Annotated in this window: 51 protein-coding genes, 1 tRNA gene, 2 rRNA genes and 1 pseudogene (2 of these 55 cut by a window edge); 41 read left to right on the top strand and 14 right to left on the bottom strand. The window is 44.1% G+C overall.

Translation table 11 applies throughout. From position 1 onward, the window contains the following. Positions 1–467, bottom strand: the 5' end (the start) of a protein-coding gene (locus IGK14_RS15530; RefSeq protein ID WP_010748963.1) for an AraC family transcriptional regulator. The gene continues 532 nt to the left of window position 1, outside the view; only the first 467 of its 999 coding nucleotides appear in the window; its start codon is at positions 465–467; the stop codon falls past the left edge of the window. Positions 468–536: 69 nt separating this feature from the next. On the opposite strand from IGK14_RS15530, the gene IGK14_RS15525 reads away from it, so the two are divergent. The 6 genes from IGK14_RS15525 (at position 537) to IGK14_RS15500 (ending at position 7,774) form a co-directional block, all read left to right on the top strand. Further along, positions 537–1,463, top strand: a complete 927-nt coding sequence (locus IGK14_RS15525) for an ROK family protein (protein WP_010748964.1) — start codon at positions 537–539, stop codon at positions 1,461–1,463. Between the two features lie 245 nt (positions 1,464–1,708). Further along, complete coding sequence (locus IGK14_RS15520) at positions 1,709–2,149, top strand: MarR family winged helix-turn-helix transcriptional regulator (protein WP_005230651.1); 441 nt, start codon at positions 1,709–1,711, stop codon at positions 2,147–2,149. Then, entirely contained in the window at positions 2,146–3,582 is a 1,437-nt protein-coding gene (locus IGK14_RS15515) for an MDR family MFS transporter (protein WP_438712582.1), read from the top strand. The genes IGK14_RS15520 and IGK14_RS15515 overlap by 4 nt, the downstream gene beginning before the upstream one ends. Before the next feature lie 156 nt (positions 3,583–3,738). Next, entirely contained in the window at positions 3,739–4,644 is a 906-nt protein-coding gene (rarD, locus tag IGK14_RS15510; protein WP_010748966.1) for an EamA family transporter RarD, read from the top strand. 278 nt (positions 4,645–4,922) lie between these two features. Beyond that, positions 4,923–5,765 carry a BglG family transcription antiterminator LicT gene (gene licT, locus IGK14_RS15505; protein WP_010748967.1) on the top strand — a complete coding sequence of 281 codons (843 nt, stop codon included), beginning with the start codon at positions 4,923–4,925 and terminating at the stop codon, positions 5,763–5,765. A gap of 137 nt (positions 5,766–5,902) precedes the next feature. Then, positions 5,903–7,774 carry a beta-glucoside-specific PTS transporter subunit IIABC gene (locus IGK14_RS15500; protein ID WP_010748968.1) on the top strand — a complete coding sequence of 624 codons (1,872 nt, stop codon included), beginning with the start codon at positions 5,903–5,905 and terminating at the stop codon, positions 7,772–7,774. A 187-nt stretch (positions 7,775–7,961) separates the two neighbouring features. Here IGK14_RS15500 and IGK14_RS15495 read toward each other — a convergent pair whose 3' ends face one another. Then, on the bottom strand, positions 7,962–8,633 hold the full coding sequence (locus IGK14_RS15495) for a cyclic nucleotide-binding domain-containing protein (protein WP_005230657.1): 672 nt from the start codon (positions 8,631–8,633) through the stop codon (positions 7,962–7,964). Positions 8,634–8,829: 196 nt separating this feature from the next. On the opposite strand from IGK14_RS15495, the gene IGK14_RS15490 reads away from it, so the two are divergent. From IGK14_RS15490 to IGK14_RS15470, 5 genes are all read left to right on the top strand, one after another. Next, the gene (locus tag IGK14_RS15490; protein WP_010748969.1) at positions 8,830–9,762 is read left to right on the top strand and encodes a phosphate/phosphite/phosphonate ABC transporter substrate-binding protein; all 933 of its coding nucleotides are present in this window, start codon (positions 8,830–8,832) and stop codon (positions 9,760–9,762) included. A 160-nt stretch (positions 9,763–9,922) separates the two neighbouring features. Beyond that, positions 9,923–10,714 carry a phosphonate ABC transporter ATP-binding protein gene (phnC, locus tag IGK14_RS15485; RefSeq protein WP_010748970.1) on the top strand — a complete coding sequence of 264 codons (792 nt, stop codon included), beginning with the start codon at positions 9,923–9,925 and terminating at the stop codon, positions 10,712–10,714. Continuing rightward, positions 10,686–11,465 carry a phosphonate ABC transporter, permease protein PhnE gene (phnE, locus tag IGK14_RS15480; protein WP_010748971.1) on the top strand — a complete coding sequence of 260 codons (780 nt, stop codon included), beginning with the start codon at positions 10,686–10,688 and terminating at the stop codon, positions 11,463–11,465. Before phnC ends, phnE (IGK14_RS15480) begins: the two co-directional genes overlap by 29 nt. After that, on the top strand, positions 11,462–12,244 hold the full coding sequence (phnE, locus tag IGK14_RS15475; RefSeq protein WP_010748972.1) for a phosphonate ABC transporter, permease protein PhnE: 783 nt from the start codon (positions 11,462–11,464) through the stop codon (positions 12,242–12,244). Before phnE (IGK14_RS15480) ends, phnE (IGK14_RS15475) begins: the two co-directional genes overlap by 4 nt. 4 nt (positions 12,245–12,248) lie before the next feature. After that, positions 12,249–13,061 (top strand): metallophosphoesterase family protein, encoded by an 813-nt coding sequence (locus IGK14_RS15470; RefSeq protein ID WP_010748973.1) that lies wholly within the window; start codon positions 12,249–12,251, stop codon positions 13,059–13,061. Between the two features lie 69 nt (positions 13,062–13,130). On the opposite strand, the gene IGK14_RS15465 is transcribed toward IGK14_RS15470, so the two are convergent. Both IGK14_RS15465 and IGK14_RS15460 read right to left on the bottom strand, forming a co-directional pair. After that, positions 13,131–13,607: an ImmA/IrrE family metallo-endopeptidase gene (locus IGK14_RS15465; RefSeq protein WP_010748974.1), complete on the bottom strand. Its 477-nt coding sequence runs from the start codon at positions 13,605–13,607 to the stop codon at positions 13,131–13,133. A gap of 5 nt (positions 13,608–13,612) precedes the next feature. After that, on the bottom strand, positions 13,613–13,945 hold the full coding sequence (locus IGK14_RS15460; RefSeq protein ID WP_010748975.1) for a helix-turn-helix domain-containing protein: 333 nt from the start codon (positions 13,943–13,945) through the stop codon (positions 13,613–13,615). A 162-nt stretch (positions 13,946–14,107) separates the two neighbouring features. Here IGK14_RS15460 and IGK14_RS15455 point away from each other — a divergent pair, with 162 nt between their 5' ends. After that, entirely contained in the window at positions 14,108–14,473 is a 366-nt protein-coding gene (locus tag IGK14_RS15455) for a hypothetical protein (protein WP_008380201.1), read from the top strand. A 117-nt stretch (positions 14,474–14,590) separates the two neighbouring features. After that, complete coding sequence (locus IGK14_RS15450; protein WP_010748976.1) at positions 14,591–16,027, top strand: IS1182 family transposase; 1,437 nt, start codon at positions 14,591–14,593, stop codon at positions 16,025–16,027. Positions 16,028–16,077: 50 nt separating this feature from the next. Here IGK14_RS15450 and IGK14_RS15445 read toward each other — a convergent pair whose 3' ends face one another. Together IGK14_RS15445 and IGK14_RS15440 are read right to left on the bottom strand one after the other, a co-directional pair. Beyond that, positions 16,078–17,829 carry an ABC transporter ATP-binding protein gene (locus IGK14_RS15445; protein ID WP_010748990.1) on the bottom strand — a complete coding sequence of 584 codons (1,752 nt, stop codon included), beginning with the start codon at positions 17,827–17,829 and terminating at the stop codon, positions 16,078–16,080. 59 nt (positions 17,830–17,888) lie between these two features. Beyond that, positions 17,889–18,743, bottom strand: a complete 855-nt coding sequence (locus tag IGK14_RS15440) for a MarR family transcriptional regulator (protein WP_010748989.1) — start codon at positions 18,741–18,743, stop codon at positions 17,889–17,891. A gap of 201 nt (positions 18,744–18,944) precedes the next feature. On the opposite strand from IGK14_RS15440, the gene IGK14_RS15435 reads away from it, so the two are divergent. From IGK14_RS15435 to IGK14_RS15420, 4 genes are all read left to right on the top strand, one after another. After that, positions 18,945–19,550, top strand: a complete 606-nt coding sequence (locus tag IGK14_RS15435; RefSeq protein ID WP_010748988.1) for an NADPH-dependent FMN reductase — start codon at positions 18,945–18,947, stop codon at positions 19,548–19,550. Between the two features lie 36 nt (positions 19,551–19,586). After that, positions 19,587–20,108: an NADPH-dependent FMN reductase gene (locus IGK14_RS15430; protein ID WP_010748987.1), complete on the top strand. Its 522-nt coding sequence runs from the start codon at positions 19,587–19,589 to the stop codon at positions 20,106–20,108. Between the two features lie 226 nt (positions 20,109–20,334). Next, a complete protein-coding gene (locus tag IGK14_RS15425; protein WP_010748986.1) occupies positions 20,335–21,168 on the top strand; it encodes a glycosyltransferase family 8 protein in 834 nt (277 codons plus the stop codon). A 134-nt stretch (positions 21,169–21,302) separates the two neighbouring features. Next, positions 21,303–21,770, top strand: a complete 468-nt coding sequence (locus IGK14_RS15420) for a TspO/MBR family protein (RefSeq protein ID WP_010748985.1) — start codon at positions 21,303–21,305, stop codon at positions 21,768–21,770. Positions 21,771–21,817: 47 nt separating this feature from the next. On the opposite strand, the gene IGK14_RS15415 is transcribed toward IGK14_RS15420, so the two are convergent. Continuing rightward, positions 21,818–23,623 carry a M3 family oligoendopeptidase gene (locus tag IGK14_RS15415; protein ID WP_010748984.1) on the bottom strand — a complete coding sequence of 602 codons (1,806 nt, stop codon included), beginning with the start codon at positions 23,621–23,623 and terminating at the stop codon, positions 21,818–21,820. Positions 23,624–24,023: 400 nt separating this feature from the next. On the opposite strand from IGK14_RS15415, the gene arcA reads away from it, so the two are divergent. The 8 genes from arcA to IGK14_RS15375 all read left to right on the top strand — a co-directional run bounded on the left by arcA (position 24,024) and on the right by IGK14_RS15375 (position 31,558). Then, positions 24,024–25,247 (top strand): arginine deiminase, encoded by a 1,224-nt coding sequence (gene arcA / locus IGK14_RS15410; RefSeq protein ID WP_010748983.1) that lies wholly within the window; start codon positions 24,024–24,026, stop codon positions 25,245–25,247. A 19-nt stretch (positions 25,248–25,266) separates the two neighbouring features. Continuing rightward, complete coding sequence (gene argF, locus IGK14_RS15405; RefSeq protein WP_010748982.1) at positions 25,267–26,286, top strand: ornithine carbamoyltransferase; 1,020 nt, start codon at positions 25,267–25,269, stop codon at positions 26,284–26,286. A gap of 17 nt (positions 26,287–26,303) precedes the next feature. After that, entirely contained in the window at positions 26,304–27,239 is a 936-nt protein-coding gene (gene arcC / locus IGK14_RS15400; protein ID WP_010748981.1) for a carbamate kinase, read from the top strand. 41 nt (positions 27,240–27,280) lie between these two features. Further along, entirely contained in the window at positions 27,281–27,970 is a 690-nt protein-coding gene (locus IGK14_RS15395; protein ID WP_010748980.1) for a Crp/Fnr family transcriptional regulator, read from the top strand. 63 nt (positions 27,971–28,033) lie between these two features. Beyond that, complete coding sequence (locus IGK14_RS15390; protein ID WP_010748979.1) at positions 28,034–29,485, top strand: YfcC family protein; 1,452 nt, start codon at positions 28,034–28,036, stop codon at positions 29,483–29,485. A 77-nt stretch (positions 29,486–29,562) separates the two neighbouring features. Then, positions 29,563–30,069: an arginine repressor gene (locus tag IGK14_RS15385; RefSeq protein ID WP_005230706.1), complete on the top strand. Its 507-nt coding sequence runs from the start codon at positions 29,563–29,565 to the stop codon at positions 30,067–30,069. Positions 30,070–30,283: 214 nt separating this feature from the next. Then, complete coding sequence (locus IGK14_RS15380; RefSeq protein ID WP_438712572.1) at positions 30,284–30,799, top strand: VanZ family protein; 516 nt, start codon at positions 30,284–30,286, stop codon at positions 30,797–30,799. 63 nt (positions 30,800–30,862) lie between these two features. Then, positions 30,863–31,558, top strand: a complete 696-nt coding sequence (locus IGK14_RS15375; RefSeq protein WP_010748977.1) for a YoaK family protein — start codon at positions 30,863–30,865, stop codon at positions 31,556–31,558. 42 nt (positions 31,559–31,600) lie between these two features. On the opposite strand, the pseudogene IGK14_RS15370 reads toward IGK14_RS15375, so the two are convergent. The 4 genes and pseudogenes from IGK14_RS15370 to IGK14_RS15355 form a co-directional block, all read right to left on the bottom strand. Beyond that, positions 31,601–33,037 (bottom strand): annotated as a pseudogene (locus IGK14_RS15370) (IS1182 family transposase). Positions 33,038–33,149: 112 nt separating this feature from the next. Further along, complete coding sequence (locus IGK14_RS15365) at positions 33,150–33,479, bottom strand: SdpI family protein (RefSeq protein WP_034696220.1); 330 nt, start codon at positions 33,477–33,479, stop codon at positions 33,150–33,152. Positions 33,480–33,638: 159 nt separating this feature from the next. Continuing rightward, entirely contained in the window at positions 33,639–34,121 is a 483-nt protein-coding gene (locus IGK14_RS15360; protein ID WP_010748992.1) for a VOC family protein, read from the bottom strand. Positions 34,122–34,160: 39 nt separating this feature from the next. Beyond that, on the bottom strand, positions 34,161–35,039 hold the full coding sequence (locus tag IGK14_RS15355) for an aldo/keto reductase (protein ID WP_371179787.1): 879 nt from the start codon (positions 35,037–35,039) through the stop codon (positions 34,161–34,163). A 97-nt stretch (positions 35,040–35,136) separates the two neighbouring features. Between IGK14_RS15355 and IGK14_RS15350 the strand changes: the two genes are divergently transcribed. After that, positions 35,137–35,505 carry a winged helix-turn-helix transcriptional regulator gene (locus IGK14_RS15350; RefSeq protein WP_005233339.1) on the top strand — a complete coding sequence of 123 codons (369 nt, stop codon included), beginning with the start codon at positions 35,137–35,139 and terminating at the stop codon, positions 35,503–35,505. Between the two features lie 62 nt (positions 35,506–35,567). On the opposite strand, the gene IGK14_RS15345 is transcribed toward IGK14_RS15350, so the two are convergent. The 3 genes from IGK14_RS15345 to IGK14_RS15335 form a co-directional block, all read right to left on the bottom strand. Beyond that, entirely contained in the window at positions 35,568–35,867 is a 300-nt protein-coding gene (locus IGK14_RS15345; RefSeq protein ID WP_010748994.1) for a hypothetical protein, read from the bottom strand. 153 nt (positions 35,868–36,020) lie between these two features. Beyond that, positions 36,021–37,418 (bottom strand): L,D-transpeptidase family protein, encoded by a 1,398-nt coding sequence (locus tag IGK14_RS15340; RefSeq protein WP_010748995.1) that lies wholly within the window; start codon positions 37,416–37,418, stop codon positions 36,021–36,023. Between the two features lie 285 nt (positions 37,419–37,703). Further along, positions 37,704–38,687, bottom strand: coding sequence for an L-lactate dehydrogenase (locus IGK14_RS15335; protein ID WP_005230720.1), 984 nt, complete (start codon positions 38,685–38,687; stop codon positions 37,704–37,706). A 355-nt stretch (positions 38,688–39,042) separates the two neighbouring features. Between IGK14_RS15335 and pth the strand changes: the two genes are divergently transcribed. From pth to IGK14_RS15260, 15 genes are all read left to right on the top strand, one after another. Further along, positions 39,043–39,603, top strand: a complete 561-nt coding sequence (pth, locus tag IGK14_RS15330) for an aminoacyl-tRNA hydrolase (RefSeq protein ID WP_005230721.1) — start codon at positions 39,043–39,045, stop codon at positions 39,601–39,603. A gap of 11 nt (positions 39,604–39,614) precedes the next feature. After that, a complete protein-coding gene (gene mfd / locus IGK14_RS15325) occupies positions 39,615–43,133 on the top strand; it encodes a transcription-repair coupling factor (protein WP_010748996.1) in 3,519 nt (1,172 codons plus the stop codon). 15 nt (positions 43,134–43,148) lie between these two features. Continuing rightward, a complete protein-coding gene (locus tag IGK14_RS15320) occupies positions 43,149–44,780 on the top strand; it encodes a polysaccharide biosynthesis protein (RefSeq protein ID WP_010748997.1) in 1,632 nt (543 codons plus the stop codon). Beyond that, the gene (locus tag IGK14_RS15315) at positions 44,767–45,033 is read left to right on the top strand and encodes an RNA-binding S4 domain-containing protein (protein WP_005230745.1); all 267 of its coding nucleotides are present in this window, start codon (positions 44,767–44,769) and stop codon (positions 45,031–45,033) included. Before IGK14_RS15320 ends, IGK14_RS15315 begins: the two co-directional genes overlap by 14 nt. An 83-nt stretch (positions 45,034–45,116) precedes the next feature. Beyond that, positions 45,117–45,563: an FtsB family cell division protein gene (locus IGK14_RS15310; protein ID WP_005230746.1), complete on the top strand. Its 447-nt coding sequence runs from the start codon at positions 45,117–45,119 to the stop codon at positions 45,561–45,563. A 74-nt stretch (positions 45,564–45,637) separates the two neighbouring features. Further along, complete coding sequence (locus tag IGK14_RS15305; protein ID WP_010748998.1) at positions 45,638–46,081, top strand: S1 domain-containing RNA-binding protein; 444 nt, start codon at positions 45,638–45,640, stop codon at positions 46,079–46,081. Positions 46,082–46,181: 100 nt separating this feature from the next. Then, positions 46,182–47,582: a tRNA lysidine(34) synthetase TilS gene (tilS, locus tag IGK14_RS15300; protein WP_010748999.1), complete on the top strand. Its 1,401-nt coding sequence runs from the start codon at positions 46,182–46,184 to the stop codon at positions 47,580–47,582. 19 nt (positions 47,583–47,601) lie between these two features. Continuing rightward, on the top strand, positions 47,602–48,147 hold the full coding sequence (gene hpt / locus IGK14_RS15295) for a hypoxanthine phosphoribosyltransferase (RefSeq protein ID WP_005230750.1): 546 nt from the start codon (positions 47,602–47,604) through the stop codon (positions 48,145–48,147). A 73-nt stretch (positions 48,148–48,220) separates the two neighbouring features. Continuing rightward, the gene (gene ftsH / locus IGK14_RS15290) at positions 48,221–50,329 is read left to right on the top strand and encodes an ATP-dependent zinc metalloprotease FtsH (protein WP_010749000.1); all 2,109 of its coding nucleotides are present in this window, start codon (positions 48,221–48,223) and stop codon (positions 50,327–50,329) included. A 142-nt stretch (positions 50,330–50,471) separates the two neighbouring features. Beyond that, the gene (gene hslO, locus IGK14_RS15285) at positions 50,472–51,353 is read left to right on the top strand and encodes an Hsp33 family molecular chaperone HslO (protein WP_010749001.1); all 882 of its coding nucleotides are present in this window, start codon (positions 50,472–50,474) and stop codon (positions 51,351–51,353) included. Further along, positions 51,354–52,367, top strand: a complete 1,014-nt coding sequence (gene dusB, locus IGK14_RS15280) for a tRNA dihydrouridine synthase DusB (RefSeq protein WP_005230757.1) — start codon at positions 51,354–51,356, stop codon at positions 52,365–52,367. Between the two features lie 96 nt (positions 52,368–52,463). Further along, positions 52,464–53,957, top strand: a complete 1,494-nt coding sequence (gene lysS / locus IGK14_RS15275; protein WP_005230758.1) for a lysine--tRNA ligase — start codon at positions 52,464–52,466, stop codon at positions 53,955–53,957. A 660-nt stretch (positions 53,958–54,617) separates the two neighbouring features. Beyond that, a 16S ribosomal RNA gene (locus IGK14_RS15270) occupies positions 54,618–56,177 on the top strand. Between the two features lie 76 nt (positions 56,178–56,253). Further along, positions 56,254–56,326: transfer RNA gene (locus tag IGK14_RS15265), tRNA-Ala, on the top strand. 179 nt (positions 56,327–56,505) lie between these two features. Continuing rightward, positions 56,506–57,671: ribosomal RNA gene (locus tag IGK14_RS15260) — 23S ribosomal RNA — on the top strand (it continues 1,749 nt past the right edge of the window). Together the 16S and 23S rRNA genes with 1 tRNA gene alongside form the textbook arrangement of a ribosomal RNA operon.

Below are 57,671 nucleotides of genomic sequence, written 5' to 3'. Positions count from 1 at the left end.
GCCAAAAAATTCCCGATCAAGCTATTATTACGTTCTAACTGTAGGCAAAATAATGAAGTAAAGGTTTGATCATTAATTAATATATTGATGAGTAAGTCGTCTTCTTTTAATGGATCGATAGAGTGGGGAACATCGCGATCTAACACACAAAAATCGCCTTCAGTTAGGAGTATTTTTTGACCTTTGATGTATTGGGTACATTCGCCACTATAAACATAATTTATTTCAATAAAGTCATGAATGTGTTCGATCATCGGACCAAAACGATTGTGCTTTGCAATATATACCTGATTTCCTTGGAAAAACGGGGCTTTGGGCAGTCGGAAATGACCTGTTGCAGAATCAAATAAATCGTTACCATTATCTGAAAGGTTCGGAATATTATTGATGCTCGTCCCTGTTTTTCGTTGTTCTTTTTCGTAGTCATTGATCTCTCTAAGGTAGGTTTCTAATTCTTGTTGATTCAAGAGCGATATCCTCCTATTAATTTAAAACATGGTATGTAATAAAAGTAGCAAGAGAAAGGAAAGATAGCAATGAAAACTTATTTGGCAATTGATATTGGCGGAACATATTTGAAATTCGCGCTAATCGATGCGTTTGGAAAAATGCAAGACGTCCAAAGAGAGAAAACGCCGCAAACCTTGTTCGGGTTAAAGCGATTGTTAGTATCGATCATAGCTGCACAAGGAGGAGATATTGCTGGTGTAGGAATTTGTTGCCCTGGTAAAATCGATCATACTCAAGGGATAATATTTAATGGAGGGGCATTACCGTTTCTACATGAATTTGCTATCTGTGATTTTATTGAAACAACATTTAATCTCCCTTGCTCAGTCTGCAATGATGGAAAGGCAGCAGCATTAGCTGAATTATGGTTGGGTAATCTAAAAGGAAAGAAGAATGCTGCAGCGATCGTTTTAGGAACAGGCGTTGGAGGTGGAATCATTTTAGATGGAGCGATTCTTCAGGGAGAGCATTTTCAGGCAGGGGAATTGAGTTTTTTGCCACGAACACCAGAATCTGGCGAAACAAAGAACCTCATGGGAGTTACGACTTCAGCTGTTCAATTTATTCAGCGTGCCGCAAAAGAATTAGGGTTACTAGATTTAGATGATGGAAAAGCTGTTTTTGAGGCATTAGAAATGGGGGATCCACGAATAAAAGAGCTCTTTAAAAATTATTGTCGAGAAGTTGTTCATATTATTTTGACGTTGCAAGCTGTGCTAGATATTGAAAAAGTAGTGATTGGTGGAGGTATTAGTCAGCAACCGCAATTGATCAGGGAAATTAAAGTTCTTTACCAGAATGTCAAGAAGCAGTCTTCTTTGGTTGAGGAAACCATCACTTCTGTTGTTATCGAAAAATGTAAATTTGGTAATGAAGCCAATCTTCTAGGGGCGCTTTATTTGCTGCAATTAAAAATAAACGAGAAACAAAAAGATGTGTTTAACAATGACTAACGAGTGGAACCAAAGGCCTACAGGAGGAAATGTTCTTTCCTGTAGGTGTTTTTCTATGGGCAATTGGTTGTGAAGGATGAATGAAACGTGGTCTGTCGCTTGTTCTTTTTTTGTTTTTGGTTGCTGTACCCGCTCTCATTGTCAATCCTTTCTTGACAATAGATAGGTACCTATGTAAAATGGAGAACGGACTTTTAACTAGGTACCTATCTAAATAGTGAAGAGGCGAAAGGAGCTGAAGGTCGATGGTTTCCGAACAAGAAATCGTGGAACGATTGTTTGAAGTGTATAAATTAAATCGGCGGTATGCGGAACAAAAATATGGGCGTTTTATGCCAGGTCGGGGACAGTTCAATTGCCTACTGGTATTGGACGAAAAAGGGACGTTGACCCAAAAAGATCTCGCCGCGTATTTAGCGATCCGTTCGACATCCACTGGCGAACTACTAAAGAAACTGGCTGAAAAAGGGCTGATCCAAAAAGAAGTCGATCCGAAAGATAAACGCAGCCATCTGATTTCGCTGACGGAAGCAGGCAAAGAAGAGGCACAGCGAATGAAAGAAAAACGCAGCAAGGCGCACCAAGAAATGCTGACCTATTTGACGGCAGAAGAAAAACAAGCCTTTGGTCAAGCCTTAGCAAAAATCGAACAGTTTTATCTTGAGAAGGAGGCGGACGTTGATTGAGTGAAACAGTCCAACGAACGGAACGTCAGCGGACGCTGATTTTTATTAATTTAATGATTACATGTATTGCCGTATCCATGTTGGCGACCGCCTTGACGACGGCTTTACCCGCCATCGTCATTGACCTGCAGATTTCCGTCACTACGGGCCAATGGCTGACAAGCGGTTATTCCTTGGCGATGGCGATCGTTATGCCCTTGACGGCATATCTTATGAATCGTGTGCCAACCAAAAAGCTGTATCTCGCTGCCTTAGGAATTGCGTTGGTGGGCTTGCTGCTCTGTGCTGCAGCGCCCAATTTTCTAGTCATGATGCTTGCTCGTATTTTGCAGGCCGTAGGCAATGGAATCTTGACCGCAATGGCGCAAGTGATCCTTTTATCGATCTATCCGATCAATCGTATCGGTGTCGTGATGGGCTGGTATGGACTCTCAATCACCGCGGCACCCGTGATTGCACCGACTCTTGCTGGGTTGATCGTAGACCGCTTGAACTGGCATGCGATTTTTTATATCGTTGCCGTGATTGTTTTGATTTCACTGATTTGGGCCATAAAGGTTTTTGATGATGTGTTGCCAGTAAGCAACAGCAAATTTGATCAGACCTCTTTTGTTTTGAGTGCCTTCGCTTTTGGTGGGATTACTTTAGGCTTTAGCAATATCGGCAGCTATGGCTTTTTCAGCTTACCCGTTTTAGGAACCTTAGGGCTCGGTTTGGTAGCAGGGATCTTCTTTGTCTTCCGTCAGTTAAGAGCGGAAACTCCATTTTTGGATCTGCGGGTCTTAAAAACAAAAGAGTATGCCATCAGTGTCTTTGGCAGTATCATGCTTTACTTGGTCTTGATGGGTTCGGCGATGCTGATGCCGCTATACGTGCAGTCGATTTTAGGCAAATCAGCGACGATCTCGGGATTAGTCGTTTTGCCAGGCTCTCTGGTCTCGGCTTTCTTAAGTCCCGTGGCTGGGCGAATCTATGACAAAGTCGGCATCCGTCTGTTGACGCTTTTTGGCGGCGGCTCACTGGTCTTGAGCAACATCGGCATGTATTTTATCCATATGCACACGGGTATTTGGGTAGCAGTGGTTTTGAACATGCTGCGCTGTGCCGCCACAGGCTGTTTGTTGATGCCCTTCGTGACGTGGGGAAATAAAAATATTCCGCCGCAGTTGACGGCGCATGGAACAGCATTATTGACTTCTTTGCGAACGGTGGCAGGCGCCATCGGGACAGCATTATTTGTCGGGATCATGAATAGTGTGGCGCAAAACAGCACGACCTTAACGGGGACGAGTGCACTGCTTCATGGGATGAATGTTTCTTTCTTATTGATGACGATCGCTTCTGGTCTGCTGTTTGCAACGGGGCTATTTTTGATTCGTGATCAGAAACCAGAAGCCGTGTGGCTGGAAGGTGCGGAAGAACCGCTGGAATAAAGAGGGGCACCTTTCTTTGAATGGTGCTTTTCTTGATTTATTTCATGAAACTCTATGAAAAACCAAAAAATTCGATATAATAAGATAACTTATGGTTTAGGAGGAGTATTTTTTTTCAGGAAAGACTTGCTTTAATGGAAAAAAATCAGGGAGAAAATGAAGAATAAAGGCGTTTATTTTGGGTTGTCTGCCTATGTCTTGTGGGGCTTGGTCACACTATATTGGAAAATAATCGTTGGGGTTTCCCCGTTAGCAACGATGTGCTACCGAATCGTGTGGTCCTTTGTTTTTATGGTGCTGTTTATTTTGCTTTCCGGGAAGAAAACGCAATTTTTACAAGAAGCGCGTCTGCTGTGGAAGAACAAAGCATTTGCTGGACTGATCGTTTTAGCGTCTGTGCTGATTTCCATCAACTGGTTCACCTTTATCTTCGCGGTGAGTGCGGGCCACGTGATGCAAGCCAGCTTAGGCTATTATATCAATCCGCTTGTCAATGTCTTGTTAGCGACCGTTTTTTTGAAGGAACGTCTTAGTCGTACTGGCATGCTGGCGTGTCTGCTGGCAAGTATCGGGGTGATCTTATTATCGATCCAAACAGGAACGATTCCTTATGCCTCACTGATCATGGCCTTTTCCTTTAGTACGTATGGCTTGATCAAAAAAAGAATCCCCATTAGTTCGGTTACTGGGTTAACGATCGAAACGATGGTGATTTTCCCCTTTGCCCTCGTGTATATTTTAGGATTTTCAACCGTCGGCTTTATGAACTATCCCTTGCAAACCAATCTCTTATTGATGGGTGCTGGGATCGTGACGGCTATTCCGCTGTTACTGTTTGCGGAAGCGGCGAAAAATGTTTCTTACATTACGCTTGGGTTTATTCAATACGTCAACCCGACGATCATGCTTTTGTTGGCCATCTTTTTGTTTCACGAAACCTATTCACTGGCCCAATTTTCCGCCTTTGCGTTTATTTGGCTGGGGATCGCGGTCTTCACCTATGGTACGTTAGGCACGGCGATGAAAGAGCGGCGCATGGGACAGCAAAGAAAGCAACTCTGATAGATCAGGAATGGCTGCAACTGGGCCGTTCCTTTTTTGATTAAAAAACAACTCAATTTAGATAGTGAAGGATGTTGCAAGGAGAATTGTTCAATGGTATAACAAAGGAAAAGCACGTTGCAGAAATTCTGATTGAAAAGGGTTGCATCTGCCACAGGGGTGTGTTATTATTCTTTCAGTTACAAGGATTGTTACTGTTCGGCAGGCAAAACCAGAATTGACCGTAGCGCGCTAATGGGGAGATTCTAGGTTTTTTTATTTTGGAGTGAGGGAAAACGATGGTTATTGGGAAAATATTAAATAATAATGTCGTCATCTCGACCAATGATGCCGGTCAGGAAGTGATCTATATGGGCCGCGGCATTGCGTTTAAGAAAAAAGTCGGCGATCCAGTGGATGAAGCCTTTGTCGAAAAAGAATTTGTGTTAAAGGATACCTTTACTGCAAATCAGTTTCAGCAATTGTTTTCAGACATTCCTGTGGAAGAAGTCGAAGCCGTCAAGCAAGTGGTGGATGATGCAGAAGCATCCTTGGGGATCGAGCTGTCGCCAAATATTTATTTGACACTGACCGACCATATCCATTATGCGCTGGTTCGGGCACGTGAAGGCATTGAGCTGCCGAATCCATTGTTGTTTGAGACCCGCAAATTTTATCCGAAAGAGTATGCGGTTGCAGCAGATGCCGTTGCTTATTTTGAAAAAGTCTTCGGGATTACATTGCCAGAATCGGAAATTGGCTTTATCGCCTTTCATATCGTCAATAGCGAACAAGCCAATGGCACGATGGAAACCACGATGCAAGCGGTAGAAATCGTACGTGATGTACTGGCGATCATCAGTCGTTTTTATGGACGGGTCTTTAACCCAGATTCCTTGAATTATCAACGGATCACCACGCATTTGCAGTATTTTGCGCAGCGTTATTTAAGCGATGAACTTTCAGGGGGAAAAGATGAGTTTTTATTTGCCCTTGTGCAATCGAAGTACCCTAAAGCGTTTCAAACGGTCCAACGGATCAACGAGTACTTGATCAAAACCTACGACAAATCGATCGGTGAATCAGAAATGATCTACTTAACGATCCACATCGAACGTGTCGTCAATGATCAAACCAATTAACATTCAATCATTAACGGATTGTTACTGTCAGGCAGGCAATACCCAGATTGAAAAGACAACAGTCAGCGAGGAAAAGACTCGTTGGACGGTCGTTTTTTCAATCTGGGTTTTTTTATTAAAAAAGGAGTGTTGAAAAAATGAGTTCAAATAAAGAAATTGCAGTTCGCGTCCTCGATGCGGTGGGCGGCAAAGAAAATGTCAACAGCGTGGTGCATTGTGCGACCCGCTTGCGTTTCAAATTAAAAGATGAGAACAAAGCGGATACGGCACGCTTGAATCAAGACGACGATGTGATCCAAGTCGTTCAAAGCGGCGGACAATACCAAGTGGTGATCGGCAGTCATGTCAGCGACGTTTACCGTGAATTGAATGGAGTAGCGAACTTCGATGGCGAAGCAGACAGCAAAGGCGACAAAGGCAATTTGTTGAATCAACTGGTGGATATTATTTCGTCGATCTTTACGCCGTTTTTAGGCGCAATGGCAGGTGCCGGGGTCTTAAAAGGATTCTTGACGCTGGCAGTAACCTTGAATTGGTTAGCAGCTGATTCTGGGGTCCACACCGTATTGTATGCGATTGCTGATGGGTTATTTACCTATTTACCAGTGATGTTGGCTTTTACTGCAGCGAAGAAATTTCGTACCAATGAATTTCTAGCGGTTTCCTTAGCGATGGCGTTGGTTCATCCAGACATTACCGCTTTGGCTGGGCAAACGTTGAGTTTCTTAGGCCTTCCGGTCATTATTGGTGCGAGTGCTTATACGTCTTCCGTCATTCCGATTATTTTAGCGGTCTTTTTACAAAGCTATGTGGAGCGTTTCTTTAAAAAAGTCATTCCTAGCTTCTTACAGATCATCTGTGTGCCTTTAGCGGTCTTCTTGATCATGGCGCCATTGACCTTTATTGTCGTCGGTCCACTAGGAACGATTTTAGGAAACTTGTTAGGTAGTGCTTATGACAGCATTTACCACTTTAGCCCACTGATCGCTGGCGCTGTCATGGGTGGTTTATGGCAAGTCTTTGTGATGTTTGGCATGCACTGGGGCTTCGTACCGATCATCATGTTGAATCTCAGTCAAACCGGTGTCGATACGATGGTGCCGATGCTGTTGCCAGCTGTCCTTTCTCAAGGGGGTGCAGCGCTAGCAGTGTTCTTTATGACAAAAAATGTGAAATTGAAAGGGTTGGCCCTTTCTTCAACGATCACCTCAATTTTTGGGATCACAGAACCGACGGTGTACGGGGTGACCTTACCTCTGAAAAAACCATTTATCGCCGCGTGTATCAGTGGTGCCATCGGGGGAGCCTTCATCGGCTTCAGCCAAGTCGAAAACTATACCTTTGGGTTAGTCAGCTTACTAAGCCTGCCTTCTTTTATCCCACAAGATACGAAAGATCTAAGTGGTCTGATCGCAGCTTCGATCGGAACGGCTATCGCTTTTGGCGCCGCGTTTGTCTTGACCTTCTTCTTACGTTTTGAAGATCAGCCAGCAACCGATGCCAGTGTAACACCAGCGAAAGAGCCAGCAGCACCCACAGAGAGTTCGTCTAAAGAACGAGTGATCCTCAGCAGTCCGTTAGAAGGCAAAGTGGTTCCCTTAGCAGAAGTCAAAGACCAAGTCTTTTCTTCGGGTGCATTAGGAAAAGGCATCGCCATCGAACCGACCGTCGGGGCTTTATATGCGCCAGCAGATGGCACCATCACGACGCTCTTTCCTACTGGCCATGCCGTTGGTTTGACCACCACGGATGGAGCAGAAGTCTTGATGCATATTGGTATGGATACTGTGGAACTAGACGGCAAAGGCTTTGAGGTCTTTGTTAAACAAGACGATCAAGTCAAACGCGGCGATTTGTTAGTGAAGTTTGATCTAGATACGATCAAAGCAGCTGGCTTATCCACGATCACACCGATCGTTGTGACGAACACCCCGCAATATTTAGATGTGATGGATATGAACCAAACCGATGTCTTGCAAGGAGAAGACTTCTTAGCCATCGTAAAATAAGCAAAAGAAACCCGATCCTCGACTGAATATCAGCAAGGATCGGGTTTTTTGTAAGAAAATAAGGCGCAGTTGCCCTTCTCGCTTGCCTTATTTGGTGGCAAACGCTTGTCACAGCGCGAGTTAAGGGCAAGACCAACATCAGGAACGCCTACTCAGGGAAAACCCGAACATTCTTGGAAACTGCTCCTTACACATGGCTTAAATTTTCGGCAAGCGACTCTAAAGCGGGGAAATCGAGAATCGCATAGCCCTGTTTTTGTTTTTCGATCAGCTTGTCTTCTCGAAAGCTGGTAAAGGTTCGCAGCAGGTGGCGATAGCTGACATTCAAGATCGCCGCACAGGTGGTCAACTGAAAGGAAAAGTGTTGATTTTCTTGATGCGCAAGAATAAATTTGGCCAACCGTGTCTCTACAGGTTCCGTCAATGAATTCGCTAAGTTGATCCCCGAATTCAAGCGGGAACTGAGCAACTGACAGATGGTTTGCAAAAAGCGGACGTCTTGTTGCAAGGTGTTGCGGTAGCGATTCAAAGGGATGCAGACACAGACGCAAGCAGAAGCGGCTTTGACACTGCTTTTCGGCAAGAGTTCCCATAAAGAGGAAGCTTCTCCTAATGGTGCAGCTGGCTTGGCGTAATCAATACAAATCGTTTGGGTATCCGAAGAGAAGGAATAGACCATCACGGTTCCTTCTACGAGAAAATACAAGTATTCAGAAGGCGTACCCGTTCGAATCAAGTGCTCTTCTTTTTCAAAGGAATGCAAAGTGGCCATCGCTAACAAATCATTGTCCATATAAGATTGCAGATCGTATGTGTCAATGTAATTACTGAGGCGTGCGGTATCATCGATTTTTTTCATGGAAATCAGCCACTCCTGAATGGTTTTCTTTAAGTATAGCTTAGTTCCCCTTTTGACTCAACACGAACGATAAATAAAATCTAATGTAAATTGTATGTAAAAATAAGGTAAAATAGGACATATGTCACTTCATTTTGACGGGATACTTGGTATGATTTGAATGTAAGAAAGCTTCAAACCATTAGGAGGAGAAAAAATGCCATTGAAACGAATTGTTAAAGGAATGTTAGGAATTGCGTTAGTTGCCGCATTGACCGGCTGTGGGAATGGGAGCAGCAGCAGCGACAGCAGTGCCGCAGCCGAAAAAGAAAAGCTGGTGGTACAATTCGTACCGACCAATAATGACGGCTCGATGCAAGCCAAAGCAAAACCGTTTGCTGAGTATTTATCAAAAAAATTAGACCGTGAAGTAGAAGTAACGTTAGCAACGGATTATTCGACGATCGTAGAAGCGATGGCTTCTGGACAAGTTGATTTAGGGATCATGCCGCCAGCCGCTTATGTTCAAGCCAAAGACATGGATGCAGCTGAAGCGATTTTGACTTCTCAATTAGGTGCTTATGATCCAGAGACGGGCTTGCCATTAGAAGGGGAAAAAACCAATACCTTCAAAGGGGAAATCTTGGTCCGTGCGGATAGCGATATGACAGAATTAACGGACTTAAAAGGGAAAAAAATCGCCACATTGAGTCCAAACTCTGCCAGCGGCTATATTTACCCAGTTGCCGAGTTGAAAGATGCAGGAGTTGATCCAACGACGGATGCTACATTAACGACGGTGAATGATATTCCAAGTGAGATCACTGCAGTCTTGAATGGTCAGATGGACGCCGCCTTTGTGTTCCAAGGGGCACGAAATGTCTTTGCGTCAAGCTTCCCAGACAACGACTTATTCAAAGACCTAAAAGTCCTTTACTTAACCGAAGGGGACATCCCGAATGACGCCATTGCCGTTCAACCGACGATGGATGCTGAACTAAAAGAGCAGATCAAAGAAGTGTTCTTGAATATGGCAGACGATGAAGAAGGCGCCGAAGCAATGAGCTTGTGGGGACACCAAGGGTATGAAGAAGCAGCTGATTCTGCTTACGATACCATTCGCGACTATACTAAACGAGCAGCAGAGTAAAAAATCAGGGATTGCGGTAGAAGGATAACGGGACACGGAGATGTGCAGCGATTTACTAGGGGAATAGGTGGAATACGCAGTACCAGTGCATTTTTTAGTGAAATAGACCGTGACCGATTGGGGAAACTTTGCCGCGGTCCCTACATAATGGAGAAAACAGATGATAACTTTTGAGAATGTATCCAAAGTCTACCCAAATGGGGTCAAAGGATTACAGAACATAGATGTAACGATTGAGCAAGGTGAATTTGTGGCCATCATTGGCTTGAGCGGTGCTGGTAAGAGTACCTTTTTGCGCTCGATAAATCGCTTAGTGCCAATCACTGAAGGAGATATCCGGATAGACGGCAAATCAGTCACGAAAGCCAATAAAAAAGAATTGCGCTTGATTCGTCGACAAATCGGATTGATCTCGCAAAGCTTCAATTTGGTCAAACGCAGTACCGTTCAAAAAAATGTTTTGTCTGGGCGCTTGGGGTATTACGGGACCTGGAAAAGTATTTTAGGGTTGTTTACGAAAGAAGACTACGAAAGAACGAAAGAAGCGCTAGCGACTGTCGGCTTGTCAGACAAACTGCAAACGAGAAGCGACCAGTTGAGTGGGGGGCAACAGCAGCGGGTATCCATCGCCCGTGCCTTGGTCCAACAAGCGCCGGTGATTTTAGCAGATGAACCTGTGGCATCACTAGATCCCATCACGACAGAGAAAGTGATGGAGGATCTGAAGAAGATCAATCAAGAAATGGGCAAAACGATTGTCATCAATCTGCATTCGATTCCCTTGGCTCGTCAGTATGCGACAAGGATCATTGCCTTAAAAGCAGGTGCGATCGTTTTTGACGGCAACGCAGCCGCTTTGACAGATCAGCGTTTAGAACAAATCTATGGCAAAGCAATTTTTGAAGAAAAGGCAGGAGAAATCGATGAAACTGAAAGAAACAGTTCATTTTAATTGGTACAAACACCTGCTGCTGGTTCTTTTATTGCTGCTCTTTTTTCAAAGTAGTGCCTGGATCACAGGGGCTGATTTTGCACAAGTGTGGTCGAATCGCAGCCAGATGACGGCTTTCATGGCTCGCTTTTTGCACCCAGACTTTAGTTATCTACCGCAACTGATGATGCCCTTGATCAAGACATTGCAGATGTCCTTTTTAGGCACCGTTTTAGGAGTAGTCGCAGCGATACCGGTGAGTCTGTTGGCGACAACAGTCGTGACAGAAAGCCGTTGGGTCTCGGTGCCGATGCGTTTTCTCTTAGGTCTGGTGCGGACGATCCCCAATCTATTGTTGGCGGCATTGTTCGTAGCTATTTTTGGAATCGGTGAAGCCACTGGTGTTTTGACCATCGCGGTCTTTACCTTTGGTATGGTTTCACAGTTGATGTTCCAAGCGATCGAAACCATTGATTTTGCGCCGATCGAAGCAGCAGCGGCGGTAGGAGCGAATAAATTTCAAGTGACCGTTTGGGCGATCATTCCCCAAGTCATCAGCCAGTTTGCCAGCTATACTTTTTATGCCTTTGAAGTCAATGTTCGAGCTTCGACGGTGTTAGGGTATGTGGGTGCTGGCGGGATTGGGGTCATCTTGAACGCCTCATTGGCATTGTTGAATTATGAGCGGGTCTCGATCATTATCTTGACGATTTTGCTGACGGTAGCGATCGTTGATTTTCTCAGTGAGCGGGTAAGGAGGTCTTTCCTATGATGATCAGAGAAGTGAAGAAAACGACTTGGCTGTTATGGGGGCTCTTTGCTGTCTTACTAGTTTTATCCGCTGCGACGCTGGATTATTCTGGATTAAGCACCTTTTCCTTAGCGATGGGAAGAGATGTCTTGCAAGGGCTGAGTCAGCCAGACTGGTCCTTCTTTTATGACGGCAGTGGGGAAGATCTGTGGAGCTTGTTGTTACTGACGATCGGGATCGCTTGTCTAGGAACGATGATTGCAACAGTCTGCGCGATTCCAGTGACCTTGCTGAGTGCCGCCAACCTATGGACCTCGACACCCTGGGTCGCAAAAATCGGCAAAATGATCTGCAATATCTTGCGGGCATTTCCCGAGCTGGTTTATGCGATTATTTTTGTCCGTGTGGTAGGTCCAGGACCTTTTGCTGGAGTTATGGCGATCGGTGTCCACCAGATCGGTATGCTGGGCAAGTTGTTTACCGAAGAAATGGAAGCCATGGATGAGCGCTTGACGGAAGAGATGCAAGCAGTCGGTGCCAATTTTTGGCAGACGATGTTTTTCGTGCGGGTCCCTTACTTAGCACCCATCTATAGTTCCTTTGCATTGAATCATTTTGAAATTGCGGTCCGCAGTGCGGCAACATTAGGGTTAGTCGGTGCTGGCGGGATCGGTGCACCATTGATTTTTGCTATTCAAACCAGAACCTGGAGCAAGGTAAGTATTATTTTGTTGGGCGTCGTTGTGACCGTCTTCTTATTAGACCAGTTGACTGGAATCATCAGAAAGAAATTGAGATAAACCTATGAATGTATTGCATATATCAGATATCCATTTTCGAGAAAGTTACCTGCCTTGTGAAGAAGGGTATCAAGGAATGCTGGCAGCCATGCAAAATCCTTTGATTCCTCTTGAAGAGTGTATCCAAGATGCCAAGGCGCGAGCAGCGATCGATTTGGTGGTGATCAGCGGCGATTTGACCGAAGATGGCGCGCCTGCCGATTATGCCTCTTTGAAGCAATATTTAGAAAAAGCCTTTGGCTCAGTGCCCATCGTAGTAACGCTAGGCAATCATGATATCAAACGGCATTTTCGCCAAGGCTGGCAAGGCAAGTCAGTAGAAACCGCCAGTGATACACCTTTTAATCAAGTCTATGAAACGGAGACATTGGCGATCGTGACTTTCGATAATTCCTGCTATGGCTATGCCGACGGTATCGTAGATGAGCGACAGTTTGAATGGCTGCAAGCCACGCTGGCACAGCTCAAAGAGAAAAAGATCGTTTTTGTGACACACCATCATTTGTTGCCCGACCAAGCAAGCACGCCGGCATGGGCCGGTGCCAATCGTTTGGTGGCATTATTGCAGCAGTATCAAATCTCTTGTATTCTCAGTGGACATACCCATCATGCGTTTACGGGAACGATCGCAGGGATTCCTTACTATACTGTGGCAAGTATGTCGTTTGTCGGGGAAGATGAAGGCGATGGGATGGTCCGTTTTGAAGAACGCTATGGATACAATTTGTATCGTTTCGAGGAAGGTGCATTGGTTCATCAATCCTCAGAAAACTATCGACCGAACCGTGTATTGATGCGGGTCAACATGCAAGGATAAAAAACAGACGTTCCGTCAACGCTGCCTTTAGCAGCAGGAAAGGAACGTCTGTTTTTGTGTGAAAAAGGCTTAACTTTGATTGCCAAAGGTTTTGACAACTTCAATCGTGCCGTCGATATGAAAAAACAAGGTATAATTTTCTTCGGTTTTGATGCCATCAAAACGGCGGGCATAATACGTGACCGCGTCTTTGAAGGTTTGTGGGGGAACCCCTAAAAAATCAGCGCATGCCGCCAATGTTTTGCAGCCTTCTTCAAAACAAGCGATGATATCATAGGGCGTGACCACGATCGCAGAACCAATGTCGCGGGCTTTGCGTTCTTGTTTGCGTTTTTCGTTGGTGTCTTGGGCGGTAATGTCGCCAGCACTGGTCAGATAATGACCGATTTCTTCACCGATGGTGCTCAAGAGGTCTTCTTGTGATTGGTCAGGGTTCAAGTAAATATGGTGATCGATGTACAATCCTTGCTGACCATCAGGCATATTTTTATCGAAAATAAAGTGCAAGTCTGGGTAGGCGGCCATCAGTTCTTCTACTTTATCCATTTCCATCATTCCTTTTGGGCGTGCCGCTGTTTTATAAATTCAATATAGCTGAGGATATCTTCCATCTGCTCATCGGTGACGTCATCATCAATATGGGCCGCAACGGTTTGAACTTTTGCAGAGGGCTGCGTAAAGCCTGACGGGACTTGTCTGCCTAATAAAAAATCGGTGGATACTTGAAAAATCTCCGCAAGTTTGACGATGGTCTCGCCATCGGGTTCGTTACGATCATTTTCGAAATGCGAATACGCTGCGCGGGTGATTCCCAGCTGATCTGCGATCTGCTGTTGGGTTTGATTGGTTCGTAGTCTGAGTGTTCTTAGCCGTTCGCCAAGCATGAGTGATCGCCTCCTTTTTTGTAGTATAGCACGTTAGATATAATTTGTATCTATTTTTGTATTATTTGATATAAAAAATATCACATCAGTTGACGATACGAATCGTATCTTTTATACTGGAAACAGATGATATGAATCGTATCAAAAGAAGGGGGGAGGATCATGGATACATCGATCGTAACAGTTGTCTTGCCGTCACTCATTACTGGTGTACTTACCTATTTGGCTACCCGAGTATCCAGCAAAGCGAATTTGGAACAAACGAATATCGAAAATGCCCAGAAGCTTTACCTAAAATATGAACAGATCAATCAAGAATTGACCCATAAAATCGATCAGTTGGAAGAAGAAGTCCAAAAGACCGCCAAAACCTACCAAGAAGAAGTCTTAGTTTATCAAGGAAAGCTTGCTACTGCCCAAAGCGAAAGGGATTTTTTGCGGGCAGAAAACCAGGTGCTGAAAGAATTACAGCGAGGGAATCAAGTGCCTGTGGCGCGTGAAGAGAAGCAACATTCAGCCGTTGGCTAATAAAAAAAACTGCTTATCCGTCAATAAGCAGTTCAGACTGTAGACAAAGTACTAGTTTTTAGTGCTTTGTCTTTTTTTATCCGTTAAAATAAGAGTATCAATTGGAGGTGTATCCAGATGCTCTCAAAACAAGATATGAGTAAACGCGCACAAATCGGTTTCTTTTCTCTTGAAGACTTGGTCCCACAGGACCATTTATTGCGGCAAATAGATCAATGTATTGATTTCTCCTTTATTTATGAATTGGTTAAAGAGAAATACGATGAAATCCAAGGACGTCCTAGCTTGGATCCTATTCTTCTAATTAAATTACCAATGATTCAATATCTATTTGGTATTAAAAGTATGAGACAAACAATAAAAGAAATAGAAGTGAATATCGCTTATCGCTGGTTTTTAGGTTTGAGTTTAGAAGATCCCGTTCCTCATTTTTCAACATTTGGTAAAAACTATACGCGACGGTTCAAAGGAACAGATCTCTTTGAAAAAATTTTTTATGAAATTCTAGAACAATGTATCGCTGAAGGTATCGTAGATACTTCCGAAGTATTTATTGATAGTACGCATATTAAAGCACATGCGAATCGTAACAAAAAAGAATCTGTCGAAGTAATGGAACAAGCTGTTTTTTATACAGATAAGCTGACAAAAGAAATCACCAAGAATCGAGAAAAACATTTAAAAAAGCCCTTAAAAGAAACAAACGCAGAAAGTAAAACTTCCTTGAAAAAAAGAAGTACGACTGATCCTGAAAGTGGTTGGTTTCATAAAGGTGAACACAAAGAAGTTTTTGCCTATAGCTCACAAGTGGCGTGTGATAAACATGGATGGATATTAGGTTATACTACACACCCAGGGAACTTTCATGACAGTCGTACGTTTGTTTCTTTATTTAACAAGCTCAAAGGAGCTTTTCCCCTAGAAAAATTAATTATGGATGCTGGGTATAAGACACCAGCAATTGCACATTTACTACTCGAACATAAATTGACCCCAATTTTCCCATACAAACGTCCTATGACTAAAAAAGGCTATTTCAAGAAACATGAATATGTTTATGACGATTACTATAATTGTTATATCTGTCCCAATAATAAAATACTCTCTTATGCCACTACCAATCGCAAAGGATATATCGAATACAAAAGCAATCCAAAGGATTGTAAAAATTGTCCTTTCTTGTCTAAGTGTACCAACTCAAAAAATCATATCAAAGTAATCACTAGACACATTTGGGCTGAAGCTATAGAGACCTGTGAAGAGATACGCCATCAAAGTTGGTTCAAAGAACTTTATAAAAAGAGAAAAGAAACCATTGAACGAATTTTTGGGACAGCAAAAGAATTTCATGGGTTACGTTATACCAATCAAATAGGAATTGAAAAAATGCACATGAAAATTGGGCTTACTTTTGCGTGTCTTAATATGAAAAAGCTAGCAAAAATAAAAAGGATCAGAGCGCAAAAGAGACGTTTTCCTAAAGGAAAACTGCCTAATCTATCGATTATCCATAGAATATTACATAGAAAAAAGACAAACCTCATGTTTGTATAAGGTTTGTCTACAGTCTGAACTGCTTATCCGTCAATAAGCAGTTTTTTCGATTAGTTGATCATTTGTTCATTGACATAGGCAGCATAAAGCGGGTGGTTGTTGATTAATTGTGCATGGGTACCTTGACCGGTAATGGTGCCTTTTTCTATAAAGTAGATTTGGTCGGCATCCACGATGGTCGATAAGCGATGAGCGATCACTAATGTCGTACGTCCTTCCATCAGATGATCCAACGCCCGCTGGACTTTTTCTTCTGACTGAGAATCTAGGCTGGCAGTCGCTTCATCCAGCATCAGCAGCTTGGGATCCCGCAAGAATGCTCGAGCGATGGCGATCCGTTGTTTTTGACCACCAGATAGTTTGACGCCGCGTTCACCGATTTGTGTTTCTAGTTTTTCGGGGAACTCTTGGACGAACTGATCGGCATAAGCCAATGCCAGTCCTTGCCACAATTCCTCCTCTGACAGTGTTCGGTCCAATCCGTATTGCAAGTTTTCCCGAATCGTACCAGCAAAGACCGCACTGTCTTGGGAAACATAGCCGATCTGTGCCCGCCAGTTTTGCAGATCAATATCAGCTATCGGCTGATCTCCAATCAGCAAGCGCCCTCTGGTGGGCTCATAAAAGCGTTCCAGTAAAGCAAAAATCGTGGATTTTCCGCCGCCGCTTGGTCCTGCAAAAGCAATCACGGTGTTGGGTTTGGCTTCAAAAGAAATGTTTTGCAAAATCGGCCGTTTGGGAACGTAACTGAAATCGATTTGTTCTGCTCGTAAGACTGCTCCATCGATGGCGGCTTTGGGTGCTGCTTGAATTGGTTCTAGCGGCGTATCCAAAATTTCTTGGATCCGTTCCGTAGCACCCATCGCTTTTTGGACTTGTGAAAAGAACATTGCAAACGTCGTTACAGGCGCAATAATATTAAAGAGATACAGTAGAAAAGCGATCAATGCGCCGCTCGTCAAGGTGCCGGCTTGCACACGGATCGCGCCATAACCGAGAATTCCTACGAGTAAGCCCAGCATGGCCGTCGTCATGATTGGCTGCAAAATCGCACTGACTTTCGCATCCTTGACCCCGAGGGTAAAAATTGCCCCAATGTTGCGCCGACCGTTTTCTTGTTCACTGGCTTCTCCGTTGCTGGCTTTGATCAAACGGATCTCTGAGAGTTTTTCGCTGGCATCCGCATTGAAATCGGCGGTCGCTGCTTGCAACTGGCGTCCTAGTTTTGACATGATCTTGCCGATTGGCCACATGATCAAGGTGATCAAAGGCACCGCACTGAACATGATCGCAGCCATCTTCCAGTCCATCAAAAACAAGATGATCATCGAACCGACCAATTGGATCAAGCCAGTGACAAAGCTGGGAAATTGCGAGGTGACTAGCTCTTTGATCACGGAAGTATCATTGACGAGTCGCGAACTGCTTTCCCCCGACTTGTGGTCATCAAAATAGCTGACTGGCAAATGCAGCAGATGTTTCCAAAGACGTTCCCGCAACGTTTTCACAGCACTTTCTCCCACATAGCGCAAGAGAAAGCCGCCTAAAGTCCCTACGCCTAATTGCAGCACAAAGGCTAGGATCAAAACGACCAGCATGGAGGTGCTGAACGTGGGGGTGCCGCTGGCATCGACTAGCGTTTTCGTCAGCTGCGGCACGACCAAACTGGCGGCACTTGTGATCAGGCTAAAGAGCATCCCTAAAAGAAACAAGCCTTTCTTAGGATTGACACTGACGATCAGGTGGATAAAGTCTTTCATTTTAAATTTGTTTTTGTTCACTGTTGGTGTCGTTGTTTCCATTCGTTTTCCTCCGCAGCAAGCAAGATGGCTCACTGCTTTTTCTTTTTAATTAGGTGTTATTAGAAATCCTGCCAATCCTCCTCGGCTGCTTCGTCTTTAGAAGCGGAAGTCGGTCTTGCTTTGCGGTCTTGTCCAAACCCGTAGGCATCAAAAAAGTTGCCTTTTACCCATGTGTACCGTGGATCATTCGCCTCGCTATTATCAAACGGCCCAAACGGCCCAAACGGCTCAAATGGTCGATTGCCAACCATGCCGCGATGTCCAGGAAACGGCATTTGCCGCATGGCTTCCTCGATCTGTTTTTTCATTTTGCGTCGCTCATCAACGCCCATTTCTTGCCAAGTATCTTTCATTTGTTGCCTCATTTTTCGGCGCTCGTCATTCGACATTTCCTGCCAATTTCCGCCCCATTGCTTCACCATTTCTTCCCGAATCTCTTGCATGGCTTGCAAACGATCCATTGGGTCAATAAAGCGTTGTGCCTGCTGTTGGAAGTCCGTCTCCCACCCAGCGGCAATGTTTTCAAGCAGACGAGCAAATTCGGTTTGTTCCTCCTCTGAGAGCCCTGCAAAAAACGACTGACTGCTGGTGGCTTCTTTTTGTGCCAGTAATTTTTCTGCTTTTTTTCGGCCAGTTTCTGTCAGGTAGATTCGTTTGATCCGTTTGTCAGCAGCATCTTCTTTGCGCTGAATATCGCCACTATTTTCCATTTTCTTCAATAGTTCCGCTAGAGAGCTTGGCCGTAGGTCTAAGACTTCTGCAAGATAACTTTGCACCAAGCCGTCTTCTAAATTTAAAACGGCCAGGACACGTTGCTGTCCCGAAAGGCGCTGGTTGTTTTGACTCATAAAGGCATTGCTGGCTTCGCTGATAAAACGAAGCTGTTTCATTAAGTGGTCGGTCATTGTACTCATGGTGTACACTCCTTTTGGTTTATCGTTCGGTACCTAACGATATCGATGAGTTGATTATAGTTCGGTACCGAACGAATGTCAATAAGAAGCAGCTGAGAGTTTTTTCTAACAAAAAGTAAGCAGAATGATTGACTTACTAAAAGTAAGTTTGGTATGCTGAGTCCATCGTTAAAGAAACCACAACAAAAGGAGTACAAAAGAATGGTCTTTGGATTTGGGAAAAAAGAACAAATAATTGAAAAAGAAGTAATTAAAGAGGTGTATCGCACCCCTGAAAAGAAAAAAGCGCAAAAAATCGGGATCATCGTTGGCAGTACGAGAGAAGGCCGCGTGAGTCCGCAAGTAGCCAATTATGTTTTACAAACAGCACGCGCGCATAGCGACCGCTCGTTTGAAATCATTGATATCAAAGACTATGACTTGCCATTTATGGGTACAGGTGAAGTGAACCAAGCGTGGAACGAAAAAATCGCTGAGTTAGACGGCTACCTCTTCATCGTACAAGAATACAATCATGGCATATCAGCTTCCTTGAAAAATGCGTTGGACAGCGCTCGAGAGGAATGGTTCAACAAAGCAGCAGCGATCGTCAGCTATGGTTCGGCAGGAGGGATTCGTGCCGCTGAGCAAGTTCGCTTGATTTTGGCGGAACAAAAAGTAGCCACGGTGCGCACCAATCCTGCCTTCAACTTATTTACTGATTTTGAAAACTTTGCCACCTTTACCCCTGGCGAGCATATGACTGCAGGAATGAACGACATGTTGACGGAATTATTGGACTGGGCAGACACATTTGCCAATCGTTAAAAAAACAAACGAAAACAATCTTAGGAGGAACCTATCATGAAATTTGGTATTATTTTAGGCAGTACAAGAGAAGGACGCGTAAGTCCGCAAGTCGGAGCATATATTCAAGAAATTGCTAATCAACGGTCAGAGCATCAGTTTGAGATCGTTGATGTAAAGGCATTTGATCTACCGTTTATGGGAACAGCTGAGCCAAACCTGGCATGGAACAAAAAAATTTCTGAATTAGATGGCTATATCTTCATCGTGCAAGAATACAACCACGGTTTTGCAGCTTCCTTGAAAAATGCCGTAGATTCTGCTCGGGAAGAATGGTTTGATAAAGCTGCTGGGATCGTCAGCTACGGTTCTGGCGGTGGGATTCGGGCCGCTGAACAATTGCGCAACGTATTAGCTGAACAAAAAGTTGCCACCGTGCGGACCAACCCAGCCTTCAACTTATTTACTGATTTTGAAAGTTTCAGTACCTTCAAACCCGGTGCGCACATGGCGGCGGGTGTCAATGATATGCTAGATGAATTGTTGTTGTGGTCAAAAGCTTTTGCAACGATCCGCTGATCTGTTTTTAAGACACAATCATTTATAAGCGATCCTTTGCTGTTTCATCCCATGGATGGAACAGCTTTTTTGGCGTCTGCCAAGCAAGGGTTCGATTGGCAAGGGTGTTTCACTGAAAGAAAGACCAAAAATCGGGTATACTAGAAGAACAGAAGCTGCGTGCAACAGCAATCGATTTTTTTCCAAAAACCTGCACGCTGCCAGTAACAGAGGAGTGAACAAGAGCATGAATCTACTTTTTGCGATTGATGATCGATTCAGTGAACAATTAAAAACAACGTTATATTCAATCAAACGTCATACGACAGCAGCATCCTTTGATGTCTATGTCTTACAAGAAAAAGAATTGAGCCATGCTGCAGAGCTGGAGGCTTTTTGTCAAAAGCTGGCGATGACCTATCATCCCATCATCATCGGTTCTGGCTCGATTTTTAAAACCGCGCCAGTCAGTGATCGCTACCCTGAGTCGATCTACTATCGATTATTGGCACAAAATTACTTGCCGCAGCAAGTGGAAAAAATCCTGTATCTGGATGCGGATATTTTGTGCATCAATGATTTGCGCCCCTTGTATGAGCTGACGTTAGGGGATTTTCTGTATGCCGCCGCCAGCCATTCTAAGCTGACAGAAGTAACAACAGTCATCAATAAAGTCCGTTTGCGCAATTATGAGTCGGAAGGCTACTATAATTCAGGCGTTTTGCTGATGAATGTGCACCAGCTGCGGCAAGAGGTCAAAGAAGCAGAGATCGCAGCGTTCATTGAGAAAAATCATTTGAACCTCTTTTTGCCAGATCAAGACATTTTGAATGGGTTGTACGGCGATCGGGTGCTGGCGATCCCTGATCAGCTCTACAACTATGACGTACGAAAAAACCGTACCTATGAAACGATCAGTTTAGGGGAATGGAGTTTGGATTGGGTCATCGAGCATACCGTTTTGTTACATTTTTGCGGCAAAGAGAAGCCATGGAAAAAAGGCTACCGCAGCCGCTACGGGGCGCTATACAAGTATGTGGAAAATGAACGACGGAAGTTTGAAGAAAAACAATCAAAGTAGCTGTCATTGAATATAATTATCTTGAAAGAAACGTCCACACGGGCGTTTCTTTTTTAAGCGTTCTATTCTGCTTTTTTTCGATTCGATGGTACGATGAAATGAGAGAGTCATGAAAAAAAGAAGGAGTGGAGAACATGAAATTTTTGATTTGGCTGGTCTGTGTGATCGGCATCGAAGCAACAGGAATCATCTCGAGTTTGTTTGCAGGAGACATCGCTGGAACGTATGCGCAAATGGAAAAACCCTTTTTAGCCCCTCCTGGTGGGATCATTGGGATCGTTTGGACGATTTTGTATGCCTTTATGGGAACAGCATTGTATCTGTTGATCGTAGCCAAAGTCAATCCAGCACTTAAAAAGAATGCCTATATCTTCTTTGCGATCCAGCAAGTACTAAACTTCTTGTGGAGTATCGTTTTCTTTGGCTGGAATGCTTACTGGGCAGGAACGGTCATTATTGTCTTGTTAGTCCTATCAGTGATTATTTGTATGATCCTCTTTGCTCGCATCGACAAAAAAGCAATGTACTTGTTTATTCCTTATTTGATTTGGTGTCTGTACGCAGGCTACTTAACGATTGGCTTAACTTTATTGAATGCCTGATAGAAAAACCCTCTTCCAAGCGTCGTGTTGGAAGAGGGTTTTTTCTTTTAGATATAGTCTTCAGTCAATTCCATAAAGCTGGCAACATCTTTTAGGACCATGTCGATCCCTGCTTGCCAGAAGTCTGGTTTTGTTAAATCAACACCAAGGTGTTTTTGCGCCAGTTCTTCCGTCGTCATTGAAGCAGTATCTTGCAATAAAGCAATGTACTCTTCTTCAAAGCTAGACCCTTTTTCATTGGCATACGCATAGATCCCCATGCTAAAGAGGTAACCAAAGGTGTAAGGGAAGTTGTAAAACGGCACATCATCAATAAAGAAGTGCAATTTGGCTGCCCAGAAATGTGGATGATAAGTTGCTAACCCATCCGCATAGCTTTCTTTTTGCGCCGCTGTCATCATTTCCGTGATTTGCTCCGCTGAAACTAAGCCGTTTTGACGGGCTTGGTAGAAGCTGTTTTCAAAAATAAAGCGTGCATGGATGTTCATGAACATCGCGATCGCATTTTGCATTTTGGCATCCAATAGATTGATTTTTTCTTCCTTCGTTGTCGCTTCTTTGAGGGTTGCATCAGCAACGATCAATTCAGCAAAGGTACTTGCTGTTTCGGCGACGTTCATGGCATAGTTGCGGTTTAATTCTGGTAGCTCCCAAAGAACGCTGCTGTGAAACGCGTGACCTAACTCATGGGCAAGCGTCGCTACTTCGTTGACTGAATTGCTGTAGGTCATGAATATACGTGACTCTTTGGTTTCTGGCAAGCTGGTGCAATAGCCGCCAGGACGTTTGCCAGGACGATCTTCTGCTTCGATCCAGCTTTTTTCAAAAGCAACTTGGGCAAAGTCAGCCATTTTCGGACTGAACTTACGGAAGTTTGTCAAAATAAAGTCAGCTGCTTCATCAAAGGTGTAGGTTCTTTCTTCCATGTCCCCAAGGATGATCGGCGCATCTTGATCTTGCCATTCCATTTTTTCTTTGCCGAAAAGCTGGGCTTTGCGGGTCAAGAAATCAACGATCGGCTGTTTGTTCTTTTGGATCGTGCCCCACATAGCATCCAATGTCGCTTTTTGCAGACGATTGTATTCTAATGGTTCTTTCAAGTAATCAGTGACACCGTGAAGCTTGAAGGTAGAAAGGCGGAAGCCGTCTAAATGGTTCAAGGTATCTGCAAAGAGGTCTTCTTTTTCTGCCCAAGTCTTTTCCCAAGTGTCAAATAAACGTGCACGAACTTCTGGATCTGGATCACCCATCATTTTATTGAAGGCTTGACCAGCGGACAAGTTGATCGTCGTGCCGTCTTCTTGAAGGAAAGGAATTTCGATCGAGGCAACGATCGTATCGTAATGTTGGCTCCAAGCATTTAAGCCATCTAAATTTAACGTGTTGATGATGGTTTCTTCTGCTTCAGATAACAATTCTTTGCCGTCGCGACGAATCTCGCTTAGACGAAAAGCGATTGGTGCTAAGTTTTCCGCGGTAAGTAAAGCGGTCCAATCATCCTCAGAAATTTCTGTCAATTTTTTCGAGAAAACGGTTTGTGCTGCTTGCAATGCTGGCAGTTTTGCGTAGAGGTCGCCTGTCAGGATTTTGGCTTTGCTGTCGTTGACATTCGCTGAAAGCAAGGCATTGATAAAGCTGCCACATTGTGAAAATCCCTGATTGATTGTGCCAGAAAGTTCGATTAATTCCTCTAATTTTGTCGCATTGTCTGTAGCGTTTGGTGCCCAAGCGTCAACTTTTTCACGGTAAGTTTTGATTTCTTCTTCCAGCTGGCTCATGCGTTCTTTTAATTGAACAGAATCACTGCCTCCTGGAAAAATTGTTTCTAGATCCCAATTGATTGAATAGGTCATTCCTATCAAACCCCTTTCTTTTCCTACGATCTTATTAAGTATAGCATAGCCACATTTAGTCGCAACCATCGGATTTTTTTAATCGAAAAAGGAAAGCTGTTGGTTGAAAAAGTTCTTTTCTTTCGCAAGCTTTGCCTGCATTGGTCGGGGACGTCAAAATCAAAGAAAAGAACAAAATCGATCATTTTTTCATTCTCATCAAATTCTTATTTAAAAATTGCTGAATAAATATTACATAAAAAAAAATAACAACGAGTAAAAAAACGCTCGCAAGAAGATATTCACTCTTTATTGCATAATGACAAATGCTTTGCATAATGAAGGCGAAATACGTCGCTTGGTAAGCGCATACATTCTTGTACTATGTAGGCGTAATCAAAACAAAGGAGGATGTAAAGAAATGTCAAATGCTATTCATGTTTTTTCAGAAATCGGCCGCTTGAAGCAAGTCATGCTCCATCGCCCTGGTCGAGAATTAGAAAACCTCGTGCCCGATCATTTAAATCGCTTGTTATTTGATGATATTCCCTTTTTGGAACAAGCAAGGGCTGAACATGATCAATTTGCCGATGTATTGCGTAATAATAATGTGGAGGTGTTATATTTAGAAGATTTAGCAGCAGAAGCGTTAACTAGTCAAGAAATCAAAGAGCAGTTTATCAAGGAATATTTAGAAGAAACAACGTTACAAAGCCCAGAAATCATTGCTGAAATTACCGATTATTTCTTATCTTTTGAAGATAACCGTCAATTCATCGATAAAACGATGGCAGGTCTAGCGAAAAATGAATTGAAATTGCCCCATAGTCAAAGCTTAGCTGGTGCTGTGGATGACCAGTATCCGTTTTTGATCGATCCAATGCCGAATTTGTATTTCACTCGCGATCCGTTTGCGACGATCGGTAACGGGGTTTCCTTGAATCGTATGTATTCAGAAACAAGACGTCGTGAAACATTGTATGGCAAATACATTTTTGCTCATCATCCAATGTTCCAACAACAGCCACCGCACTTGCTTTATGACCGTGATCAGCCAACACGAATTGAAGGTGGCGATGAATTGGTTCTGTCAAAACGAGTGTTAGCGATCGGGATCTCCCAACGAACAGATGCCACTTCCATTGAACAGTTGGCTCGTAATGTGTTCCAACATGAACCAAGTTTTGAGTACGTCTTAGCTTTTGATATTGGTCAAGAACGCAAATTCATGCATTTAGATACGGTATTTACAATGGTTGATTATGACAAATTTACGATCCATCCAGAAATTGAAGGCGAACTGACCGTTTATTCAATCTCACGTGACGGGGATGGCGTAACCATCAAAGAAGAAAAAGATACGTTAGAAAACATTTTGTGCCGCTACTTAGAATTAGATGCAGTGGAATTGATTCGCTGTGGGGGGAACGATTTGGTCGCTGCAGCTCGGGAACAATGGAATGACGGTTCCAATACCTTGACGATCGCACCTGGTGAAGTCGTGGTCTATGACCGTAACACGATCACCAATCAAAAATTAACTGAAGCCGGCATCAAATTGCATAAAATCTCCGGCAGTGAATTGGTTCGCGGCCGTGGGGGCCCTCGCTGCATGAGCATGCCATTTATCAGAGAAGATATTTAATCTAGAGGAGGAATTACTAATGAAACAAGTATTTAAAGGAAGAAGCTTCTTAGCAGAAAAAGATTTTACGAAAGCCGAGTTAGAATACCTTATTGATTTTTCCATCTATTTGAAACAGTTGAAAAAGCAAAATATTTCTCATCGCTATTTGGAAGGCAAGAACATCGCCCTCTTATTTGAAAAAACGTCGACTCGGACACGGGCGGCATTTACGACGGCTGCCATCGATCTTGGTGCCCATCCAGAATTTTTAGGTGCGAATGATATCCAGCTAGGCAAAAAAGAATCCGTTGAAGATACCGCCAGAGTTTTAGGCAGTATGTTTGATGGCATTGAGTTCCGCGGGTTCAGCCAACAAGTCGTTGAAGATTTAGCCAAATTCTCTGGCGTTCCTGTTTGGAATGGCTTAACCGATGAATGGCATCCAACCCAAATGATCGCTGACTTCATGACGATCAAAGAAAACTTCGGTACATTAGAAAACATTACGTTAGTCTATGTGGGCGATGGCCGAAACAATATGGCGAATAGTTTGTTAGTGACGGGGGCGATTTTAGGTGTCAATGTTCGCATCTGTGCACCAAAAGAACTTTTCCCAGCTGAAGAAGTGACAGACTATGCCAACAAATTTGCCAAAGAATCTGGCAGTCAGCTGATGGTAACAGACGATATTCAAAAAGGCGTCAAAGATGCCGATGTTCTGTATACCGATGTTTGGGTTTCAATGGGGGAAGAAGACCAGTTTGAAGAACGGGTGAAGCTGTTGAAAGCTTACCAAATCAACCGCGAAATGGTAATGGCTACTGGAAAACAAGACGATGGCTTGATCGTGCTTCACTGCTTGCCAGCGTTCCATGATACGAATACGACGTATGGAAAAATGATTGAAGAAAAATTCGGCATTTCTGAAATGGAGATCACAGACGACATTTTCCGCAGTCAATGGGGCCGTCAATTTGAAGAGGCGGAAAACCGAATGCACTCGATCAAAGCAATCATGGCAGTAACCTTAGGCGATCTCTTTATTCCTAGAGTGTAAGAAGGAGCAGTGAGCAGATGAGTGAAAAGAAACCAACGATCGTTGTCGCCCTTGGCGGCAACGCTATCCTAGCAGATGATGCCAGTGCCAAAGGGCAAAAAGAACGGCTTAAACAGACCGTCGAGTATTTAATTCCCCTGATCCAAAAAGATGTTCATTTGATCATTACCCATGGGAATGGGCCTCAAGTGGGAAATTTGGTTTTGCAGCAACAAGCCAGTGATTCTAGCAAAAACCCAGCGATGCCTTTAGATACCTGTGTGGCAATGACGCAAGGCAGTATTGGCTATTGGTTACAAAATGAGCTGAGAATCCAGTTGAAAGAAGCCCAAATGGCTAAGCCGGTGGTGACAGTGGTGACGGAAATTACAGTCGATGCCCAAGATTCAGCATTTGCCCATCCGACCAAACCGATCGGTCCTTTCTTAACGGAAACAGCTGCCAAAGAAGCCATGGCGGCAACAGATGCCATCTATCGTGAAGATGCTGGTCGTGGTTGGCGGAAAGTCGTTGCCAGTCCAGCACCACAAGCGATTCAAGAAGTTGCCAGCATCAAGGCGCTGATTGAACAAAACACGATCGTTATTTGCGCAGGCGGCGGGGGCATTCCCGTGTTAGATAATGGGCTGGGGGTTGAAGCCGTGATCGATAAAGATTTTGCTTCTGAAAAATTGGCTCGTTTAGTCGATGCGGATCAGCTGATCATTTTGACGGGCGTGGAAAAAATCGCTTTGAACTTTGGCAAGGAAAATGAGCAGTGGTTGGATCATGTGACCGCCGCTGAATTGGAAACCTATGTCGATGAAGGGCATTTTTCACCGGGAAGCATGTTACCGAAAGTACAAGCAGCTTTGAATTTTGTCAAAATGGGCACGGAAAAACGGGCAGTGATTACTTCCTTAGATAAGCTGGCAGAAATTGAAGACGCTGGTACACAGATCACCTGGAAATAAGCGAAGTAGCAAAGCAAGTCCAAAACATTGGAGTGAGAGAAATGATCGACTACCAAATAAAAGATCCATCAACAAGAGCGAATAGCTTTCAATGGCTGGAAGAAGAAAATCAACAGCGGTTGAAGGAGCATATTTACTGCCGTACGTACAAAAAAGGCCAAGTGCTTTTTTATGAAGGCGACGTAAGAGATCGGATATTCCATGTGATCGAAGGTCTCGTACGGATCGAAAAAACCGACGGAACTGATTCCTATTGTTATGTAGATTTTGTTGGGCCTGATCAGTTATTTCCTTTGATTGGCTTGTTTGAAAGAGACAACTATGATGTATCGGCATTCGCTGCAACAGACATTGTCGTGCAGTTTGCAGCGATGTCGCTGTTTGAACCGCTGGTTGTTTCATCTACAAGTCAGTTGCTGTGGCTGAATAAGCAAATGAGCCAGCAGTTGGAGAAGCAAAGACGCCGAGTGGAGTACTGTGTCACCTCTAGCGCGCAGACAAGAGTCGTCAATACGATCGGTCTCTTGATGATCGAGCACGGACAGTCACAAGGAGAGCAGATTCGCATTCCTTTTCCAGTTTTTATCAATGATATCGCTAAATACAGTGGAACGACGCGAGAGACGGTCAGTCAAACCATCAAGGCGCTCGTGCACAAAAGAAAGATTTATTATCGTTACAAAGAACTCATTATTTATGACAAAGATTATTTTTCCCATGTTGCGAATTGACCACAGACAGACTAGCTGTTGGCAATTTGCACCTAAGATTGATTCAATAGAGGAGGAACGAAGATGAAAAAAAAGCAAAAAGAAAAAAAGTCGCTGACATCGTTCAGTATCTTATTTCTGATCATTATTGCGTTGACGGTCGCTTCTTGGCTACTAGCTGGTCAGCCCTTTGCACCTTCATTACCAGCAGGCCAAGAAGAGATGGTCAGCCAAGTCGTCGGTGCCAAGTTTTCTGATTTCTTTATGGCGCCTTTTAACGGATTTCGTGATGCGATCGAGATCTGTGTGTTTATTCTTTGTTTGGGTGGCTTTTTGAATATTGTCACACGAACAGGCGCTTTAGAAGCTGGTATTCAGCATTTAGTCAAAAAACTCAAAGGCAACGAGTTGATTTTGATCCCGATTTTGATGGTGTTGTTTTCAATTGGTGGCTCAACTTATGGAATGGCGGAAGAAACGATTCCGTTCTATTCCTTATTAGCAATCACAATGGTGGCATCGGGCTTTGATACGATCGTCGCAGCAGGAACCGTCATGTTGGGGGCGGGTGCCGGTGTGATCGGCTCCACCGTTAACCCTTTCGCTACTGGGGTGGCAATGGATGCCTTACGAAGCATTGATATTGCTCCGAATAATGGCACGATCCTAGTAGTTGGCGCATTGCTTTGGTTAGTCACGACCGCGTATTGTATCTTTGTGGTGATGTCTTATGCAAAAAAAGTCAAAGCCGACAAAGGCTCCACGATCTTATCGCTGCAAGAGCAAAAAGAAATGGAAGAGCATTTTGTCAAAGACACGAACGAAGCCTTGGCGTTTACGCAAAAGCATCGCTTGATTTTGACGATTTTTGGCTTATCCTTTGTGATCATGGTGGTTTCCTTGATTCCTTGGGGCGACTTTGATATCCATGTGTTTGACGGTTGGACCGCCTTTTTGACCGGGAATAGCTTCGGTGAATGGTATTTTGGTGATTTGGCTATGTGGTTCTTCTACGTCAGTATCATCATTGCATTGATTCAAGGATTCTCAGAAAAAGAAATCGTGACCAACTTTATCGATGGGGTCAAAGACATTTTATCCGTTGTCTTGATCATCGTTGTGGCACGGGGGGCTTCCTACATTATGCAAACGACGTACTTGGATCTGTTTATTTTGGATCGGGCTTCCCATCTTTTAGAAGGGTTATCACCTGTCCTGTTCGTAATTGGCGCCTATATTTTGTATCTGCTCTTATCGTTCTTGATTCCATCGACTTCAGGACTGGCATATGTATCGATCCCTATCATGGGTGCCTTGGCGCAAAGCATCGGACTCAATCCGAACGTCATGGTCATGATCTTTACTGCTGGTTGCGGATTAGTGAATTTGATCACACCAACTTCTGGCGTCGTGATGGGCGGATTGGAGCTGGCGCGGGTCAACTATTCTACTTGGACTCGCTTTATGCGCAAACCGTTACTGGTTATCGGAATTTCCAATCTTGCCATTTTAATCTTCTCGATGTTGTTCTTGTAAGCTGCGTTTCAAGAAGTGAACGAGACGGATCAACTATTTCAGTAAGCGAGGCGACTTGAGAGGAGCGGATCAAGTAAATGAAAAAAAAAGAGCGACAAGCAATTATCAAAAAACTCTTTGTCCTACATCGGATTGAGTCTCAAGAAGAATTGATGAATTTATTAAAAAAAGAAAATGTTTCAGCTACCCAAGCCACGATTTCTAGAGACATGCGGGAAATGAACATCGCTAAAACGTATGCCAAAAATGGCCGACCGTATTATTCGATCTTTGAATCCAAAGAGCAGGATCTAGAAGACAGAATTGCGTTTTCGATGTATGAGTATCTAAAAAAGATTACGCAGATTGACTTTTTAGTTGTCGTTCATACGGCTGAAAACGGCGCCGATGTGATCGCCAATTATCTTGATGAAATGGAGCTGCCAGAAATTGTCGGCACGATTGCAGGGTTTGATATTTTATTGATCATCACGCCGTCACAAGAAGCGGCAGCAGAGGTCGTCGAGCGGTTGAATCATTATGTAGAAGGCTACGAGATGGGTTCGTCATTGTTTACTGGAGAAAAAAACGCAAAACAGCCCTGAGAATCGTTGAAGGAGCTGAACGTCACAAGCCCCAAGATCTCACAACCAAACGGGTGACGGCTTTTCATACCGATGGCTATTTTTAAAAAGAAAGAGTGCTTCTAATCTTGACGGAAGCACTCTTTTTTTGTGTGCAATGTCTCCATGGTTTGCTGGAAAAACAGTTGCATCACCAAATGAAAATGGTAAGATAGGAAAATGAGGAGTGAAAACTATGAAAAAATTACTGAAAGAACCGAATTTTTACTTTTGTATTGCAATTGCGGTAATGGTCTTCCTCTTTATCAGCTCTTCACAAACCTATGAGCAGCAATCGCAAATTGGGTTGCTTTCACGAATCTTAAAAAACGAACCATTGAAAGAGTGGCTAGAGAAGATTTCTTTTTCCTATGCTGGTTCGGAGATCAGCATTGCGGAAAAAGGCTATTTCTCATTTGTGGAATTTTTCATTCGTAAAGGCGCGCATTTCTTTACCTATTTTGTCCTAGGTGGCAGTTTGTTCTTAACGCTTGTTTTTCGAAAACAGCCGTATTGGCTAGCCGCTTTTTTTGCTTGGTTGGCAGCCACCGGCTACGCTGGGATCGATGAATACCATCAAATGCTGACGGGAGGACGGACGCCGCTTTTTCAAGATGTCATGCTGGATTCAGCTGGAGCACTGACCGCCGTTCTTTTGGGCTGGTTGATTTGTCAGCTATCGAAAAAGTCACCTAAACGCCGCAAAAGATAACGAGTTTTCGGCGTTTTTAAGCGTTAAGCTGTCAGAAAGTATAAAAAACAAGAGGCGAAACCAATGGAAAAAAGTTTGAGTAGTGCCAAAAGAAAATCGGAGTTTGTCGTGCATGAAAGTTTACCGGTGGGGATTCTTCTTGCTATGGCGGGCGGTTTTTTAGATGCGTATACCTACTTGTTTCACGGGGAAGTGTTTGCAAGTATGCAGTCGGGGAATGTCATTTTGTTAGGGATCAATATTTCAACGGGGCAGTTTGAACAAGCCTTTCGATATCTGCCACCAATCTTCATGTTTTTAGTGGGGATCGTAGTGACGAATTATCTGCAGCATCATTTTCCGACAGGGGGCTGGATCGTTTGGCAAAATGCCGCATTGATCTTTGAAGCAATCGGTATTTTTGTTCTGGGCTTTTTTGCTCGATCATTACCCAATGTCATGATCGATTCGGGGTTATCTTTTTTTGCGGCGATTCAATATGCCGCCTATCGTCGATTGGCAGGGATGCCCTATGCCACCACGATGACCACCGGCAACTTACGTTCACTGGCTGATTATGTGTACATGCGCTGGTTTAAAAAGGACCGATCAGTGACGCCCAAGATTATTTCTATTTCCTTGATCATCGGCGGCTTCTTTTTTGGTGCAGTCTTAAGCAGCTTGCTAGGGATTTTCTTATTCCACCGCACTATCTGGGTGGTTTCAGGGATTTTAGCCTTGGTGTTGGGGATCACAATCCATCATCAAAATAAACAATAGAAAAAAGACATTCGCTGGAATGTCTCAGACTGTAGACAAACCTTATACAAACATGAGGTTTGTCTTTTTTCTATGTAATATTCTATGGATAATCGATAGATTAGGCAGTTTTCCTTTAGGAAAACGTCTCTTTTGCGCTCTGATCCTTTTTATTTTTGCTAGCTTTTTCATATTAAGACACGCAAAAGTAAGCCCAATTTTCATGTGCATTTTTTCAATTCCTATTTGATTGGTATAACGTAACCCATGAAATTCTTTTGCTGTCCCAAAAATTCGTTCAATGGTTTCTTTTCTCTTTTTATAAAGTTCTTTGAACCAACTTTGATGGCGTATCTCTTCACAGGTCTCTATAGCTTCAGCCCAAATGTGTCTAGTGATTACTTTGATATGATTTTTTGAGTTGGTACACTTAGACAAGAAAGGACAATTTTTACAATCCTTTGGATTGCTTTTGTATTCGATATATCCTTTGCGATTGGTAGTGGCATAAGAGAGTATTTTATTATTGGGACAGATATAACAATTATAGTAATCGTCATAAACATATTCATGTTTCTTGAAATAGCCTTTTTTAGTCATAGGACGTTTGTATGGGAAAATTGGGGTCAATTTATGTTCGAGTAGTAAATGTGCAATTGCTGGTGTCTTATACCCAGCATCCATAATTAATTTTTCTAGGGGAAAAGCTCCTTTGAGCTTGTTAAATAAAGAAACAAACGTACGACTGTCATGAAAGTTCCCTGGGTGTGTAGTATAACCTAATATCCATCCATGTTTATCACACGCCACTTGTGAGCTATAGGCAAAAACTTCTTTGTGTTCACCTTTATGAAACCAACCACTTTCAGGATCAGTCGTACTTCTTTTTTTCAAGGAAGTTTTACTTTCTGCGTTTGTTTCTTTTAAGGGCTTTTTTAAATGTTTTTCTCGATTCTTGGTGATTTCTTTTGTCAGCTTATCTGTATAAAAAACAGCTTGTTCCATTACTTCGACAGATTCTTTTTTGTTACGATTCGCATGTGCTTTAATATGCGTACTATCAATAAATACTTCGGAAGTATCTACGATACCTTCAGCGATACATTGTTCTAGAATTTCATAAAAAATTTTTTCAAAGAGATCTGTTCCTTTGAACCGTCACGTATAGTTTTTACCAAATGTTGAAAAATGAGGAACGGGATCTTCTAAACTCAAACCTAAAAACCAGCGATAAGCGATATTCACTTCTATTTCTTTTATTGTTTGTCTCATACTTTTAATACCAAATAGATATTGAATCATTGGTAATTTAATTAGAAGAATAGGATCCAAGCTAGGACGTCCTTGGATTTCATCGTATTTCTCTTTAACCAATTCATAAATAAAGGAGAAATCAATACATTGATCTATTTGCCGCAATAAATGGTCCTGTGGGACCAAGTCTTCAAGAGAAAAGAAACCGATTTGTGCGCGTTTACTCATATCTTGTTTTGAGAGCATCTGGATACACCTCCAATTGATACTCTTATTTTAACGGATAAAAAAAGACAAAGCACTAAAAACTAGTACTTTGTCTACAGTCTGAGACATTCGCTGGAATGTCTTTTTTGTCTTACTTTTTGGTGCTTGTGCGTGAATCTTTGAGATACAGTGCCGTTTCTACGAGTAGCGCTGCTAGAAGATAGCTGCCAAAAACGGCTACTTGGTAAAAAGCCTCTGTGATCAGCTCGTTGCGCTGCAATAAAACGACCCCGCCTAGAAAGAGCATCGCTAACAGGGAGAACCACTGCTGGGCAAAACGCCAATTGCTGACACTGGCTGTACTGCGCTTGGTGCGAAAGCCGAATACATAATTGGGTTCTTCTCGGTAAAAGCACCAGAAGACGATGAAAAAAATACCCGTAAAAATCAACAACAAAAGTCCAATATCGATCGAGATCACTACCTTTCACGTGCGATTTGTTGGATAAGTAAGTGAAGCCGCTAAAGATGAGTACATACTTATTGTATCCGCTATGAACGCTTCTATGAAGGGGAACAATCGAAAAATACGTGCTTCTAGCAAAAAAAACGGATGGCGATTTGCAGCGCCATCCGTTTTTTATCCCCGTTGAAAAGGGCCTTTTGGTGCAATCAATTCAAGATTGGTGCCGTCTGGATCTGTAAAGTAAGCGACGCCTGTCCCAAAGCCGCTTTTCAAACCGTCTTGTGCTTCAAAAACGATGGGGGTGCCGTCAGGCTCAACGCCAATGGCTTTTAGACGAGCAACGGCTTCATCAATATTTTCGACTTCAAAACAAAGATGCATCGCGCTGATTTGCTCATTGGAATAGCTAGCTTTGTTGGATCTTGGTTCGACGTATTCTAAAAGATCGATGTTGAGATTGTCTAAATGAAGATTGGCATATTTGATCAGTGTATCTGCTAATCCTTGCGTTTGCGCCATGCGTTTGCCGCCGATCGTATCTTGATTGGCGATTTTCTTTCCCGTTAATGCTTCATAAAATTGGATGGAACGTTCGAGATTGCTGACGGTGATTCCAACATGGTTGACCATTGAAAAGCCTGTGTTTGTGTTTGTCATTATACTTCCTCCTAAGGTTTTGTTTAGTATATCGTTTGGTTAATGAAAATCGAATGTGTCTGGATCTGGACCCACTCGTAAGTCTTCATTTAATGCGTTCAAGCGGTCCATGTCAGCTTCTGATAAATGGAAATCAAAAATCGCTGCATTAGCGATCATTCGCTCAGGGTGCGTCGATTTGACATTGACTAAGATCCCTTGTTGAATAGCCCAGCGTAAAAGCACTTGTGCCGCTGATTTTTGCTGTGCATCGGCGATCGCCAAGACGGTGTCATCTTTCAGCAGTTTGCCTTGCATCAATGGCGACCAAGCTTGGATCGCAATTGCTTTTTCGCCACAAAAAGCCCGCAGGTCTTGTTGCGTCAGTTTGGGGTGCAGCTCGATCTGATTGATAACAGGAACGACCTTAGCAATGGCCAATAATTGCTCCAGATGATGGATCTGGAAGTTGCTGACCCCGATCGCTTTGATTTTTCCAGCCGCATAGAGGTCTTCCAAGGCACGCCAGGACTCTTGAAATGCTTGATTTCCTGGCCAATGGATCAAGTACAAGTCGAGATACTCGAGGTTTAAGCGGGCCAGACTTTCATTGAAGGCGTGGATCGTTTCATCATAAGTTAAATGATCGTTCCAAAGTTTGGAAGTGACAAAGAGTTCTTCACGAGCCAACCCCGTTTCTTGTAAGCCTTGTTTGATTCCTGCCCCTGTTCCTGTTTCATTGCCGTAAATCGCTGCTGTATCAATCAGGCGATAGCCATTGATAATCGCTTGCTTCACGACCTCTGCTGTGTCAGCTTCAGGGATTTGAAAGACACCTAACCCCAACCCGGGGATTTCGCTGCCATTGTTCAGGGTAACGGTATCTGATAATTTTCCGATCATAAAAACATCTCCTTTATTTTTTTCTGGTATCATCATATAATGAGGAGGTAAGGTTGTATAGTACGTACTTTTTTGTTTGATACACACCTTTTGGTAACATTTATGTGTTTGCAGACTTGATGAGGTGGAAAAAATGGAAGAAAAAATTTATAATATCGGTGTTGAAGCAACCATGGATGTCATCGGCGGGAAGTGGAAACCCATCATTCTTTGTAATTTACGCCATGGGGCATTACGTCCCAGTGATTTACGGCGGAAGATCCCTGGCATCAGTCAAAAAATGTTGACCCAGCAATTGCGGGAATTAGAAGAATCTGACATCGTTACTCGCAAGTCCTATAATCAAGTACCACCTAAAGTTGAGTATTCCTTGAGTGAATATGGAGAAACCTTAGGCGGCTTATTGGATACTCTTTGCCAGTGGGGCACGATGCACGTTGCTGCACTGCAAGACAAAGGAGAGCAAGTTACTTTGTTAGAACAAGAAGAAGCGATTGTCTAGCAGAGGGCAATTGGCATGAGAAAAGGCGGCAGAAACCATTGGTTTCCGTCGGCCTTTTTAGGTTATGCTTGTTGGATCAATTCTAGAATGGCCTCAGTATTCATCCCGCTGTAATGATTGACGGGAAACGAAAGGCGCTTGATGCGTGGTGGGATGGCCTGCTTGATCATCGGATCTGTTAAAGAAAGCAAGGGATCGACCAAAACGAGTTTTTCTTGCGCAAAACGATAATTCGCCAGACGTTCTGGTGTCACAACAGTTACGCTGATTTGATCCTCTGACAGCAGTTGGATGTTGCGGGCGAAAATTTTAATCAGACTTCCAGCTAAAGTAGAACGATCAATAAAAACGACTTTTTCCAAAATGATTCTCCTTATTAATTAAAATGGTTAATTAAGTATATTAATTAAATCGTTCTTTGTAAATAGGAACATTTGGGAGACAACAAAAAAGCCGCAAAAGATTTTCTTTTGCAGCTTTTGGTTCGTCTATAAAAAGGTTTGATTCTTTTTCGATTAAATCACGATCACGGGTGTCCCGACTTCGGCTTTGCTGTACAATTCTTTCATCACGCCTGGCGGAGTATTGATACAGCCGTGAGAACCACGGGTTTTCCAAAGATCGCCACCGTATTCCGTCTGCCAATCAGAATCATGGATACCGACACCAGTCCAATCGATGGGCATCCAGTAATCAACAGGGGACGCATAATCTTCACCAGTCAAGGTTGCATCTTCTTCTTTGTTCCAGACATAGAAGACGCCAGTTGGTGTTGGTGTGGCTGGTTTTCCGGAAATTATGGCTGTTTCAAGAACAAGCTGTCCGTCTTTGTAATACCACATGTGTTGGTTTTTTAGATCAACTTCGATATAGGTGTTGCCAAACAGCGGACTGCCTGCATCGGTGCTTCCTTGAGCGATCGGTGTACGCGTGAAGTCTTCGCCAGCTTTTAACGCCTCGATCAATGCTTCTGTTTCTGCATCGGTTTGGATCGTCCAGCTAAGAGTACCGGCTGGGACTGTCACTTCGCCTTGCTTGGTACTTTTGAAGGTCGAAGAATTGGTGCTAGTATTGTATTGTTCGCCGATTGATGTGACATAGCTTCGTACTTTGTCTTCGTCGATCGTTGTGTTGCCGTCTTTATAAGAGAGCCAATCCATGATCGTTTCTCTTGGGATTTGAAACGTATTTCCGTTGATCGTATAATTGCCAGTTACTTTGGCGATTTTATTCAACGAATCCATTTCTTTCGTTAAGTCTGGATCATCGGCGGTCACACTTGGTTTTGTGACATAATCAACGAGATTCAGTTCCTTTTCGCCGCTGACGATGGCTTCTTGCAAGTCTGCCACTGCTTTGTCAACATCGATGGCATCGCCGTCAACTTCTGATTTGATAGAAAAGCCGTCTTCGCCTTTTTCCAACGTGGCATCAGCCGATTTGGTACGATCTTCATTTAAGGTTTCGAGTTCTTTTTGGATCGTGTTGGTCTCGCTAGTCAAGGTGTCTTGGTCTACTGAGAGATTGTCTAATGTTTTTTCTTCGGCAGCCGAAACGTAAGCCATTCCCCAGCTCCACTGGTTTTGTTCATCTTTTAATGATTGCAGCTCATCGGTGAAATCCGTCTGCAAACCAAATTGAGCAAGGTTGACTGTTTTCCATTCGCTATCACCATCTTTGATGGTAAAGTCTTCTTGTGAATAGCGATCATGCAGCAGGGCGTTGGCCTCGACAACGGTTTTGTTGCTGATGTCGATCCCATCGATTTCAGTCTTTGGTAGAAAACGGTTTGCATAATATGTACTTCGGTAGGTATAGCCGCCAGCGATCACTACGAGTAAAGCAGCCACAACGATCAGAACAATTTTCTTCGTATTATTCTTGGCGTCAGTATGTTTGTTTGAACGAGTCATTCAACTACTCCTTTTTTTCTAATGGCATAATAGATAATAACGCTTAAATCATACCATATTCCCACGGGAAAGCGAATATGGCAAATGAAACTTCCATGAAAAATAGAAAATTCTTAAACTATCTTTAGGCAAGCTGTAGAAACGCATTTCTTACGATAAAAAAACTGAACGAATCGGCAGCAAGCCATCTTGATCAAAGGATTCTGAAAAAGAGTGAGCTGGAGGATTCGTTCAGTCGCATAATTGACTAACTAAAATTGACTATTTAACACGAGGGAAAAGAAATTATTGATTGTCTTCCGCATCTAATTTTGCAAAAGCTTCATCAAGAATATCTTTTAATTGTTTTGCCGAAGCGGCCATCCGGTCTTTTTCACCATCTGTTAATGGGATCTCAATTACTTTTTGAATCCCTTGGGCATTGATGACTGCAGGCGCACCGATGTACAAGTCGTTTAAGCCGTATTCGCCGTTCATGTACACAGATAATGGGAGAACAGCATTTTCATCGTCTAAGATCGCACGAGTGATCCGTGCTAAGGCTACCGCGATCCCGTAGAAGGTCGCACCTTTTTTCTCGATGATGGTGTAGGCTGCATCACGAACACTGAAGAAAATGTTGACCATTGCTTCTTCATCGATGTCTGGGTTGTTTTTGACCCATTCATAGATTTGTAAGCCAGCTACGTTGGCATGAGACCAAACAGGGAATTCTGAATCGCCGTGTTCCCCTAAGATATAGGCATGGACGTTACGGGCATCGACATCGACCAATTCAGCCAATGCTTGACGGAAACGGGCAGAGTCTAATGAGGTACCTGAACCGATAACGCGTTCTTTCGGGAAGCCTGAGAATTTCCAAGTAGAATAAGTCAAAATATCGACTGGGTTTGCTGCAACTAAGAAAATTCCGTTAAAGCCTGAATCAACGATTTGGGTAACTACTTCACGGTTGATTTTCAAGTTTTTATGAACTAAGTCTAAACGGGTTTCGCCTGGTTTTTGAGGCGCACCAGCAGTAATAACGACTAAATCAGCATCATGTGCATCTTCATAAGAAGCGGCATAGATTTTTTTAGGGGAAGTAAATGCCAAAGCATGGGACAAGTCAATTGCGTCGCCTTCTGTTTTTGCTGTATTTATATCAATGATTCCGACTTCTTGCGCAATGTTTTGGGTCACCAGCGCAAACGCGTAACTAGAACCAACCGCACCGTCTCCAACAAGAATTACCTTTTGGTGATCTTTTTTGTTCGTTTTTGCAGTCATCTGTGTATCATTCCTTCCGCATAATTGTTTTACTCGCTATCATCCTACCATTTTCAAGTATGTTTGTCATGTGATTTGCACAACAATATTACACAAAATATCGCTGTTTCAGTTGTAAATGCTTTCTTTGTTATTACGTCAAAAAGAATATATATCAAGGTTTTATTAAGATTCGTTAAGAAAGATAAAAACTGAGCAAGAGGGTGCCACCATAACAGTCCATTTCGTGTTATAATTACCTAAGCAAAAGAACTGGGCGCATTTGTGTGCCCAGTATTTTGTGTTTGGATAAGAAAACCGATAAAATAGATGAAGAATCAGCTTGAAACTAGAAATAATGGAGCGTAAATAAAAAATGAAAATGATTGTAGGCTTGGGAAATCCTGGCAAAAAATATGAAAAAACCAAACATAATGTTGGCTTTATGGTAGTGGATGCGTTGGCACAAAAGTACCAAGCAACCTTTAAAAAGTCGGCTTTTGAAGCAGAGGTGGCAGAGTTTTTCTTGAATGGTGAAAAAATCCTTTTGGTCAAACCACAAACTTTCATGAATGAATCCGGTCGTGCGGTAGGCCCGTTGATGACCTATTTTGGCATCTACCAAGAAGAACTAGTGGTGGTCTATGATGACCTCGATTTAGCATTAGGGAAAATTCGTTTGCGCCAAAAAGGCAGTGCAGGTGGCCACAATGGGATCAAGAGTTTGATCGCTCATTTGGATTCAACAGTCTTTGACCGTATCAAAATCGGGATCGATCGTCCACGTCCAGGACAAACCGTGGTCAATCATGTCCTGAGTCCTTTTGCAAAAGACGACCTGCCCATCGTTTTACAAAGTATTGATAAAGCGGTCGAGGCAAGTAGTGATTACTTGACCAACGGCGACTTTCTTGCCACAATGAATCGATTTAACTAAGGAGGGCCGAGATGGATTTAATTGAATTAATAAATAAAGTGCCGACAGTGGCGGCTTGGCATACAGGTTTACGTGAACAGGCCCCCCGGCAATTACTGACCGGTCTAGCTGGATCGGCAAAAACATTAGCGATCACTGGTGTGTATCAGGCATTTCAAAAACAAGTGATCGTCGTGACCCCAAATCTCTATTATACAAATCAACTAGCCGAAGATCTGCGCAATGTGACGGAAGATGTCTATGTTTTTCCAGTGGATGAAGTGTTGTCAGCCGAAATGGCTTTTTCTTCACCAGAAGCCAGAGAAGAACGCGTGGCAGCGCTGAATGCTGTTTCTCAAGGGAAAACGGGGATCTATGTGTTGCCGGTAGCGGCTTTGCGAAAGTATTTGCCTGAAAAGAAAACCTGGTTAGCCAATCAATTTCAATGGCAGATCGGCGATGAGATCGATTTAGAGCGTTTGCCGCAACAATTGATCTTGATGGGTTACGAACGTCAGTCAATGATTGGCAAACCTGGCGAATTCAGTATTCGTGGGAGCATCCTCGATATTTATCCATTAAACGCCGAATATCCCGTACGGATCGAGTTATTCGATGTAGAAATCGACTCGATGCGTTCTTTCAACGTGGAAACGCAACGCTCAGTGGAAACGCTGCAGCAAGTGGCTATTTTACCCACTACCGAATTGGTTTTCTCAGCGGAAGATTTAGCTGCGGGGCAAAAGCAGCTGCAAGAATTATTGAACAAACGGTTGGCAGTCACCAAAGAAGCAACCGATCGCGCCTTTTTAGAAGATTATTTTGGCCAGTTGGCTTCTCAATGGCAAGCAGGGATTCCTGGTGAAAGTGCCCGTTATTACACGGATTTACTGTATCGTCAGCAAACGAGTGTCTTAGATTATTTTTCTGAAGATGCCTTTTTGATGATCGATGATTATGCTCGGATCATGGAGACCAATCGTGAGATCGAACGGGAAGAGGCGGAGTGGCATACCCAAAAATTAGCGGAGCTGCGAGTCTTTTCTGAACAGCAATTCGGGATCGATGTCCATCAGCTGCTGCAAAAAGAAACCTTTGTGACCAGCTTCTTTTCTTTATTCCAAAAAGGAATGGGGAACATTCGCTTCCAAGCGATCCATCAATTCCAATACCGGCCGATGCAGCAGTTTTTCAGCCAAATGGGTCTCTTGAAAGTTGAAATCGATCGCTGGGAGAAGCAGCAGCAGACGGTGATTTTTCTGGTCAGTGACCAAGAGCGGGCCAAGAAGTTAGAGCAAGATCTGCGAGATCATGATATCTATGCCGTGCAGACGCAACAAGATCGCCTGTTTACAGGACGCACCCAAATCGTGGTGGAACGTTTGCAAAGCGGCTTTGAAATGCCGCAAGACAAGCTAGTGGTGGTTACGGAAAAAGAAATTTTCCAAAAGATGAACAAAAAAAGAGCCCGCAGGCAAAATGTCACCAATGCGGAACGGCTCAAAAGCTACAATGAGTTAAAAGCGGGCGATTATGTCGTCCATGCGAATCATGGGATCGGGAAGTACATCGGCATGGAAACCTTAGAAGTCGATGGCGTCCACCAAGATTACATGACGATCTTGTACCAAAACGAAGACAAGCTCTTTATTCCAGTCACCCAACTGAATTTGATTCAAAAATATGTGGCTTCCGAATCGAAAACACCGAAAATCAATAAATTAGGTGGCAGCGAGTGGGCGAAGACCAAGCGCAAAGTGACGGCTAAAATTGAAGACATTGCAGATGATTTGATTTTATTGTATGCCAAACGCGAATCAGAAAAAGGCTATGCCTTTCAACCAGACGATGCCTATCAAAAAGAGTTTGAAGATGCCTTTCCGTATTCGGAAACCGATGATCAGCTGCGCAGTACGGCAGAGATCAAGCGGGATATGGAAAAAGAAAAGCCGATGGACCGCTTGTTAGTCGGGGATGTCGGTTTTGGGAAAACAGAAGTGGCGCTGCGGGCTGCTTTTAAAGCGATCAAAGAAAGCAAACAAGTGGCTTTCTTAGTACCGACAACGATCTTGGCGCAGCAGCACTATGAAACGATGGTCGATCGTTTTGAAGGATTCCCCGTCAATGTTGGGGTACTGAGTCGTTTTCGGACGAAAAAACAGCAGAATGAAACGATCGAGCAAGTGCGCAAAGGGCAAGTCGATATTTTGGTGGGGACCCACCGATTATTGTCAAAAGATGTCGAGTTTGCTGATTTGGGCTTATTGGTGATCGATGAAGAACAACGGTTTGGGGTCAAACACAAAGAGCGCTTGAAACAACTGCGTTCGCAAGTCGATGTGTTGACGTTGACGGCAACGCCGATCCCACGAACATTGCATATGTCGATGCTGGGGGTACGGGACCTATCTGTGATCGAAACACCACCAGAAAATCGTTACCCGATCCAAACCTATGTGATGGAGATGAATCCAGGAGCAGTGCGAGAAGCGATCCAACGGGAGATGGCACGGGGAGGTCAAGTGTTTTATCTCTATAATCGTGTCGATACGATCGAGCGAAAAGTCGAAGAACTGCAGGCGTTAGTGCCAGACGCACGAATCGCGTATGCCCACGGGCAAATGACCGAGATTCAATTGGAAAATACCCTGTTTGACTTTATTGAAGGGCAATACGATGTGTTGGTGACGACGACGATCATTGAAACCGGTGTGGATATTCCCAATGCCAATACGTTGTTTGTGGAAAATGCCGATTACATGGGGCTTTCGACGTTGTATCAGCTGCGCGGCCGTGTCGGTCGGAGCAATCGGGTCGCCTATGCGTATTTCATGTACGAACAGCAAAAAGTGTTGAATGAAGTCAGTGAAAAACGGCTGCAAGCCATTAAGGACTTTACCGAGTTGGGGTCAGGTTTCAAAATCGCGATGCGAGATCTTTCGATTCGTGGAGCGGGTAATCTATTGGGGGCGCAGCAGCACGGCTTTATCGATGCAGTCGGGTTTGACATGTACTCGCAAATGCTGTCTGAAGCAGTCACTCGGAAACAAGGGAAAAATACCCAAACAGAAAAAACGACCGTCGAGATCGATCTGGGGATCGATGCCTACTTACCGACTTCGTATATTGAAGACGAACGGCAAAAAATCGAGATCTACAAACGAATTCGTGAGCTGGAATCCCAAGAAGCAGTTGATGAACTTCAAGATGATCTGTTAGACCGTTTCGGTGAATACCCTGTAGAAGTGGCGCATCTCTTAACGGTGGGCGAGATCAAGATGAACGGCGATCGTGCCTTGTTAGAAACTATCCGTAAGCAGCAGCAGACGGTGTCGTTTATTTTGAGTAAAGTCGGCACGAAAAATTATTCGGTGGAGCAGCTGTTTGAAGCATTGAAAGCTACTAAATTAAAAGCCACGATGGGTGTCGATCATGAGCAAATGACCATCAAATTACAGATTCCGCCAGTGATGAAGGAAAGCACCTGGCTATTAGAAATCCAAGATTTTGTCAAAGCGTTACGGGAACAAAAATACGCCAGCCAAGGCTAGAAAGGAACCAGAGGGATGCCGAAATCACAATTGAAGCGTACGATGGAAGGGGCGTTTATTTTAACGATCGCTTCCTTTATCGCAAAAATCTTAAGTGCCGTTTATCGGGTCCCTTTTCAGAACCTGGTAGGGGACGAAGGGTTTTATGTGTATCAACAAGTCTATCCGATTTATGGATTGGCGATGACGTTAGCGTTGTCAGGGTTGCCACAGTTTATCTCCCGCATCGTCGCTGAAGAACCCGATCCTTTGAAAAGCAAGGAACGGCTGCAAGCGTTGACGCCTTTCGTGCTTTGGTCTGCGATCAGTTTATGGGCGGTGACCTTTTTATTTGCTGGTCCGATCGCGCAAGTGATGGGGGACCACCAACTGGCGGGCTTGATTCGAGTCGTTTCTTTTACCTTCTTATTTGTCCCGCCTTTGACCTTTTATCGAGGAATGTTTCAAGGGAATTTGCAAATGGTGCCGACAGCAGTTTCCCAAGTCGTAGAGCAGCTGCTTAGAGTTGGTGTGATTTTAGGTGCTGCGGCAGCTTTCCAGCAATTGGGCTGGACGATTTATCAAACGGGGACTGTCGCCATGATGGGTGCCTTAGTCGGGGGCCTTGCGGCGTGGTGGATCTTAAGTTATTATAGCCGACAAATCAACGGCAAACGCTTATCGCTATGGCATAAACCAGTCACCAGTACAGGAGAAAATCCCGCTGGTTTATCCGCCTCGTTGAAGAAACGGTTCTTCTTAGAAGGCGGTCTGTTGACGATTTATAGCGGCTATTTGATCTTGTTCCAGTTAGCGGATTCGTTTTTATTGACCAATGCGCTAGAAGCGGGGGGGATGACGGCACAAGCAGCCCGAATTTCAAAAGGGATCTATGATCGCGGACAACCCCTCGTCCAACTAGGTCTTGTGGTGGCGATGGCGTTAAGCTCGACGTTTTTGCCAACGTTGACCAAGTATTTGACGGTAAAAAATCAGCAGCTGTTTGAAAAGTCGGCAAAAATGTATTTGCGCCTAACGATCGGGATTGCTTCGGCTTCTGCCGTGGGCTTAGCGATTTTGCTGCCTTATATTAACTTTGCCTTATTCAAAGACGGTTCTGGCAATGCGGCGCTGGTATTGTTTGTCTTTTCTATCGCTCTGATGGCGACGATCCAAGCCTATCAAAGCATTCAACAAAGTCGCAATACCTATACCTTCGGCTTGCTCGCTGCGGGGATCGGTCTTTTGATCAAATGTCTATCGATGTGGCCGCTGACTGCTTCGTATGGGACTGCAGGAGCGAGTATCAGTACACTGTTGGGGTTAGGCGCGACCTTATGCTGTTTTGTGGTTTCCGAACAGCGTCGAGCACAAAGCAGCATCAATCACTTTTGGCATGAAGGAAATTATGGAAAAAAACTATTTATTTGTTTAGGGATCATGGCAAGCGTGCTATTCTTATATTATAGCTTCGTTGCGATCTTATTGAACGGTCCTTTGACCCATCGACTACAGGCACTGCTTTTTTGCCTAGGCGGTGTCGGTCTGGGAGGCGCAGCCTTTATCGGGGCAGCGATCAAAATCAAATTGTTAACGATTCGCGAATGGCTGTTAGTTCCATTTGGAAAGAAACTATTAAGAAGAGGTGAAAAACATGAGATTAGATAAATTTCTTAAAATCTCCCGTATCATCAAGCGTCGCTCTGTGGCCAAAGAAGTGGCAGACAAGGGACGCATTCAGATCAACGGCAAATTAGCCAAGTCAAGCAGTGACGTCAAAGTAGGCGATACCATGCGTATTCAATTCGGGAATAAGGTCTTGGAAGTAAAAGTCAATGAATTGCATGAATCGACGAAAAAAGAAGACGCTGCAAAAATGTATGAGATCGTTTCAGAGGAAAGAATCTCAGAAAATGCTTGATTTTTACGGCATTTTCAGTTAGACAAGCTTTGCGGATGTTGGTATAATGTAAAAAACAAAGACAGCGACGGGAGCGAGTTCAGGTGGCAAAAGAATCAAATAAAAAAATAGAACTATTGCAGACCGATTATGCGAAAGAGCAATTTGCCAAGTTTGAAAAAGAGCGGCGACAAGTCGTGTTTCGCCGACGTCGGCTGGTGGCGTTTTTCGTGGCGGCATTAGCGATATTTGCAATCGTAGGGATTCAAATGTTCAACGATCAAATGCGCCTGCAAAAGCTAAAGGAATATAAGGCGGAAACAGTCGCCGAACAAAAAGAGGCAGAACAAAAGGTGGCTTCACTGGAGCGAGACGTTGCCTTGCTGCAAGACGATGAGTATGTGGCAAAATTGGCCCGCAGCCGATTCTTCTACTCAAAAGATGGCGAAAAAATCTATCCAGTCTTGCCAGACGGGACGGATTCTCAAAACACCAATGAGCGTTCTTCGCAAAGCGGACAAGAATCATCATCCACAGAGTCACAAGATTAAGCAATGTCATACCTACTCAGCGCAGTAGTTTGAATTATTTTAAATGGGTAAAAATTAGGAGGAACATTTTTTATATGTCAATCGAAGTTGGAGCGAAACTAAAGGGCAAAGTGTCTGGTATTACAAATTTTGGTGCGTTCATTGATCTTGGTGAAGGGAAAACTGGTTTGGTGCATATCAGTGAAGTATCAAACGGATTCGTCAAAGACATTCACGACGTGTTGTCTGTTGGGGATGAAGTGACAGTACTTGTTACGGCAATCGGCAACGATGGAAAAATCGGCCTATCGATCCGCAAAGCAGAAGATAAACCGGAAGAAAAACGTGAATACCCGAAAAAAGAATTCAATCGACCAAATCCGAAAAAATCTTTTTCACGCAATCAAAATACGAATGTAAATAAACAAGACTTCGATTCATTGATGAGTTCTTTTCTAAAAGATAGTGATGATCGTCTTTCGTCATTACGTCGAAATACAGAAGGAAAACGCGGTGGCCGCGGCGGACGCCGTAACTAAACATGAATAGCAAGTTGGAAAAAGCTGGAACAAAACTGTTGGTTCGTTTTGTTTCAGCTTTCTTTCTTGTGGGTCTACCAAATGAAAAGGAGGTCAAACGATGGTCATTCAAACCGTTCGAGGGCAACTCACTGCCATCGATCCTGATAAAAACCGCCGCTTTTTGCTGGCGGTATCGACGGGCGTCGATTCGATGGTCTTGTTGCAGAGCTTTTGTCAGTTGTTTCCTGAAATGCAAAAAGAGCCATGTTTTGGTGTGGCACATGTGAACCATCAATTGCGTCCAGCATCTGCCAAGGAAGCGGCTTTTTTACGGCAGTACTGCCAAGAACGCGGCATTCCTTTTTATGAACGGTGTTGGGAAAATCCGCCAGAAACCGGCGTAGAAGCTAGCGCTCGAAACTTTCGCTATACATTTTTTGCCGACGTCATGTCTCAAGAAGGCTATGATGTTTTGCTGACTGCTCACCACAGTGATGACCAAGTAGAAACGATGTTGATGAAGATGATGCGAGAAGGGCGCTTGCGATCGGCTGGCGGGATGAAACAGCAGCAGCCTTTTCACACAGGGATCTTGTTGCGTCCACTGCTTACTGTCAGCAAGGCAGCGATTTACGACTATGCGCAAGCACAGCAGATTCCCTACTTTGAAGACGAAAGCAATCACGAACCGCTGTATTTGCGAAACCGACTACGCCAGCAAGTAGTGCCAGCCTTAAAAGCGGAAAATCCGCAGCTGCTGCCGCATTTTCAACAGCTTTCTGAAGAAGTACAGTTCGCCAATCAGCTGATCCAACAAGAGCAGCAGCAATGGTTGTCTGCATTCGTTCAACAGCAAGCTGCTCGCTTAGTGATCGATCTGCAACAGCTGCCGACGTTTTCGCCAGCGCAACGCTATTTTTTCTATGCGGGTTTTTTACAGCAAGCAGAGGCTTTCACGAAGCAGCCCCTCAATCAAAAACAGCTGTCGCAGTTATTGCGTCTGCTGGATGAAAAGAAAGGGCAATGGCAATTGGCGTTGCACAAACAGTGGCAGCTGCGGCGCAGTTATGACCAATTGTTATTGGAACCTGTTACTGTTCCCCAAAAGCCTGCAGCGCCGTTGACAGAAGTTAGTCAGCGACTGGTTTTAGGGGAGGGGATCTATCTTTCTGAAAAGGAATGGATTGGGTATTTTCCGATAAATGAACAGCATATTCCCAAAAAAATCACAAATTGGTCAGAGTTTTCCCAAGATTTACCGCTAAACTATTCCTCTGAGCTGGTGGTGCGTAAGCGCCAGCCGGGAGACCGAATCCGCTTGGCTCGTGGTCTGACCAAAAAGATCAGTCGTTTTTTTATCGATTCAAAAATTCCTAATGAAGTGCGAGAAAAAAGTTGGGTCGTCACAAACCTTGAAAAAGAGGTGATTGCCTTACTACCTCATACATTTTCCTATTTGAGTATTGCGCCAGAAACTGATAAAATACACTACATACTTCTTTATAAATATCAGAAGTAAGAGTTGGAAGGAGAACTTTATGCTAGATAAAGATATTGAGAAAATTTTGATTTCCCGTGACGAAATCAAAAATCGTTGTGTGGAACTTGGTCAAGAATTAACGGCGGCTTATGCGGATAAAAATCCTCTAGTCGTAGGTGTGCTGAAAGGTGCCGTTCCTTTCATGGCAGACATCGTCCGTGAGATGGATTGTTACTTGGAGTTAGACTTCATGGATGTCTCAAGTTATGGCAATGCCATGATTTCATCTGGAGAAGTCAAGATCATCAAAGATTTAGATACAAATGTTGAGGGCCGTGATCTCTTGATCGTTGAAGACATCATTGACAGCGGTCGCACATTGGCTTATCTGGTGGATCTATTCAAATACCGTAAAGCGAAATCAGTGAAAATCGTAACGTTATTAGATAAGCCAGAAGGTCGTGTCGTTGAGATCGATGCAGATTATGTCGGCTTCGATGTGCCAAATGAGTTTGTTGTTGGATATGGACTGGACTATGCAGAGCAATATCGAAACTTACCTTACGTTGGCGTCTTAAAACCTAGTGTTTATCAGTCAAATTAGTGACTGTTCTAAATCAATTGTGATACAATTAAATGGTCAGGATTGATAAAACAAAATAGCCAGGGAGGTACGCATGAATAAGAAAAATAACGGTATGGTAAAAAATACCTTATATTATGTACTTGTCTTGTTGGCGATGGTCATGGTCGTATATTTCATTTTTGGAAATGGCAATCAGCAGACCCCAACGATCGAGTACTCCACGTTTACAGAGCAACTGAAAGACGGGAAGATCAAACAGTTTACTGTTCAACCCGCTAACGGTGTGTATCGAATCGTGGGTGAATACAATGAAGAACAAACCGTCAGCAATGACAACAGCTTGTCTGTTTTAGGCAATACACAGGCGAGTTCGACCCGCTTTTCAACGATCATTTTACCAAATGATTCTACATTGAGCGAAGTCACTAGTTTGGCCTCGGCAGAAGGGGTCAAAACTACCATCGAAGAAGAATCCAACAGCGGCATTTGGTTATCGCTTTTGGTTAGTTTCTTACCACTTGTGATCATCATTTTCTTCTTCTACATGATGATGAGCCAACAAGGTGGCGGCGGTGGCGGTGGCGGCCGTGTGATGAACTTTGGCAAATCAAAAGCCAAAGAAGCGGATAAAAAAGCCAACCGCGTACGTTTTTCAGACGTAGCCGGCGCAGAAGAAGAAAAACAAGAGCTTGTCGAAGTCGTGGAATTCTTGAAAGATCCTCGACGTTTCGTTGAATTAGGTGCTCGTATCCCAGCAGGTGTCTTACTTGAGGGACCTCCGGGAACCGGGAAAACGTTACTAGCCAAAGCCGTTGCTGGTGAGGCTGGCGTACCGTTTTACTCGATCTCTGGTTCAGATTTCGTTGAAATGTTTGTCGGTGTCGGTGCAAGCCGGGTACGTGACTTATTTGAAACAGCGAAGAAAAATGCACCAGCCATCATCTTTATTGATGAAATCGATGCCGTCGGTCGCCAACGTGGTGCCGGTATGGGTGGCGGGCATGATGAACGGGAACAAACATTGAACCAATTATTGGTTGAGATGGATGGTTTTGATGGGAATGAAGGCGTGATCGTCATTGCCGCAACGAACCGTTCGGATGTTCTAGATCCAGCGTTGCTGCGTCCAGGTCGTTTTGACCGTCAGATTTTGGTTGGTCGTCCAGACGTGAAAGGTCGTGAAGCGATCCTCCGTGTCCATGCCCGCAACAAACCATTATCAGATGATGTTGATTTGAAAGTTGTTGCCCAACAAACACCAGGCTTTGCCGGTGCGGATCTGGAAAACGTCTTGAACGAAGCGGCATTAGTTGCTGCTCGTCGTAACAAGAAAAAAATCGATGCTTCAGATATCGATGAAGCAGAAGACCGCGTGATCGCTGGTCCTGCGAAGAAAGATCGGGTCATCAACAAACGCGAACGTGAAATGGTTGCTTACCATGAAGCAGGACATACCATTGTTGGGTTAGTCTTGAGTCGTGCCCGTGTGGTACACAAAGTAACGATCATTCCTCGGGGACGTGCGGGTGGTTACATGATCGCCTTGCCGAAAGAAGATCAATTCTTGATGACCAAAGAAGATATGTTTGAACAAATCGTTGGGTTGCTTGGTGGACGTACGGCTGAAGAAATCATCTTCGGGGTACAATCAACAGGTGCTTCCAATGACTTTGAACAAGCAACTGCGCTTGCAAGAAGCATGGTGACAGAATATGGAATGAGCGACAAATTAGGTCCAGTTCAATATGAAGGAAACCATCAAGTCTTTGTCGGTCGTGATTATGGTCAAACAAAAGCTTACTCTGAACAAGTTGCCTTTGAAATCGATCAAGAAGTTCGCAAGATTTTAATGGATGCTCATCAAAAAGCCCATGAAATCATTGAAGAACACCGTGCACAGCACAAATTGATCGCTGAAAAACTGCTTGAACATGAAACATTAGATGCCAAAGCAATCAAATCCTTGTTTGAAGAAGGCAAAATGCCTGAAGGAACCGAAAGCTCTGAGTATCCTAGTGAAAAAGCTCAAACGTTTGAAGAAGCGAAACGTGCGCTGGAAGAAAAAGATGCAGAGAAGCAAGCTGCAGAAAAACACAGCGAAGATGCACCATCAAACGATTTTGATCAACAATTGGAAGATGTTCGCCGCAATAGCGAAAGCCAACCGACTGATCAAGAAAACAAAGATGATAACGCCTAAAATAAGACGTATCAAGGCACCGAGGAAACTCGGTGCCTTTTTGTTTCTATTTAAGAAGACTTTCCTTAAATTCAAACACATTCAGTTGAAAAAAGCGGCGCTTCCTAGTATGATTCATTAATGAATAAAAAGGAGAATCAAGATGAAGGATTATTTAGTAAAAGCACTAGCATATGACGGCTTCGTCCGAGCATACGCCGTATCGGCAACAGAAACGATCGCCGAAGCACAACGACGCCATGAAACATGGAATACGGCATCCGCTGCTTTAGGGCGAGCGATGGTGGGAAGTTTGTTATTAGGCAGTACCTTAAAAGGGGAAGACAAATTGACCGTCAAAATCCAAGGAAATGGTCCTGCTGGGGCAATCGTCGTAGACAGCAATGGTCGTGGGGACGTAAAAGGATACATAAAAAATCCGCAGATCAGTCTGCCGTTGAACCCTCAAGGAAAATTGGATGTTCAGGGCGCAGTGGGTGACCAAGGGATCTTTACCGTGATCAAAGACTTAGGGCTAAAAGAACCCTTCTCTGGACAAACACCGATCGTCTCTGGGGAGCTTGGGGAAGACTTTACTTATTATTTAGCAGTGTCAGAACAGATTCCTTCTGCTGTTGGTCTAAGTGTATTAGTAGAAACCGATGATTCGATTCGGGCAGCCGGCGGTTTTATGCTACAGATCATGCCTGGTGCCAGTGAAGAAATCATTGATGCCATCGAAAAACGTTTGGGAGAATTGCCTCGAGTATCAACCTTGATCGATGAAGGCCAATCACCAGAAGAGATCTTAGCGACATTGTTGCCAGATACGACGATCGAAGTACTAGAAAAAATGCCCGTCCAGTTCCATTGTGATTGCACGAAAGAAAAATTTGCGACAGCGATCATCACCTTAGGGGCTGACGAGATCCAAGCGATGATCGATGAAGACCACGGGGCAGAGGCAGTCTGCTCATTTTGTGGCAACAAGTATCATTTTGATGAAACGGAATTGGCGGCATTGAAGAAAGAGGCGGAAGCGTAAGTGAAAGATAGACAGACATGGCAGATCGGCTCGGTTGAGATTCCTAACCGCGTCGTCGTTGCGCCAATGGCAGGGATCACCAATTCTGCATTTCGTGTGACAGTCAAAGAATTTGGCGCGGGTTTAGTCGTCTGTGAAATGATTAGTGACCGAGGGATTCAACTGCGTAATAAGAAGACCCTTGAGATGCTGTTTATTGACGAGACGGAGCATCCTCTTAGTATTCAGATTTTTGGTGGGAATAAAGCATCTTTGGTAGAAGCAGCGCAATTTGTCGCAGAGAACACAACTGCCGATATCATTGATATCAACATGGGGTGTCCTGTAAACAAAATCATCAAAGCAGAAGCTGGTGCGAAGTGGCTTTTAGATCCCGACAAGGTTTATGAAATGGTCCATGCTGTTTCCAGTGCGATCGACAAGCCCGTTACCGTCAAAATGCGGATCGGTTGGGATGAGCAGCACGTCTTTGCGGTTGAGAATGCCCAAGCCGCAGAAGCAGCGGGTGCCGCAGCGATCGGTATGCATGGCAGAACCCGTGTACAGATGTATGAAGGATCGGCTGATTGGGACGTGTTGAAACAAGTGAAGCAAAGTATCACGATTCCCTTTATGGGCAACGGCGATGTCAAAACCCCTGAAGATGCCAAACGAATGTTGGAAGAAGTCGGTGCAGATGCAGTGATGATCGGACGGGCAGCGTTAGGCAATCCGTGGATGATCCACCGCACCAAGCAATACTTGGAGACAGGCGAGTTATTGCCGGAACCAACACCACGAGAAAAAATTTCGACAGCGAAACTTCATTTAGAACGGTTGGCTGATCTAAAAGGGGAAAAAATCGCTTCGCGAGAATTTCGTCAACATGCTGCGTACTACTTAAAAGGTATTTCGCGGGCAGCCAAAGTCAAAGCGGCAATCAACCAAGCGGAAGATAAGCAGACGATTTTTGATTTATTAGATGCATTTGTGGAAAAGACCGAAAAACAGCCGCTAGCAACTCTTAAGGAATAAGAAACAAATCAAGTCGATTCGAAAGTTCGGCTTGATTTTTTGTGTCATCATTGGCATTATAAGAAGGAAACCCAAGTTAAGAATGGAGGAAAACTCGTGACAGAGGAACGACAAACACAAGAAGAATTGAATGATCAAATGTTGGTTCGCCGTGAAAAGATGGAAAAACTACGGGAAGAAGGCATTGATCCTTTTGGCAAGCGATTCGAACGCACCCATAATTCTGCCGAGTTACATGAGTTATTTGATCAAAGAACCAAAGAAGAATTAGCCGAAATGAATCTTTCAGCAAGCATTGCAGGAAGAATCGTTACAAAACGTGGAAAAGGGAAGGCTGGTTTTGCGCATTTACAAGACCGCGAAGGCCGTATTCAAATATATGTACGTAAAGACCAAGTAGGGGATGAACCTTACGAAGTATTCAAACACGCAGACTTAGGTGATTTCTTCGGCGTATCTGGCGAGATCATGAAGACCGATACCGGCGAAGTGACCATCAAAGCCAAAGAAATCGTGATCTTATCAAAAGCATTGCGTCCATTGCCTGATAAATACCATGGCTTGACGAACGTAGAACAACGCTACCGTCAACGTTACTTGGATTTGATCAGTAATAAAGAAAGCTTTGATCGTTTCATGAAACGAAGCCAAATCATCAGCGAAATTCGTCGTTACCTTGACGGTCATGGGTATATCGAAGTCGAAACGCCAGTATTGCATAATCAAGCGGGTGGTGCAGCGGCTCGTCCCTTCATTACCCACCACAATGCCTTAGACATGGATCTGTATTTACGGATCGCTCTTGAGCTTCACTTAAAACGATTGATCGTGGGCGGCATGGAAAAAGTTTATGAGATCGGCCGCGTTTTCCGAAATGAAGGAATCGATACGACCCATAACCCTGAGTTTACGATGCTAGAAGCGTATACGGCATATACAGATTTTAAAGATGTGATGGATCTAACCGAAGGCATTATCCGTAATGCTGCTGAAAAAGTCTTGCATACAGCAACGATCCAATACGATGGACAAGAAGTCGATCTAGCTAGCGATTTTGCACGAATCCATATGGTCGATGCAATCAAAAATCAAACAGGTGTGGATTTCTGGCAACCAATGTCCGTTGAAGAAGCCCGCAGCTTAGCGAAAGAACATCATGTTGAAATCACTGATGCCATGACTGTTGGCCATATCATCAATGAATTCTTTGAGACATTTGTTGAAGAAACGTTACAGCAGCCAACCTTTGTCTTCGGTCATCCAGTGGAAGTTTCGCCATTAGCGAAAAAGAATCCAGAAGATGAACGCTTTACCGACCGCTTTGAATTATTTATCGTTGGTCGTGAATTTGCGAATGCCTTCACGGAACTAAATGATCCAATCGATCAAAGAGAACGTTTTGAAGGGCAAGAAAAAGAGCGCGAAGCAGGAAATGATGAAGCCCATGGGGTGGATGAAGATTTCTTAGAAGCACTTGAATACGGTATGCCGCCAACTGGTGGATTAGGGATCGGGATCGATCGCTTAGTGATGCTGTTGACAGATGCGCAATCGATTCGCGACGTTTTATTATTCCCAACAATGAGATAAAAAAACTCCGTCCACTCGCAAGAGATGGGCGGCTTTTTTTCTTGTCTGCTGGATCAGGGAGAAAAACAGCGAGGAATTAGAGGGGAAAACGCCACGATAGTTGCCAGAAAACGGATTAAATGCGAACGATAAAAGCTGGATCCAATGCGATTAGACGGGTTTGTAAAAATTGAAAAAAGCCATAGAAAATGATTGACCGCAAGGGATTTAGTTGGTATATTATTACATGTGCCAAATGACTAAATGAATTCCTAAAAAGAATTGAAAAAAGTAGTTGACGCACAGCTCGACAGATGATATTATAACGAAGTCGCAATTTTAAAATAGTTAATTGATGTTGATACATCAACAAAATTAATTGCAAAAAGTTGTTGACAAATAACAAATCATTTGTTATTCTAATTAAGTCGCTGAGACAGCCGCTACGAAGTTGAAAAACAACGAGCGAAAAAACTTTTAAAAAAGAGTTGACAATTAAATGCCACCCTGATATAATATAAAAGTTGCTAACACAGCACGGTAGACCTTTGAAAACTGAACAAAGCAAGCAAACGAACCAATGTGTAGGACGTTTCAATTTATTGGAACAAATACATGCAAGCAATAGCTAGCAAAGTTAATTTTTATGAGCTTAATGACCGTATGGTCATTCAAACAAATCATTATGAGAGTTTGATCCTGGCTCAGGACGAACGCTGGCGGCGTGCCTAATACATGCAAGTCGAACGCTTTTTCTTTCACCGGAGCTTGCTCCACCGAAAGAAAAAGAGTGGCGAACGGGTGAGTAACACGTGGGTAACCTGCCCATCAGAAGGGGATAACACTTGGAAACAGGTGCTAATACCGTATAACACTATTTTCCGCATGGAAGAAAGTTGAAAGGCGCTTTTGCGTCACTGATGGATGGACCCGCGGTGCATTAGCTAGTTGGTGAGGTAACGGCTCACCAAGGCAACGATGCATAGCCGACCTGAGAGGGTGATCGGCCACACTGGGACTGAGACACGGCCCAGACTCCTACGGGAGGCAGCAGTAGGGAATCTTCGGCAATGGACGAAAGTCTGACCGAGCAACGCCGCGTGAGTGAAGAAGGTTTTCGGATCGTAAAACTCTGTTGTTAGAGAAGAACAAGGATGAGAGTAAAATGTTCATCCCTTGACGGTATCTAACCAGAAAGCCACGGCTAACTACGTGCCAGCAGCCGCGGTAATACGTAGGTGGCAAGCGTTGTCCGGATTTATTGGGCGTAAAGCGAGCGCAGGCGGTTTCTTAAGTCTGATGTGAAAGCCCCCGGCTCAACCGGGGAGGGTCATTGGAAACTGGGAGACTTGAGTGCAGAAGAGGAGAGTGGAATTCCATGTGTAGCGGTGAAATGCGTAGATATATGGAGGAACACCAGTGGCGAAGGCGGCTCTCTGGTCTGTAACTGACGCTGAGGCTCGAAAGCGTGGGGAGCGAACAGGATTAGATACCCTGGTAGTCCACGCCGTAAACGATGAGTGCTAAGTGTTGGAGGGTTTCCGCCCTTCAGTGCTGCAGCAAACGCATTAAGCACTCCGCCTGGGGAGTACGACCGCAAGGTTGAAACTCAAAGGAATTGACGGGGGCCCGCACAAGCGGTGGAGCATGTGGTTTAATTCGAAGCAACGCGAAGAACCTTACCAGGTCTTGACATCCTTTGACCACTCTAGAGATAGAGCTTCCCCTTCGGGGGCAAAGTGACAGGTGGTGCATGGTTGTCGTCAGCTCGTGTCGTGAGATGTTGGGTTAAGTCCCGCAACGAGCGCAACCCTTATTGTTAGTTGCCATCATTTAGTTGGGCACTCTAGCGAGACTGCCGGTGACAAACCGGAGGAAGGTGGGGATGACGTCAAATCATCATGCCCCTTATGACCTGGGCTACACACGTGCTACAATGGGAAGTACAACGAGTTGCGAAGTCGCGAGGCTAAGCTAATCTCTTAAAGCTTCTCTCAGTTCGGATTGTAGGCTGCAACTCGCCTACATGAAGCCGGAATCGCTAGTAATCGCGGATCAGCACGCCGCGGTGAATACGTTCCCGGGCCTTGTACACACCGCCCGTCACACCACGAGAGTTTGTAACACCCGAAGTCGGTGAGGTAACCTTTTTGGAGCCAGCCGCCTAAGGTGGGATAGATGATTGGGGTGAAGTCGTAACAAGGTAGCCGTATCGGAAGGTGCGGCTGGATCACCTCCTTTCTAAGGAATATTTCGGAAGACTACACATCGTTTGCCTTTGTTCAGTTTTGAGAGGTCTACTCTCAAGTAAATACCCGGGGCCTTAGCTCAGCTGGGAGAGCGCCTGCTTTGCACGCAGGAGGTCAGCGGTTCGATCCCGCTAGGCTCCATTAACGACAATGGTCGTTATGCTTTGTTCATTGAAAACTGGATATCGAAGAAATAATCAAAACAAGTAACACACACCGAGTTGAAATGTTAAAAGAGTTTTTTAATAAGTTCAACGCTTATTTTCTTGAGCAACCTTCTATCGCTAGAAGAAGTACTCAAAACCGACCGTAAGGTCAAAGGTTAAGTGAATAAGGGCGCACGGTGGATGCCTTGGCACTAGGAGCCGATGAAGGACGGGACTAACACCGATATGCTTTGGGGAGCTGTAAGTAAGCTATGATCCAGAGATTTCCGAATGGGGGAACCCAGCATCTTTTATAGGATGTTACGTCTGCGTGAATACATAGCGCAGTCGAGGTAGACGCAGAGAACTGAAACATCTAAGTACCTGCAGGAAGAGAAAGAAAATTCGATTCCCTGAGTAGCGGCGAGCGAAACGGGAAAAGCCCAAACCAACAAGCTTGCTTGTTGGGGTTGTAGGACTCCGATATGGTAGTCTATTCAGATAGTCGAAATACTTGGAAAAGTATGTCAAAGAGGGTAAAAACCCCGTAGGCGAAATTTGGATAACACCTAGGAGGATCCTGAGTACGGCGGAACACGAGGAATTCCGTCGGAATCCGGGAGGACCATCTCCCAAGGCTAAATACTCCCTAGTGACCGATAGTGAACCAGTACCGTGAGGGAAAGGTGAAAAGCACCCCGGAAGGGGAGTGAAATAGATCCTGAAACCGTGTGCCTACAACAAGTTAGAGCCCGTTAATGGGTGATAGCGTGCCTTTTGTAGAATGAACCGGCGAGTTACGATAGCATGCGAGGTTAAGTTGAAGAGACGGAGCCGTAGCGAAAGCGAGTCTGAATAGGGCGAATGAGTATGTTGTCGTAGACCCGAAACCATGTGATCTACCCATGTCCAGGTTGAAGGTGCGGTAAAACGCACTGGAGGACCGAACCCACGTACGTTGAAAAGTGCGGGGATGAGGTGTGGGTAGCGGAGAAATTCCAAACGAACTTGGAGATAGCTGGTTCTCTCCGAAATAGCTTTAGGGCTAGCCTCGGAATTGAGAATGATGGAGGTAGAGCACTGTTTGGACTAGGGGCCCATCTCGGGTTACCGAATTCAGATAAACTCCGAATGCCATTCATTCATATCCGGGAGTCAGACTGTGAGTGATAAGATCCATAGTCGAAAGGGAAACAGCCCAGACCACCAGCTAAGGTCCCCAAATAACTATTAAGTGGAAAAGGATGTGGGGTTGCACAGACAACTAGGATGTTGGCTTAGAAGCAGCCACCATTTAAAGAGTGCGTAATAGCTCACTAGTCGAGTGACCCTGCGCCGAA

This window comes from Enterococcus sp. DIV0970a, from assembly GCF_051711265.1.
GTDB lineage: Bacteria > Bacillota > Bacilli > Lactobacillales > Enterococcaceae > Enterococcus_D > Enterococcus_D casseliflavus.
The sequence above is the reverse complement of the archived record's forward strand: the minus strand, read 5'-3'. Positions and strand labels throughout refer to the sequence as shown.

What these genes read in the sequence shown, in the direction of transcription:
- phnC (WP_010748970.1), top strand. Translation starts at nt 9,923, where the DNA reads ATGATAACTTTTGAGAATGTATCCAAAGTCTACCCAAATGGGGTCAAA.
- IGK14_RS15490 (WP_010748969.1), top strand. Translation starts at nt 8,830, where the DNA reads ATGCCATTGAAACGAATTGTTAAAGGAATGTTAGGAATTGCGTTAGTT.
- IGK14_RS15500 (WP_010748968.1), top strand. Translation starts at nt 5,903, where the DNA reads ATGAGTTCAAATAAAGAAATTGCAGTTCGCGTCCTCGATGCGGTGGGC.
- IGK14_RS15445 (WP_010748990.1), bottom strand. Translation starts at nt 17,829, where the DNA reads ATGGAAACAACGACACCAACAGTGAACAAAAACAAATTTAAAATGAAA.
- IGK14_RS15470 (WP_010748973.1), top strand. Translation starts at nt 12,249, where the DNA reads ATGAATGTATTGCATATATCAGATATCCATTTTCGAGAAAGTTACCTG.
- IGK14_RS15320 (WP_010748997.1), top strand. Translation starts at nt 43,149, where the DNA reads ATGCCGAAATCACAATTGAAGCGTACGATGGAAGGGGCGTTTATTTTA.
- IGK14_RS15385 (WP_005230706.1), top strand. Translation starts at nt 29,563, where the DNA reads ATGAAAAAAAAAGAGCGACAAGCAATTATCAAAAAACTCTTTGTCCTA.
- licT (WP_010748967.1), top strand. Translation starts at nt 4,923, where the DNA reads ATGGTTATTGGGAAAATATTAAATAATAATGTCGTCATCTCGACCAAT.
- IGK14_RS15355 (WP_371179787.1), bottom strand. Translation starts at nt 35,039, where the DNA reads ATGATGATACCAGAAAAAAATAAAGGAGATGTTTTTATGATCGGAAAA.
- IGK14_RS15425 (WP_010748986.1), top strand. Translation starts at nt 20,335, where the DNA reads ATGAATCTACTTTTTGCGATTGATGATCGATTCAGTGAACAATTAAAA.
- IGK14_RS15430 (WP_010748987.1), top strand. Translation starts at nt 19,587, where the DNA reads ATGAAATTTGGTATTATTTTAGGCAGTACAAGAGAAGGACGCGTAAGT.
- hpt (WP_005230750.1), top strand. Translation starts at nt 47,602, where the DNA reads ATGCTAGATAAAGATATTGAGAAAATTTTGATTTCCCGTGACGAAATC.
- rarD (WP_010748966.1), top strand. Translation starts at nt 3,739, where the DNA reads ATGAAGAATAAAGGCGTTTATTTTGGGTTGTCTGCCTATGTCTTGTGG.
- IGK14_RS15450 (WP_010748976.1), top strand. Translation starts at nt 14,591, where the DNA reads ATGCTCTCAAAACAAGATATGAGTAAACGCGCACAAATCGGTTTCTTT.
- IGK14_RS15340 (WP_010748995.1), bottom strand. Translation starts at nt 37,418, where the DNA reads ATGACTCGTTCAAACAAACATACTGACGCCAAGAATAATACGAAGAAA.
- IGK14_RS15525 (WP_010748964.1), top strand. Translation starts at nt 537, where the DNA reads ATGAAAACTTATTTGGCAATTGATATTGGCGGAACATATTTGAAATTC.
- IGK14_RS15465 (WP_010748974.1), bottom strand. Translation starts at nt 13,607, where the DNA reads ATGGATAAAGTAGAAGAACTGATGGCCGCCTACCCAGACTTGCACTTT.
- IGK14_RS15395 (WP_010748980.1), top strand. Translation starts at nt 27,281, where the DNA reads ATGATCGACTACCAAATAAAAGATCCATCAACAAGAGCGAATAGCTTT.
- IGK14_RS15460 (WP_010748975.1), bottom strand. Translation starts at nt 13,945, where the DNA reads ATGCTTGGCGAACGGCTAAGAACACTCAGACTACGAACCAATCAAACC.
- arcA (WP_010748983.1), top strand. Translation starts at nt 24,024, where the DNA reads ATGTCAAATGCTATTCATGTTTTTTCAGAAATCGGCCGCTTGAAGCAA.
- hslO (WP_010749001.1), top strand. Translation starts at nt 50,472, where the DNA reads ATGAAGGATTATTTAGTAAAAGCACTAGCATATGACGGCTTCGTCCGA.
- arcC (WP_010748981.1), top strand. Translation starts at nt 26,304, where the DNA reads ATGAGTGAAAAGAAACCAACGATCGTTGTCGCCCTTGGCGGCAACGCT.
- phnE (WP_010748972.1), top strand. Translation starts at nt 11,462, where the DNA reads ATGATGATCAGAGAAGTGAAGAAAACGACTTGGCTGTTATGGGGGCTC.
- IGK14_RS15380 (WP_438712572.1), top strand. Translation starts at nt 30,284, where the DNA reads ATGAAAAAATTACTGAAAGAACCGAATTTTTACTTTTGTATTGCAATT.
- IGK14_RS15350 (WP_005233339.1), top strand. Translation starts at nt 35,137, where the DNA reads ATGGAAGAAAAAATTTATAATATCGGTGTTGAAGCAACCATGGATGTC.
- IGK14_RS15440 (WP_010748989.1), bottom strand. Translation starts at nt 18,743, where the DNA reads ATGAGTACAATGACCGACCACTTAATGAAACAGCTTCGTTTTATCAGC.
- IGK14_RS15415 (WP_010748984.1), bottom strand. Translation starts at nt 23,623, where the DNA reads ATGACCTATTCAATCAATTGGGATCTAGAAACAATTTTTCCAGGAGGC.
- argF (WP_010748982.1), top strand. Translation starts at nt 25,267, where the DNA reads ATGAAACAAGTATTTAAAGGAAGAAGCTTCTTAGCAGAAAAAGATTTT.
- ftsH (WP_010749000.1), top strand. Translation starts at nt 48,221, where the DNA reads ATGAATAAGAAAAATAACGGTATGGTAAAAAATACCTTATATTATGTA.
- pth (WP_005230721.1), top strand. Translation starts at nt 39,043, where the DNA reads ATGAAAATGATTGTAGGCTTGGGAAATCCTGGCAAAAAATATGAAAAA.
- IGK14_RS15375 (WP_010748977.1), top strand. Translation starts at nt 30,863, where the DNA reads ATGGAAAAAAGTTTGAGTAGTGCCAAAAGAAAATCGGAGTTTGTCGTG.
- IGK14_RS15390 (WP_010748979.1), top strand. Translation starts at nt 28,034, where the DNA reads ATGAAAAAAAAGCAAAAAGAAAAAAAGTCGCTGACATCGTTCAGTATC.
- IGK14_RS15315 (WP_005230745.1), top strand. Translation starts at nt 44,767, where the DNA reads ATGAGATTAGATAAATTTCTTAAAATCTCCCGTATCATCAAGCGTCGC.
- tilS (WP_010748999.1), top strand. Translation starts at nt 46,182, where the DNA reads ATGGTCATTCAAACCGTTCGAGGGCAACTCACTGCCATCGATCCTGAT.
- phnE (WP_010748971.1), top strand. Translation starts at nt 10,686, where the DNA reads ATGAAACTGAAAGAAACAGTTCATTTTAATTGGTACAAACACCTGCTG.
- IGK14_RS15420 (WP_010748985.1), top strand. Translation starts at nt 21,303, where the DNA reads ATGAAATTTTTGATTTGGCTGGTCTGTGTGATCGGCATCGAAGCAACA.
- IGK14_RS15435 (WP_010748988.1), top strand. Translation starts at nt 18,945, where the DNA reads ATGGTCTTTGGATTTGGGAAAAAAGAACAAATAATTGAAAAAGAAGTA.
- IGK14_RS15360 (WP_010748992.1), bottom strand. Translation starts at nt 34,121, where the DNA reads ATGACAAACACAAACACAGGCTTTTCAATGGTCAACCATGTTGGAATC.
- IGK14_RS15335 (WP_005230720.1), bottom strand. Translation starts at nt 38,687, where the DNA reads ATGACTGCAAAAACGAACAAAAAAGATCACCAAAAGGTAATTCTTGTT.
- mfd (WP_010748996.1), top strand. Translation starts at nt 39,615, where the DNA reads ATGGATTTAATTGAATTAATAAATAAAGTGCCGACAGTGGCGGCTTGG.
- IGK14_RS15495 (WP_005230657.1), bottom strand. Translation starts at nt 8,633, where the DNA reads ATGAAAAAAATCGATGATACCGCACGCCTCAGTAATTACATTGACACA.
- IGK14_RS15305 (WP_010748998.1), top strand. Translation starts at nt 45,638, where the DNA reads ATGTCAATCGAAGTTGGAGCGAAACTAAAGGGCAAAGTGTCTGGTATT.
- IGK14_RS15520 (WP_005230651.1), top strand. Translation starts at nt 1,709, where the DNA reads ATGGTTTCCGAACAAGAAATCGTGGAACGATTGTTTGAAGTGTATAAA.
- IGK14_RS15455 (WP_008380201.1), top strand. Translation starts at nt 14,108, where the DNA reads ATGGATACATCGATCGTAACAGTTGTCTTGCCGTCACTCATTACTGGT.